The organism is Angustibacter speluncae, from assembly GCF_054777815.1.
Map to the genome: position 1 here is coordinate 1 of NZ_BAAHAF010000173.1, position 56,420 is coordinate 56,420.

General features: G+C 74.2%; 57 protein-coding genes (1 of these 57 running past the window's edge). 20 read left to right on the forward strand and 37 right to left on the reverse strand.

From position 1 onward, the window contains the following. From ACYVKY_RS19570 to ACYVKY_RS19585, 4 genes are all read right to left on the reverse strand, one after another. On the reverse strand, positions 1-405 hold a 405-nt coding region (locus ACYVKY_RS19570), incomplete at its 3' end, for an NAD(P)/FAD-dependent oxidoreductase (RefSeq protein ID WP_460436661.1). Next, positions 402-1,469, reverse strand: coding sequence for an NAD(P)/FAD-dependent oxidoreductase (locus ACYVKY_RS19575; protein WP_460436662.1), 1,068 nt, complete (start codon positions 1,467-1,469; stop codon positions 402-404). The genes ACYVKY_RS19575 and ACYVKY_RS19570, both read right to left, overlap by 4 nt. Beyond that, the gene (locus tag ACYVKY_RS19580; RefSeq protein ID WP_460436663.1) at positions 1,466-2,002 is read right to left on the reverse strand and encodes an isoprenylcysteine carboxyl methyltransferase family protein; all 537 of its coding nucleotides are present in this window, start codon (positions 2,000-2,002) and stop codon (positions 1,466-1,468) included. The genes ACYVKY_RS19575 and ACYVKY_RS19580 overlap by 4 nt, the downstream gene beginning before the upstream one ends. After that, positions 1,999-3,078, reverse strand: a complete 1,080-nt coding sequence (locus ACYVKY_RS19585; protein ID WP_460436664.1) for a type III polyketide synthase — start codon at positions 3,076-3,078, stop codon at positions 1,999-2,001. The genes ACYVKY_RS19580 and ACYVKY_RS19585 overlap by 4 nt, the downstream gene beginning before the upstream one ends. A gap of 54 nt (positions 3,079-3,132) precedes the next feature. Between ACYVKY_RS19585 and ACYVKY_RS19590 the strand changes: the two genes are divergently transcribed. Continuing rightward, positions 3,133-3,978 (forward strand): UbiA prenyltransferase family protein, encoded by an 846-nt coding sequence (locus ACYVKY_RS19590; RefSeq protein WP_460436665.1) that lies wholly within the window; start codon positions 3,133-3,135, stop codon positions 3,976-3,978. A gap of 13 nt (positions 3,979-3,991) precedes the next feature. Here ACYVKY_RS19590 and ACYVKY_RS19595 read toward each other — a convergent pair whose 3' ends face one another. From ACYVKY_RS19595 to ACYVKY_RS19610, 4 genes are read right to left on the reverse strand one after another with little or no spacing between them, the layout of a single operon-like run. Beyond that, positions 3,992-4,780: an alpha/beta fold hydrolase gene (locus ACYVKY_RS19595; protein WP_460436666.1), complete on the reverse strand. Its 789-nt coding sequence runs from the start codon at positions 4,778-4,780 to the stop codon at positions 3,992-3,994. Further along, positions 4,777-5,592, reverse strand: coding sequence for a carbohydrate ABC transporter permease (locus tag ACYVKY_RS19600; RefSeq protein ID WP_460436667.1), 816 nt, complete (start codon positions 5,590-5,592; stop codon positions 4,777-4,779). The genes ACYVKY_RS19595 and ACYVKY_RS19600 overlap by 4 nt, the downstream gene beginning before the upstream one ends. Further along, positions 5,589-6,476 carry a carbohydrate ABC transporter permease gene (locus tag ACYVKY_RS19605; protein WP_460436668.1) on the reverse strand — a complete coding sequence of 296 codons (888 nt, stop codon included), beginning with the start codon at positions 6,474-6,476 and terminating at the stop codon, positions 5,589-5,591. The genes ACYVKY_RS19600 and ACYVKY_RS19605 overlap by 4 nt, the downstream gene beginning before the upstream one ends. A 1-nt stretch (position 6,477) precedes the next feature. After that, positions 6,478-7,785, reverse strand: a complete 1,308-nt coding sequence (locus tag ACYVKY_RS19610; protein ID WP_460436669.1) for an ABC transporter substrate-binding protein — start codon at positions 7,783-7,785, stop codon at positions 6,478-6,480. Between the two features lie 184 nt (positions 7,786-7,969). On the opposite strand from ACYVKY_RS19610, the gene ACYVKY_RS19615 reads away from it, so the two are divergent. Continuing rightward, positions 7,970-8,782 carry a thioesterase family protein gene (locus tag ACYVKY_RS19615; RefSeq protein WP_460436670.1) on the forward strand — a complete coding sequence of 271 codons (813 nt, stop codon included), beginning with the start codon at positions 7,970-7,972 and terminating at the stop codon, positions 8,780-8,782. 5 nt (positions 8,783-8,787) lie between these two features. On the opposite strand, the gene ACYVKY_RS19620 is transcribed toward ACYVKY_RS19615, so the two are convergent. The 8 genes from ACYVKY_RS19620 to ACYVKY_RS19655 all read right to left on the reverse strand — a co-directional run bounded on the left by ACYVKY_RS19620 (position 8,788) and on the right by ACYVKY_RS19655 (position 15,706). Beyond that, positions 8,788-9,066: a DUF7218 family protein gene (locus ACYVKY_RS19620; RefSeq protein ID WP_460436671.1), complete on the reverse strand. Its 279-nt coding sequence runs from the start codon at positions 9,064-9,066 to the stop codon at positions 8,788-8,790. A 61-nt stretch (positions 9,067-9,127) separates the two neighbouring features. Further along, positions 9,128-10,591, reverse strand: a complete 1,464-nt coding sequence (locus ACYVKY_RS19625; protein WP_460436672.1) for a protein adenylyltransferase SelO — start codon at positions 10,589-10,591, stop codon at positions 9,128-9,130. A 91-nt stretch (positions 10,592-10,682) separates the two neighbouring features. Beyond that, positions 10,683-12,926, reverse strand: a complete 2,244-nt coding sequence (katG, locus tag ACYVKY_RS19630) for a catalase/peroxidase (protein ID WP_460436673.1) — start codon at positions 12,924-12,926, stop codon at positions 10,683-10,685. A gap of 51 nt (positions 12,927-12,977) precedes the next feature. Next, entirely contained in the window at positions 12,978-13,373 is a 396-nt protein-coding gene (locus ACYVKY_RS19635) for a Fur family transcriptional regulator (RefSeq protein ID WP_460436722.1), read from the reverse strand. Between the two features lie 94 nt (positions 13,374-13,467). Then, positions 13,468-13,719 carry a hypothetical protein gene (locus ACYVKY_RS19640; RefSeq protein WP_460436674.1) on the reverse strand — a complete coding sequence of 84 codons (252 nt, stop codon included), beginning with the start codon at positions 13,717-13,719 and terminating at the stop codon, positions 13,468-13,470. A 54-nt stretch (positions 13,720-13,773) separates the two neighbouring features. Beyond that, on the reverse strand, positions 13,774-14,088 hold the full coding sequence (locus ACYVKY_RS19645; RefSeq protein WP_460436675.1) for a hypothetical protein: 315 nt from the start codon (positions 14,086-14,088) through the stop codon (positions 13,774-13,776). Between the two features lie 6 nt (positions 14,089-14,094). After that, positions 14,095-14,724, reverse strand: a complete 630-nt coding sequence (locus tag ACYVKY_RS19650) for a flavodoxin family protein (protein ID WP_460436676.1) — start codon at positions 14,722-14,724, stop codon at positions 14,095-14,097. Positions 14,725-14,770: 46 nt separating this feature from the next. Continuing rightward, positions 14,771-15,706, reverse strand: coding sequence for a quinone oxidoreductase family protein (locus ACYVKY_RS19655; protein ID WP_460436677.1), 936 nt, complete (start codon positions 15,704-15,706; stop codon positions 14,771-14,773). Positions 15,707-15,790: 84 nt separating this feature from the next. Here ACYVKY_RS19655 and ACYVKY_RS19660 point away from each other — a divergent pair, with 84 nt between their 5' ends. Genes ACYVKY_RS19660 through ACYVKY_RS19680 form a run of 5 tightly spaced genes read left to right on the forward strand, consistent with a single transcriptional unit; the run spans position 15,791 to position 20,216 of the window. Continuing rightward, a complete protein-coding gene (locus ACYVKY_RS19660) occupies positions 15,791-16,165 on the forward strand; it encodes an ArsR/SmtB family transcription factor (RefSeq protein ID WP_460436678.1) in 375 nt (124 codons plus the stop codon). Further along, positions 16,162-17,079 (forward strand): cation diffusion facilitator family transporter, encoded by a 918-nt coding sequence (locus tag ACYVKY_RS19665; RefSeq protein WP_460436679.1) that lies wholly within the window; start codon positions 16,162-16,164, stop codon positions 17,077-17,079. The genes ACYVKY_RS19660 and ACYVKY_RS19665 overlap by 4 nt, the downstream gene beginning before the upstream one ends. A 38-nt stretch (positions 17,080-17,117) precedes the next feature. Next, complete coding sequence (locus ACYVKY_RS19670; RefSeq protein ID WP_460436680.1) at positions 17,118-17,924, forward strand: SDR family NAD(P)-dependent oxidoreductase; 807 nt, start codon at positions 17,118-17,120, stop codon at positions 17,922-17,924. A gap of 9 nt (positions 17,925-17,933) precedes the next feature. Next, the gene (locus ACYVKY_RS19675) at positions 17,934-19,583 is read left to right on the forward strand and encodes an amidohydrolase (protein ID WP_460436681.1); all 1,650 of its coding nucleotides are present in this window, start codon (positions 17,934-17,936) and stop codon (positions 19,581-19,583) included. Positions 19,584-19,604: 21 nt separating this feature from the next. Further along, positions 19,605-20,216: a methyltransferase gene (locus tag ACYVKY_RS19680; RefSeq protein ID WP_460436682.1), complete on the forward strand. Its 612-nt coding sequence runs from the start codon at positions 19,605-19,607 to the stop codon at positions 20,214-20,216. Between the two features lie 8 nt (positions 20,217-20,224). On the opposite strand, the gene ACYVKY_RS19685 is transcribed toward ACYVKY_RS19680, so the two are convergent. From ACYVKY_RS19685 to ACYVKY_RS19695, 3 genes are all read right to left on the reverse strand, one after another. Further along, on the reverse strand, positions 20,225-21,616 hold the full coding sequence (locus tag ACYVKY_RS19685; RefSeq protein ID WP_460436683.1) for an HNH endonuclease signature motif containing protein: 1,392 nt from the start codon (positions 21,614-21,616) through the stop codon (positions 20,225-20,227). A gap of 122 nt (positions 21,617-21,738) precedes the next feature. Further along, positions 21,739-21,957 (reverse strand): CDGSH iron-sulfur domain-containing protein, encoded by a 219-nt coding sequence (locus ACYVKY_RS19690; RefSeq protein ID WP_460436684.1) that lies wholly within the window; start codon positions 21,955-21,957, stop codon positions 21,739-21,741. Continuing rightward, positions 21,954-22,943: an iron-containing redox enzyme family protein gene (locus tag ACYVKY_RS19695; protein WP_460436685.1), complete on the reverse strand. Its 990-nt coding sequence runs from the start codon at positions 22,941-22,943 to the stop codon at positions 21,954-21,956. Before ACYVKY_RS19695 ends, ACYVKY_RS19690 begins: the two co-directional genes overlap by 4 nt. 183 nt (positions 22,944-23,126) lie before the next feature. Here ACYVKY_RS19695 and ACYVKY_RS19700 point away from each other — a divergent pair, with 183 nt between their 5' ends. Then, positions 23,127-23,591 carry an SRPBCC family protein gene (locus ACYVKY_RS19700; RefSeq protein WP_460436686.1) on the forward strand — a complete coding sequence of 155 codons (465 nt, stop codon included), beginning with the start codon at positions 23,127-23,129 and terminating at the stop codon, positions 23,589-23,591. A gap of 2 nt (positions 23,592-23,593) precedes the next feature. Here ACYVKY_RS19700 and ACYVKY_RS19705 read toward each other — a convergent pair whose 3' ends face one another. Together ACYVKY_RS19705 and ACYVKY_RS19710 are read right to left on the reverse strand one after the other, a co-directional pair. Beyond that, positions 23,594-24,523, reverse strand: coding sequence for an SDR family NAD(P)-dependent oxidoreductase (locus ACYVKY_RS19705; protein WP_460436687.1), 930 nt, complete (start codon positions 24,521-24,523; stop codon positions 23,594-23,596). Further along, the gene (locus ACYVKY_RS19710; RefSeq protein WP_460436688.1) at positions 24,520-25,704 is read right to left on the reverse strand and encodes a zinc-dependent alcohol dehydrogenase; all 1,185 of its coding nucleotides are present in this window, start codon (positions 25,702-25,704) and stop codon (positions 24,520-24,522) included. Before ACYVKY_RS19710 ends, ACYVKY_RS19705 begins: the two co-directional genes overlap by 4 nt. 135 nt (positions 25,705-25,839) lie before the next feature. On the opposite strand from ACYVKY_RS19710, the gene bla reads away from it, so the two are divergent. From bla to ACYVKY_RS19730, 4 genes are read left to right on the forward strand one after another with little or no spacing between them, the layout of a single operon-like run. Further along, on the forward strand, positions 25,840-26,772 hold the full coding sequence (gene bla / locus ACYVKY_RS19715; RefSeq protein ID WP_460436689.1) for a class A beta-lactamase: 933 nt from the start codon (positions 25,840-25,842) through the stop codon (positions 26,770-26,772). Positions 26,773-26,818: 46 nt separating this feature from the next. Next, the gene (locus ACYVKY_RS19720) at positions 26,819-27,580 is read left to right on the forward strand and encodes a DinB family protein (protein ID WP_460436690.1); all 762 of its coding nucleotides are present in this window, start codon (positions 26,819-26,821) and stop codon (positions 27,578-27,580) included. Continuing rightward, entirely contained in the window at positions 27,577-28,257 is a 681-nt protein-coding gene (locus ACYVKY_RS19725) for a VOC family protein (RefSeq protein ID WP_460436691.1), read from the forward strand. The genes ACYVKY_RS19720 and ACYVKY_RS19725 overlap by 4 nt, the downstream gene beginning before the upstream one ends. Before the next feature lie 45 nt (positions 28,258-28,302). Continuing rightward, positions 28,303-29,628 (forward strand): APC family permease, encoded by a 1,326-nt coding sequence (locus tag ACYVKY_RS19730; RefSeq protein ID WP_460436692.1) that lies wholly within the window; start codon positions 28,303-28,305, stop codon positions 29,626-29,628. Positions 29,629-29,634: 6 nt separating this feature from the next. On the opposite strand, the gene ACYVKY_RS19735 is transcribed toward ACYVKY_RS19730, so the two are convergent. The 3 genes from ACYVKY_RS19735 to ACYVKY_RS19745 are packed head-to-tail and all read right to left on the reverse strand — an operon-like array spanning position 29,635 to position 33,175. Then, on the reverse strand, positions 29,635-30,591 hold the full coding sequence (locus ACYVKY_RS19735) for an LLM class oxidoreductase (RefSeq protein WP_460436693.1): 957 nt from the start codon (positions 30,589-30,591) through the stop codon (positions 29,635-29,637). A 3-nt stretch (positions 30,592-30,594) separates the two neighbouring features. Beyond that, a complete protein-coding gene (locus ACYVKY_RS19740) occupies positions 30,595-31,587 on the reverse strand; it encodes an LLM class flavin-dependent oxidoreductase (RefSeq protein ID WP_460436694.1) in 993 nt (330 codons plus the stop codon). A gap of 46 nt (positions 31,588-31,633) precedes the next feature. Further along, positions 31,634-33,175 carry a class I adenylate-forming enzyme family protein gene (locus tag ACYVKY_RS19745; RefSeq protein ID WP_460436695.1) on the reverse strand — a complete coding sequence of 514 codons (1,542 nt, stop codon included), beginning with the start codon at positions 33,173-33,175 and terminating at the stop codon, positions 31,634-31,636. Positions 33,176-33,271: 96 nt separating this feature from the next. Between ACYVKY_RS19745 and ACYVKY_RS19750 the strand changes: the two genes are divergently transcribed. From ACYVKY_RS19750 to ACYVKY_RS19760, 3 genes are read left to right on the forward strand one after another with little or no spacing between them, the layout of a single operon-like run. Next, on the forward strand, positions 33,272-34,033 hold the full coding sequence (locus ACYVKY_RS19750) for a response regulator transcription factor (RefSeq protein WP_460436696.1): 762 nt from the start codon (positions 33,272-33,274) through the stop codon (positions 34,031-34,033). Further along, positions 34,030-35,325: a sensor histidine kinase gene (locus ACYVKY_RS19755; RefSeq protein ID WP_460436697.1), complete on the forward strand. Its 1,296-nt coding sequence runs from the start codon at positions 34,030-34,032 to the stop codon at positions 35,323-35,325. Before ACYVKY_RS19750 ends, ACYVKY_RS19755 begins: the two co-directional genes overlap by 4 nt. Then, positions 35,322-35,747, forward strand: a complete 426-nt coding sequence (locus ACYVKY_RS19760) for a PNPOx family protein (RefSeq protein WP_460436698.1) — start codon at positions 35,322-35,324, stop codon at positions 35,745-35,747. Before ACYVKY_RS19755 ends, ACYVKY_RS19760 begins: the two co-directional genes overlap by 4 nt. A 25-nt stretch (positions 35,748-35,772) precedes the next feature. On the opposite strand, the gene ACYVKY_RS19765 is transcribed toward ACYVKY_RS19760, so the two are convergent. Continuing rightward, positions 35,773-36,357 carry a dihydrofolate reductase family protein gene (locus ACYVKY_RS19765; protein WP_460436699.1) on the reverse strand — a complete coding sequence of 195 codons (585 nt, stop codon included), beginning with the start codon at positions 36,355-36,357 and terminating at the stop codon, positions 35,773-35,775. A gap of 130 nt (positions 36,358-36,487) precedes the next feature. On the opposite strand from ACYVKY_RS19765, the gene ACYVKY_RS19770 reads away from it, so the two are divergent. Further along, the gene (locus ACYVKY_RS19770) at positions 36,488-37,468 is read left to right on the forward strand and encodes a LacI family DNA-binding transcriptional regulator (protein ID WP_460436723.1); all 981 of its coding nucleotides are present in this window, start codon (positions 36,488-36,490) and stop codon (positions 37,466-37,468) included. On the opposite strand, the gene ACYVKY_RS19775 is transcribed toward ACYVKY_RS19770, so the two are convergent. The 4 genes from ACYVKY_RS19775 to ACYVKY_RS19790 are packed head-to-tail and all read right to left on the reverse strand — an operon-like array spanning position 37,469 to position 42,954. Continuing rightward, entirely contained in the window at positions 37,469-39,757 is a 2,289-nt protein-coding gene (locus tag ACYVKY_RS19775) for a glycoside hydrolase family 3 protein (RefSeq protein WP_460436700.1), read from the reverse strand. A 28-nt stretch (positions 39,758-39,785) separates the two neighbouring features. Then, positions 39,786-40,637, reverse strand: coding sequence for a carbohydrate ABC transporter permease (locus ACYVKY_RS19780; protein ID WP_460436701.1), 852 nt, complete (start codon positions 40,635-40,637; stop codon positions 39,786-39,788). Beyond that, positions 40,634-41,656 carry a carbohydrate ABC transporter permease gene (locus ACYVKY_RS19785; RefSeq protein WP_460436702.1) on the reverse strand — a complete coding sequence of 341 codons (1,023 nt, stop codon included), beginning with the start codon at positions 41,654-41,656 and terminating at the stop codon, positions 40,634-40,636. Before ACYVKY_RS19785 ends, ACYVKY_RS19780 begins: the two co-directional genes overlap by 4 nt. Beyond that, positions 41,653-42,954: a type 2 periplasmic-binding domain-containing protein gene (locus tag ACYVKY_RS19790; protein ID WP_460436703.1), complete on the reverse strand. Its 1,302-nt coding sequence runs from the start codon at positions 42,952-42,954 to the stop codon at positions 41,653-41,655. Before ACYVKY_RS19790 ends, ACYVKY_RS19785 begins: the two co-directional genes overlap by 4 nt. A gap of 120 nt (positions 42,955-43,074) precedes the next feature. Between ACYVKY_RS19790 and ACYVKY_RS19795 the strand changes: the two genes are divergently transcribed. Next, a complete protein-coding gene (locus ACYVKY_RS19795) occupies positions 43,075-43,680 on the forward strand; it encodes a polysaccharide deacetylase family protein (RefSeq protein WP_460436704.1) in 606 nt (201 codons plus the stop codon). Between the two features lie 30 nt (positions 43,681-43,710). On the opposite strand, the gene ACYVKY_RS19800 is transcribed toward ACYVKY_RS19795, so the two are convergent. Together ACYVKY_RS19800 and ACYVKY_RS19805 are read right to left on the reverse strand one after the other, a co-directional pair. Continuing rightward, positions 43,711-44,898, reverse strand: coding sequence for an endo-1,4-beta-xylanase (locus ACYVKY_RS19800; protein ID WP_460436705.1), 1,188 nt, complete (start codon positions 44,896-44,898; stop codon positions 43,711-43,713). Between the two features lie 126 nt (positions 44,899-45,024). Beyond that, positions 45,025-46,239 (reverse strand): ROK family protein, encoded by a 1,215-nt coding sequence (locus ACYVKY_RS19805; RefSeq protein WP_460436706.1) that lies wholly within the window; start codon positions 46,237-46,239, stop codon positions 45,025-45,027. Between the two features lie 66 nt (positions 46,240-46,305). On the opposite strand from ACYVKY_RS19805, the gene xylA reads away from it, so the two are divergent. Then, positions 46,306-47,484 (forward strand): apurinic/apyrimidinic endonuclease family protein, encoded by a 1,179-nt coding sequence (gene xylA, locus ACYVKY_RS19810; RefSeq protein ID WP_460436707.1) that lies wholly within the window; start codon positions 46,306-46,308, stop codon positions 47,482-47,484. 24 nt (positions 47,485-47,508) lie between these two features. On the opposite strand, the gene ACYVKY_RS19815 is transcribed toward xylA, so the two are convergent. The 6 genes from ACYVKY_RS19815 to ACYVKY_RS19840 form a co-directional block, all read right to left on the reverse strand. Further along, on the reverse strand, positions 47,509-48,480 hold the full coding sequence (locus ACYVKY_RS19815) for an NAD-dependent epimerase/dehydratase family protein (RefSeq protein ID WP_460436708.1): 972 nt from the start codon (positions 48,478-48,480) through the stop codon (positions 47,509-47,511). A gap of 21 nt (positions 48,481-48,501) precedes the next feature. Then, positions 48,502-48,852 (reverse strand): hypothetical protein, encoded by a 351-nt coding sequence (locus tag ACYVKY_RS19820; RefSeq protein WP_460436709.1) that lies wholly within the window; start codon positions 48,850-48,852, stop codon positions 48,502-48,504. A 92-nt stretch (positions 48,853-48,944) separates the two neighbouring features. Beyond that, positions 48,945-49,598, reverse strand: coding sequence for a hypothetical protein (locus tag ACYVKY_RS19825; protein WP_460436710.1), 654 nt, complete (start codon positions 49,596-49,598; stop codon positions 48,945-48,947). 53 nt (positions 49,599-49,651) lie between these two features. Then, complete coding sequence (locus ACYVKY_RS19830) at positions 49,652-51,250, reverse strand: xylulokinase (protein WP_460436711.1); 1,599 nt, start codon at positions 51,248-51,250, stop codon at positions 49,652-49,654. Then, complete coding sequence (gene araA, locus ACYVKY_RS19835) at positions 51,247-52,764, reverse strand: L-arabinose isomerase (protein WP_460436712.1); 1,518 nt, start codon at positions 52,762-52,764, stop codon at positions 51,247-51,249. Before araA ends, ACYVKY_RS19830 begins: the two co-directional genes overlap by 4 nt. A gap of 35 nt (positions 52,765-52,799) precedes the next feature. Continuing rightward, positions 52,800-53,477: an L-ribulose-5-phosphate 4-epimerase gene (locus ACYVKY_RS19840; protein WP_460436713.1), complete on the reverse strand. Its 678-nt coding sequence runs from the start codon at positions 53,475-53,477 to the stop codon at positions 52,800-52,802. A gap of 259 nt (positions 53,478-53,736) precedes the next feature. Here ACYVKY_RS19840 and chvE point away from each other — a divergent pair, with 259 nt between their 5' ends. Both chvE and mmsA read left to right on the forward strand, forming a co-directional pair. Further along, positions 53,737-54,882: a multiple monosaccharide ABC transporter substrate-binding protein gene (chvE, locus tag ACYVKY_RS19845; protein ID WP_460436714.1), complete on the forward strand. Its 1,146-nt coding sequence runs from the start codon at positions 53,737-53,739 to the stop codon at positions 54,880-54,882. Positions 54,883-55,021: 139 nt separating this feature from the next. After that, positions 55,022-56,420 carry the 5' portion of a multiple monosaccharide ABC transporter ATP-binding protein gene (mmsA, locus tag ACYVKY_RS19850; RefSeq protein WP_460436715.1) on the forward strand. 173 nt of this gene lie beyond the right edge of the window, so 1,399 of the gene's 1,572 nt are visible here — the first part of the coding sequence; its start codon is at positions 55,022-55,024; its stop codon lies off the right edge, out of view.

Below are 56,420 nucleotides of genomic sequence, written 5' to 3' on the forward strand. Positions count from 1 at the left end.
CACCTCGCCGGCACGCACCTCGACCGCGCGCACCCGGTGGCGGCGCAGCTGCGCCCCGCGCGCGACGGCGGCCCGGGCGATCCGCTCGTCGAGCACCGCGCGGGGCACCACGTGCGCGGCCCGCTGCATGTCACCGGCGACCTGCGGGCCGTCGGGGCGGCCGAGATCGAGCCGCGCGACCGGGGCGAAACCCTCGGTGAGCGAGGCGGTCTCGACGCCGAGCGCGGCGAGCACGTCGAGCGCGTGGGGCGCGACGCCGTCCCCGCAGGCCTTGTCGCGGGGCAGGTCGTCGCGGTCGAGCAGCAGCACGCGCGCGCGAGGGCGGGCGGCCAGGGCGCCGAGGGCAGCCGCGGCCCCCGCCGGGCCGGCACCCACGACGACCAGGTCCCAGACCGGCTCGCTCACGTGCCCACGGCGGCGGGCGCCGCGGGCCGGGCCAGCTCGCGGACGGCAGCACCGAACACGGCGGGCAGGGCGACGGCGGCGGGCACGAGCGCGCGGCGCACGGGTCGCAGCCGGGTGGCGGTGACCAGGCCCCCGGTCAGCAGCGCGTAGCGGCGGTTCGCCGTGCGCCAGCGGCCCTCGTAGGCGCGCACGTCGTGGTCGCGGACGGCCTCGACGGCGTGGCGGGCCTGCACGAGCCCGAGCGCGATGCCCTCGCCGGTGAGGGCGTCGACGTACCCGGCGGCGTCGCCGACCAGCAGCACGCGGCCGGCCGTGCGCCGGGACGAGCGCTGGCGGAGCGGGCCGGCACCGCGGGTGCTGCCCTCGGTCGGCGCCCCCGCCAGACGCGCTGCCAGCGTGGGGAACTGGGGGAGCAGCTCGTCGAACCCCCGTCGCTCGCGGGTGAGCAGGGCCACCCCCACGAGGTCGTCGGCGACGGGGGTCACGTAGGCCTCGGCGGTGGGTCCCCAGTGCACCTGCACGTGGTCGTCCCACGGCGCGAGCCGCACGTGCCGCCGCAACCCGTGCCGGCCGCCGGCCGAGCGCACCGGGCGGTCGAGCCCGAGCGATCGCCGCAGCGGCGAGTGCAGGCCGTCGGCGGCCAGCACGTACCGCGCGCGCAGCACGTCGCCGTCCGCCAGCCGCAGCCGCACCTCGTCGTCCTGGTCGAGGCCGGCGACCGTCGCGCGCAGCACGGGCACGCCCGCGCGGTCGACGGCCTCGCGCAGCGCCGTCGAGAGCGTGGTGCGGCGGACACCGCGCCCGGGCCCGTGGCCGAACGGGACGGCGACGTCGCGACGTCCGTCGGTGTAGCGGATGCCGGTGAGCGGGCGTCCCGGCGGGTCGACGTCGAGGGCGGCCAGCTCGGCCAGCCCACCGGGCATCAGCCCCTCGCCGCAGGCCTTGTCGACCGGCCCGTCGCGCCGCTCGACGAGCGCGACATCGAGCCCGGCGCGCGCCGCGTGCACCGCGCAGGCGAGCCCGACCGGCCCGCCGCCGACGACGACGACGTCGTGCACGGTCACGTCGTCCTCGCCGCCGGTGCGGCCGAGGTGAGGGCCTCGTCCTCGACCCGGATGCGGGTGCGCAGCAGCACGGTGTCGAGGACGGTGAACACCAGCGCGGTCAGCCACGCGCCGTGCACCAGCGGCAGCGCGATCCCCTCGACCACCACGGCGACGTAGTTCGGGTGCCGCACGAACCGGTACGGGCCGTGCGCCACCAGCGGCTCGCCGGGCAGCACGACCACCCGCGTCGACCAGCGGCGGCCGAGCGACCCGATGCACCACCAGCGCAGGCCCTGCGCCGCGACCACGAGCACGAGCGCGGTCCACCCCAGCCAGGGCGTGAACACGCGGTGCAGCAGCCACACCTCGGCGACAGCGCCGACGAGGAAGCCGGTGTGCAGCACGACCATCGCGGGGTAGTGGCCGCGGCCGTGCTCCACGCCGCCCTGCGACAGCGCCCACGCGACGTTGCGCCGGGTGAGCACCAGCTCGGCGAGCCGCTCGAGCCCGACCGCCACCACCAGCAGCGTGAACAGCACCTGCGACGTCACGCCGCCGCACCCCCTTCGTCGTCGTCGGCCCGCAGCAGCACGGTCTCGAGGCAGAAGCCGGGCCCCATCGCCATCAGCACGCCGTGGCTGCCCGGCGCGGGCGGCCGGTCGCGCAGGGTGTCGGCGAGCACGTGCAGCACCGACGCCGACGACAGGTTGCCGATGCGGTCGAGCGAGGCCCAGGTGACGCCGAGCGCCTCCGGGGCGACGTCGAGCGCGGCCGCGAGGGCGTCGAGCACCTTGGGGCCACCGGGGTGGGCGACCCACCACCCGACGTCGGCGCGGGTGAGGCCCTCGCCGTGCAGGAAGCGGTCGACGTCGTCGCCGACGTGGTCGCGGACGAGCTCGGGCACCTCGGCGCCGAGCACGACCTTGAGACCGCCGGCGCCGACGTCCCAGCCCATCGCGCGGTCGGTGCCCGGGTAGAGGCGGCTGCGGCTGCCCAGCACCTGCGGACCGCGGCCACCGCGGTCGCGCCCGGTCAGGACCACGGCGGCGGCGCCGTCGCCGAACAGGCCGGTGGCCACCAGGTTGGCGGGCGAGGTGTCGTCGCGCTGCAGCGTGAGGCTGCAGAGCTCGACGGCGACCAGCACCGCCACGTGGTCCGGGTGCCCGACGAGGTGGTCGTGCACGCGCGCGATGCCGGCCGCCCCGGCCACGCAGCCCAGGCCGAACAGGGGGATGCGGCGCACGTCGTCGCGCAGCCCGATCCGGGCCGCGATCCTGGCGTCGAGCGAGGGGGCGGCGAGCCCGGTGACCGTCGTGGTCATCACCAGGTCGACGTCGGACGGCTGCAGGCCGGCGTCGGCGAGGGCCGACGCCAGCGCGCGGGCGCCGAGATCGACGGCGACCCGCAGGAACTCGTCGTTCGACTCGCCGAAGTCGCGCAGCGCCGGGTAGCGCTCGAGCGGCAGGGCGAGGTGGCGGGTGGTGACGCCGGCGTGCGCGTGCAGCCGCTCGAGCGCCGCCACCTGCGTGCCGCTGACGCCGATCGTCTCGGCGAGCGTGCGCGTGATCTCGCCCTGCTCGTAGCGGTGGTCGGGGAGCACGCCCCGGACGGCCGCGATGCGGGTCACTCGTCCATGCCTCCGTCGGTCGTCCAGGAACCTCTCCGACCCTAACCTCGGACCGTGCACCCCACGACCCGCAGCCCCGCCGGCCCGCTCGCGGCCGCCCGTGCGCTCGTGCTCTCGTGCCACCCCGGGCCGACGGTGGCCGTGGTGGTGCTCACAGCGCTGCTCGCCGCGGCCGCGGGGCTCGCGCCCGGGCGGGCCGCGCTGGTGGTCGCGGCGGTGCTGGCCGGCCAGCTGTCCATCGGGTGGCTGAACGACCTGCTCGACGCCGACCGCGACCGCGCGGTGGGCCGCCGCGACAAGCCGCTGGCCGCCGGGGCGGCGTCGTCGCGCACGGTGCGGGTCGCCATCGCCGTGGCCGCGGCGCTGTGCGTGCTGCTGTCGCTGCTCGCAGGGGTCGTCGCGGGGCTGGTGCACCTGCTCGGCGTGGCGATGGGCTGGGCGCACGACCTCGGGGTGAAGCGCACCGTGCTGTCGCCGCTGCCGTACGCGGTGGCGTTCGCGTGCCTGCCCGCCTTCGTGTGGCTCGCCCGGGGGCCGAGTGCGGGCCCGCCGCCGGCGTGGGTGCTGGGCTGCGGCGCGGTCCTCGGCGTCGGCGCGCACCTGCTGAACGCGCTGCCCGACCTGGCCGACGACGTCGCGACCGGTGTCGTCGGCCTGCCGCAGCGGCTGGGGGAGCGGGCCGTGCGCCTGGTCGCACCGGCGCTGCTGCTGGCCGGCCTGGTGCTCGCCGTGCTGCTGCCGGGCACCGGCGGTGGGGCGCCGCCGCTCTGGGCGTGGGCGGTGCTGGTCGCAGGGGCCGCGCTCGCGGTGGTCGCCGCGTCGCGGCGCGGGCGGATCCCGTTCGTCGCCGCCGTCGGCGTCGCGCTGCTGTGCGTGGTCGCCCTGGTCGTCCGGGCCTGACCCGCCGTCACGGTCAGCGCGCGTCCCGCACACGCCGCAGCACCGCGTCGGCGACGTCGTCCGGTCGCGTCTCGGGCAGCCAGTGACCTGCCTCGAGCTCCACGAACCGGTACGCCCCGCGCACCTGGCGGGCCGTGAGGTCGGCGGCCCGCCGTCGCAGCGCTGGGTCCCGCGCCCCCCAGACGTACGTGGTGGGCACGTCCACGGGCCCGATCGGCCTGCGGGAGAACGGGATCGCCCGGTACCAGTCGAGCGCGGCGCGGCGTGCGCCGAACGAACCGAGCCGGCGCGCGTAGCGCTCGGCCGTGGCGGGCGGCAGGCCGGACGAGCGGAGCAGCCGCGGCAGCACGAGCGGCAGGGCGAGCTCGGGCAGCACCGGCAGCTGGAACGCCGCCATGTACCAGGACGCGAGCGCCTGCTCCCCGGGCAGCGCCGCCACCATGGCGGCCGGGTGCGGCGTCGACAGCACGGTCAGGGATCTCGTGCGCTCCGGCAGCCACGCGCCGAGGGCCCACGCCACCGCGCCGCCCCAGTCGTGCCCGACGACGTGGGCGGCCGCGACGCCGCGGTCGTCGAGCAGGGCCTCGACGTCGGCCACCAGCTCGGCCGTGCGGTACGCCCACCGTCCCCACGGCCGGGCGTGCGGGGCGTAGCCGCGCTGGTCGGGCACGAGGGTGCGCAGGCCGGCGGCGTGCAGGTGCGGCACGACGTCGTCGAAGGCGCTGCCGTCCTGCGGGAACCCGTGCAGCAGCACGACCGGCTCGCCGTCGGGCGGCCCGCCGTCGCGGACGGGAAGCCTCACCGGATGCCGCTGCGCTGGAACCCCTGCACGAACCACCGCTGGAACACCAGGAACAGCACCACCATCGGGACGACGGACAGCAGCGCGAAGGCCATCGTCGCACCGTAGTCGGCGCCGAACTGGCCCTGCAGGTAGAGCAAGCCGATCGGCAGGGTGAACAGCTCGTTCTGCTTGAGCGCGATGAGCGGCCAGGCGAAGTCGTTCCAGGTCGAGAGCACCGTCAGCACGGTCAGCACCGCGACCAGCGGCCGGCACAGCGGCAGCACCACCTGCACGAACACCCGCACCGGTCCCGCGCCGTCGACCCGGGCCGCCTCGATGAGCTCGCGCGGGATGCCGAGGACGAACTGCCGGGCGAGGAACACGCCGAACGCCGACGCCGCGGTCGGCAGGATGACGGCCCAGTAGGTGCCGTAGAGCCCGAGGTCGGTGACGAGCCGGAACTGGGTGACCATGACGACCTGCACCGGCACCATGAGCGTCGCGACCAGCAGCAGGAACACGACCGAGCCGCCCGGCACGCGCAGGTGCGCGAAGGCGTAGCCCGCGAGCAGGTCGACCGCGACGGTGATCGCGGTGGTGACCATGACGATCGCGACGGAGTTGCCGAACCAGGTGGTGACCGGGAACGCGGTGAGCACCCGCTCGAGGTTCTCGAGCGTGAGCTCGCCCGGCCACAGCCGCAGCTCGGGTCCGAGCAGCTCGCGGCGAGGTGACAGCGCCACGACGACCATCCAGTAGAGCGGGAACAGCAGCACCAGCGCGCTCACCACGGCGAGGGCGACCCGCAGCGGGTAGGTCCGGTCCCTCATGCGACCAGGTCCCGCGTCCGGCTCGTCCGCCACTGCACGGCGGTGAAGGCGAGGGTGACGAGCAGCAGCACGACACCGATCGCCGCGGCGTACCCCTGGTCGCGGGTGCGGAAGCCGGTCTCGTAGGCGTAGGTGACCAGCACCGAGGTGGACCTCCCCGGCCCGCCCTCGGTGAGGACGAACACGATGTCGAAGACGTGGAACGAGTAGATGACGTTCATGACCAGCAGGAAGAAGGTGGACGGCCCGAGCAGCGGCACCGTGACGTACCGGAACCGCTGCCACGTGCTCGCACCGTCGAGCCGCGCCGCCTCGTGCAGCTCGGGCGGCACCCCCTGCAGACCGGCCAGGTAGATGAGCATGTTGAAACCGACCCTCCACCAGAGCGTCACGAGCACCACCGAGGTGAACGCCGCGGGTCCGCTCGACTGCCAGGGGACGCCGTCGAGGCCCACCGCCACGAGCAGCTTGTTGGCGATGCCGACGTTCTGGTCGAACACCAGCACGCCGGTGAGCGCGGTCGCCACGCCCGAGATCACCATCGGCAGCACGACGACCGTGCGGAAGAGCCCGCGCGCCGGCAGCACCGAGTTCATCAGCGTCGCCAGCGCCAGCCCGCCCGCCATGCTGATCGGCACCACGACCACGGTGAACAGCACGGTGTTCGCCAGCGACTGCCAGAACGCGTCGTCGCCGAGCAGCCGGGCGTAGTTGTCGAGCCCCACGAACCGGCCGCTGCCGAACCCGTCCGTCCGCTGCAGGCTGGTGACGACCGCCCAGCCCAGCGGCACGAACAGGAACAGGCCCAGCAGGGCCACGGCAGGGGAGAGGAAGCCGTACCCCGTCAGGGACTCGGTGAGGCGCCTGCCCCGGGCGGACGCCACCTCAGCCCTGCAGCGCCTGCTCGATGCCGGCTGTGATCTCCTCGACCGTCTCGTCGGTGGTGCGGCCCCCGACGAACGCGCCCTCCATGGCGTCGCTGAGCACGGTGTTGATGGCCGCCATGCTGGGCGAGGCGACCTGCTCCGCGTCCTGCGGCTCGACGGTGCCCGCCTGGCCGAGGAACACCGTCGACAGCTCCGGCCGCACCGCGAACTCGACGCCCTGGTCGACCAGGTCGGTGCGGGTGGGGAGCAGGCTCGCGGTGGCGCAGAAGGCGTCCATCTGCTCGCGCTCGGTGACGAAGGTCAGGAACCGCGCCGCGAGCTCGCCCTTGGTGGTGCCGGCGGTGGCGACCAGCGCGTTGCCGCCGAGGTCGCTGCCGCCGCGGACGTCGCGCGGTGCGTAGGTGGCGGCCCACTCGAACGGGGCGAGCTCGTCGGCCTGCGGCAGCAGGAAGGCACCGCCGAACACCATCGCCACGGTCTGCGAGAAGAACAGGTCGCTGGCGTAGGTCGACGACTTCACCGAGCTGTTGGCCGGCACCAGGCCGTCGGTGAAGAAGGAGCGGGTGAACTCGATCGCGCGGCGCCCGGCGTCGGAGTCGATGGCGGGGGCCGACAGGTCCTCGGACAGGAACCGGCCGTCGGCCTGGAACAGCCAGCTGAGCCAGCGCGTGATGCCCTGGCCCTGCCAGTTCACCGCGAACGCCGAGCGGCCGCTCGGGGCGACGGCCTGCAGCTTGCGGCCCACCTCGGCGAACTCCTCCCAGGTCCAGGCCTCCTCGGGCGACTGGGGGACGCCGGTGACGCCGGCGGCCTCCAGCGCCGCGACGTCGTAGAGGATCGCCGAGGTGTCGGTGTGGTGCGGCACCCCGAACGGCGTGCCGTCGGACTGCACCGCCTTCCACATCTGCGGCGTGAACGCCTCGCCCACCCCGCCGTCGAGCAGGTCGGACAGGTCGAGCAGCTGGCCCCGGCCCGCGTAGGTGCCGAGGTTGTCGTAGTCGACGCGGAAGACGTCCGGGGCGGTGTCGGACTGCAGCTGGACGTCGATGTTGGGGAAGAACTGCTCGTAGGGCACGGCGTTCAGCTGCACGGTGACGCCGCTGTTGGCCTGCTCGAAGGCGGCGATGACGTCGCGGAAACCCTGCAGCTCGGGGTCGCTGCCCCAGGTGGTGAAGGTGAGGGTGCCGTCGTCGGACGCGGCGGCGTCGTCGGACGAGGCGCCGGTGAACCCGGCGCACCCGGGCAGGACGGCGGTGGCGGACAGGGCGCCGAGAGCGGCGAGGTACTGACGGCGGGACAGGGTCATGCTGGGGCCCTTCTCGTGGCGGGACGCGCCTTCGCGCGCGACGTCGGTGCCGACGCAGCGTGGATCGTGCACTGACACCTCTCCGTGCGCTGGGGCGCCGACCGATGGAAGCGGTCGTGGCAGGTGCAGCGGGGCCAGGAGGAACGTACAGCGCGGCGCCGAGGTCCGCCGGACGAGCCGTACGGTGGAGTGGTCGTCCCACCCCGAGGAGGTCGCCATCACGGCGTACTTCGAGCGCCTCGACGCCTCGACCTTCCGCGCCTCACCGCTGGTCGCGGGCGCGTGGTCGGTGCACGAGCAGCACGTCGCACCGCCGATGGGGCTGCTCGCGCACGAGCTGGTGCGCGACCGCGACGCCCGCGGCCGGTCCGACCTGGTGGTCGGGCGGGTCTCCTACGACATCCTCGGGACGCTGCCCCTGGAGCCGGTCACGACCCGGGTCGAGGTGCTGCGGCCGGGGCGCACCGTCGAGCTGGTCGAAGCGGTGCTGTCGCACGCCGGCCGGCCGGCGCTGCGGCTGCGGGCGTGGCTGCAGCGCCCCGGCGACACCACGGCCGTGGCGGGCTCGCCCCTGCCGTCCGTGCCCGGACCCGACGCGCTGGAGCCGTGGGACCCCTCGTCGGTCTGGCCGGGGGCGTTCATCGGCACCGTCGAGGTGCGGCGCGCGCAGGTCGCGCCCGGACGGGCCGTGTTCTGGCTGCGCACCCCGGTGCCGCTCGTCGAGGGGGAGGAGGTCGGTGCGCTCGCGACCACCGCGGGGCTGCTCGACGTCGCCAACGGCATGACGGTGCGCGCCGCACCGGCCGACGTGGCGTTCCCGAACCTCGACCTCACCGCGCACCTGCTGCGCGAACCGGCCGGCGGATGGCTCGGTTTCGACACCTCGGTCACGTTCGGCGACGCGGGCGTAGGGGTGACCAGCAGCGTCCTGCACGACGGGCGCGGGCTGCTCGGCGCCCTGGCGCAGGGGCTGACGGTCCGGCCGCGCCGGACCTGAGGGGATCAGGAGTCGCGCAGCGCCTCGACCAGCTCGGCCTTCTTCATCGACGAGCGACCCTCGATGCCGATCTCGGCCGCGCGCTTGCGCAGGTCGGCGACCGTCCAGTCGTCGTAGGCCGGCGACTTCCCGCCCTTCGTGCCGACCGAGCTGCGCGACGTGCGCGCCGCCTGGTTGGCGATGCGGGCCGACTTCTGCTTGCTGTTCCCCTCGTCGCGCAGCTTCTCGTACAGCTCGGGGTCCTTGACGCTCGGGCCGGGCCCGGCCTTCTTCCTCGGGGGCATCGTCACCACCTCCTGCCGTCGAGCCTGGGACGCAGGCGGACGGCTCGCAACCGCTGCGTGCTCACGTCCCGCAGAACGTGACGTGGCGGCCGGATCCCGGGGGCGCCGGCGCCGCGTAGCGCTCCTGGCCCGCGCGCTCGACGAACGGGTCGGTGACGACCGCGACCAGCCGCTCCAGCGGGGCGAGGTCGCCCCCGGTGGCGGCGTCGAGCGCCTCCTCGACGAGGTGGTTGCGCGGGACGTACACGGGGTTGGAGCGGTCGGCCAGGTCGGCGTCCGGGCTGGTCGCCGACCAGCGACGCAGCCAGGACGCGGTGAGCTCGCCGCCCGGGAGCAGCGACTGCACGGCCTGGAGGTCCCCGCGCGCGGCCGCACCGAGCGAGCGGAACCCGTTGGTGTGGTCGACCGCACCCGTCTGCAGCAGCACCAGGAAGCCGTCGGCGAGGTCGCGCACGGTGGTGTCGTCCACGGCGTCGATCAGCCCGAGCTTGTCCCGTACGCCCTGCAGCCAGGCACGCTGGAAGGCCGGCAGGAAGCGGTCGAGGGCCTCGGTCGCGAGCTCGACGGCGCGGTCCTGGTCGTCGTCGACCAGCGGCAGCAGCGTCTCGCCCAGCCGGGCCAGGTCCCACACCGCGATCCCCGGCTGGTTGCCGTAGGCGTAGCGCCCGTCGTGGTCGATCGAGCTGAACACCGTGGCGGGGTCGTGGGCGTCGAGGAACGCGCACGGCCCGTAGTCGATCGTCTCGCCGGAGATCGTCATGTTGTCGGTGTTCATGACGCCGTGCACGAACCCGACGAGCATCCAGCGGGCGACCAGCGACGCCTGGGCCGCCACGACGGCGTCGAGCAGCGCGAGGGCCGGACGGTCGGCCTCCGCGGCGTGCGGGTGGTGCCGCGCGATCGCGTGCTCGGTCAACCGGCGGAGCAGGGCGAGATCACCTGTCGCGCGGGCGTACTGGAAGCTGCCCACCCGCAGGTGGCTGCTCGCCACGCGCGCCAGGACGGCACCGGGCAGCACCCGCTCGCGGACCACCGGGCGTCCGGTGGCGACCACGGCCAGGGCGCGGGTGGTGGGGATGCCGAGCGCGTGCATCGCCGCGCTGACGACGTGCTCGCGCAGCATCGGCCCGACCGCTGCCAGACCGTCGCCGCCGCGGGCGAAGGGCGTGCGGCCCGACCCCTTCAGGTGCAGGTCGCGGAGTCGGCCGTCGGCACCGACGAGCTCGCCGAGGAGCAGGGCACGACCATCACCCAGACGGGGTGACCAGCCGCCGAACTGGTGTCCTGCGTACGCCTGTGCGACGGGTGTCGCGCCGTCCGGCACGTGCGCCCCCACGAGGAGCCGGATGCCGTCGGGGGAGCGGAGCCGGTCGGGGTCCAGGCCCACCTCGGCCGCGACGGCGTCGTCGAGCACCAGCAGCCGCGGGTCGGGAGCGGGCTCGGCCGTCCACGGCACGGCCAGCTCCGGCAGCTCGCGGGCGAACCGGGACCCGAGCACGACGGGGTCGGACGAGGTGATGCTCACCCCGTCGAGCCTACGTCGCGCGGACGCCGACGGCCCGCCGGCACCTCGCGGTGCCGACGGGCCGTCGGGACGGAACCGGTTGTCGCGACGACTACTTCACGTCGTAGCGGTCCAGCATCATGACCTTGTCCCACGCCTGCACGAAGTCGTGCACGAACCGCTCCTTGGCGTCGTCGGCCGAGTAGGCCTCGACGATGCCGCGCAGGATCGAGTTCGAGTTGAACACGAGGTCGGCGGCGGTGGCGGTGCGCACGACCGTGCCGCTCGCGTCACGTCCCTCGTAGACGCCCTCGCCCTCCTGCGCGGTGCTCCAGGAGATGCCGAGGTCGAGCAGGTTGCGGAAGAAGTCCTGCGTCAGGACGCCCGGGGTCTCGGTGAACACGCCGTGCTGCGTGCCGCCCGCGTTGGCGCCGAGCACCCGCAGGCCGCCGACCAGGACGGTCATCTCCTTCGCGTCGAGCTCCAGCATGTACGCCCGGTCGACCAGCAGCGTCTCGGCCGGCAGCTTCACGCCCTCGGCGATCCAGCTGCGGAAGCCGTCGGCGCGGGGCTCGAGCCACCGGAAGGTGTCGGGGTCGGTCTGCTCCTGGGTGGCGTCGGTGCGGCCCGGGGTGAACGGGACGGTGATCTGGACGCCCGCGTCGGCCGCGGCCTTCTCGACGCCGGCGGCGCCGGCGAGCACGATCAGGTCGGCGAGCGAGATCTGCTGCGACAGCGACGAGCGCAGCTCCTCGAGCCGGTCGAGGACCTCACCGGTGCCGGCGTTGACGGCCCAGTCCTTCTGCGGCGCCAGCCGCAGCCGGGCGCCGTTGGCGCCGCCGCGCTTGTCGGTGCCGCGGTACGAGGCGGCCGAGGCCCAGGCCGTGCTCACCAGCTGCGAGACGCTGAGGCCGGAGTCGAGCACCTTCTGCTTGATCTCGGCGACGTCGGACTCGGAGACCAGCTCGTGGTCGACGGCGGGCACGGGGTCCTGCCAGAGCTGGACCTCCGACGGCACCCACGGCCCGAGGTAGCGGGACAGCGGGCCCATGTCGCGGTGCAGCAGCTTGAACCACGCCTTGGCGTACGCCTTCGAGAAGGCGTCCGGGTCGTCGCGGAACTTCTCCGAGATCGCCCGCATCTCCGGGTCGGTGATGAGAGCGAGGTCGGTCGTCGCCATCATCGGCCGGTGGAAGACGCCCTCGCGGTGGGCGTCCGGCACGGTGGCCGACGCCGGGTCGGTGGGCTGCCACTGCTTGGCGCCCGCGGGGCTCTCGGTGAGCTCCCACTCCCACGCGAACAGCGTGTCCCAGTAGCTGTTGTCCCACGTGGTGGGCGTCGGCGTCCAGGCGCCCTCCAGGCCGGAGGTGATGGTGTCCTCGGCCTTGCCCTTGCCGAACTCGTTCTTCCAGCCGAGGCCGTTGCCGTGCACCGGGCAGCCCTCGGGCTCGGGACCGACGAGGTCGGGGTTGCCGCCGCCGTGGGTCTTGCCGAAGGTGTGGCCGCCGGCGATGAGGGCGACGGTCTCCTCGACGTCCATCGCCATCCGGGCGAAGGTGATCTTGATGTCGTGCGCGGACGCCATCGGGTCCGGGACGCCCTTCGGGCCCTCGGGGTTGACGTAGATCAGGCCCATGGTGACGGCGGCGAGGGGGCCCTCGTCGAGGTCGAGCGGGTCCTCGCCGGCGTAGCGCTCGTCACCGAGCCAGGTGTCCTCGGGACCCCAGAAGGTCTCCTCGGGCTGCCAGACGTCCTCGCGGCCGAAGGCGAAGCCGAAGGTCTCGAAGCCCATGTCCTCGTGGGCGACGTTGCCGGCGAGCACGAGCAGGTCGGCCCAGGACAGGGCGCGCCCGTACTTCTGCTTGATCGGCAGCAGCAGGCGGCGGGCCTTGTCGAGGTTGGCGTTGTCGGGCCAGCTGTTGAGCGGGGCGAACCGCTGCTCGCCCGCGCCGGCGCCGCCGCGGCCGTCGGCCTGGCGGTAGGTGCCGGCCGCGTGCCACGACATCCGGATGAACAGCGGGCCGTAGTGGCCGTAGTCGGCCGGCCACCAGTCCTGCGAGGTCGTCATGACCTCGACCAGGTCGCGCTTGACGGCGTCGAAGTCGAGCGTCTGCACGGCGGCGCGGTAGTCGAAGTCCTCGCCGAGCGGGTCCGACCGGCGGGAGGTGCGGTTCAGCACGCCGAGGTCGACCTGGTTGGGCCACCAGTCGCGGTTGCTGCGGGGGCGGTGGTCGGTGTCCGCCTTCGGCGACTCGATGACCGGGTTCTCGCTCTCGCTGGTGCTCGCGGTCGTGTCGGTGCCCTGCGGGCTGGCGCTCTCGTCGCGGGGCTTGGGGTCGGAGGTCTGGTCGGTCACGGTGTGCCTTCCTGCTCGGTGCGGATCGGGTGGATCGGGTGGATCGGGTGGTCAGCGGGTGGCGCAGTCGGGGCAGCGGCCCCAGTAGACGACCTCGGCCTCGTCGACGGTGAAGCCGTTCTGGTCAGCCGGGTGCAGGCACGGCGCCTCGCCGACGGCGCAGTCGACGTCACCGATCGCGCCGCAGGACCGGCAGACGACGTGGTGGTGGTTGTCGCCGACGCGTGCCTCGTAGCGGGCGGTCGACCCCGCGGGCTGGATGCGGCGCAGCAGGCCGGCGTCGGTCAGCGTGCGGAGCACGTCGTACACGGCCTGGTGCGACACGGCGCCCAGGTCGGCGCGGGCGGCGCCGATCAGGGCGTCGGTGTCGGCGTGGGGACGCTCGTGCACGGCCCGCAGCACCGACACCCGGGGGCGGGTCACGCGCAACGACGCCGCGCGCAGCATGCGCTCGGCGTCGTCGACGGTGGTCACACCACCGACCCTGCCCTACTTCCTTGAACAGTTCAAGTTTCTGCGGGACCCGGTCGGTGCGACCCGCTCAGTCGGGCCGGACCTCGTCGGCGTGCTCGGCCACGAGCCGCTCCACCTCGAGCCGGTCCGGCTCGTCGTGGATGCGCCGCGCCAGCTCGTCGAGCAGGGCGTCGCTCGCCTGCACGTCGGCCTCGCGCGCGCCCTTGGCGAGCTCCTCGCGGACGGTCTCCTGCGTCGCGCCGTCCTGCCACGACACCACCCGGTCCACCACCGCCTGGAGCGCCTCGACGGTGGCCTGCTGCGTGCTCTCGGTCGCCATGCGACCACCCTCGCCCGGACGCGGGTCGTCCGCATCCCGAGGTGGGGGCCGGCGTCAGACGTCGATGCCGCGCACCCAGCGCTCACCGGCGTCGCCGCCCCACGCGTCCCAGGCGACGCGGCCGGGGGACGGGTAACCCGGTGTGCGGTAGGCGAAGCCGTCCGCCTGCTTGTCGACCGAGTGGCGGGCGAAGTACGCCTGCATCTTCTTCACGTCGGCGTCGCTGAGGGCGACGCCGTCGGCCAGCTGGTGCGCGCGACGGCGTCCGACGTCGGTGAAGCCCTTGCCCGCCTTCCCGTCCTCGATCCAGCGGACGGCGCGCTTCCCGACCTGCTGCACGCCCTTCGGCGGCACGTGCCCGTCAGCCACGGCCGCTCACCCCTGCGCCGGGTAGGGGGAGGCCTTCAGCAGCCGCGCGAGGTGCGCGGTGTTCGCCGCCAGGGAGGAGTTCTGCGAGGCAACCTTCTCGGGCGTCTCGTCGAGGTCCTGGTAGTCGACCGAGCCCATCGCCTCGCCGACCCAGTAGGTGCCGGCGCCGGCGGCGAGGGTGAACCCGACGTCGTTCAGGCCCTGCGCCACCTCCGCGACGACGTGGTGCGCGCCGTCCTCGTTGCCCACCACCGCGATCGCGGCGACGCGACCGGACATGATCGGCCGCCCCTGGTCGTCGGTCTCGGCGATGTCGGCGTCGAGGCGCTCGAGCACCTGCTGGGTCACCGACGACGGGTGCCCCATCCAGATCGGCGCCGCGACCACCAGGATGTCGGCGTCGAGGACGCGCTGGCGCAGCGCGGGCCACTCGTCGCCGTCGCCCATGTCGGCCTCGACGCCGCGCTTGACGTCGTGGTCGACGACGCGCACGACGTCGCCGGTCACGCCGTGCTCGCCGAGCGCCTGCAGCACCTGGCGGCCGAGCAGCTCGCTGGAGGAGTCGGCCGGGGACGGGGTCAGGGTGCAGACGAGCACCAGGGCGGTCAGGGGCGTCGTGTCGGTGGAGACGGTCACCCGTCGAGCGTGCGGTCTGGTCGGCCCCCCCGCATCCCGGGGAGGCTCAGGGGAGCAGGACGACCTTGCCGCGCGCGTGACCCGTGGCCAGGTGCTCGTGGGCCGATCGCACGTCGGTCAGCGCGAAGGTGCGGTCGACCTCGACGCGGTACCTGCCCGCCCCTGCGGCCTCGAGCAGCTCGGCGCGGGCCGCGTCGCGGACCGCCGTGCCCGGGTCGGCGCCCGGCCCGCCCCCCAGCAGCCGGATGCCGAGGCCCGGCCCGCGGGCGAACGCCGCGACCGAGGCGATGCGCCCGCGGTCGGCCACCAGCTCGACGCTGACGTCGACCGCCTCGTCGGTGCCGACCGTGTCGAGGGCGACGTCGACGCCGTCCGGAGCCAGCTCGCGGATGCGGTCGGCGAGACCCGTTCCGTACGAGAGGGGTTCGGCGCCGAGCGAGCGCAGCGCGTCGTGCCGGGGCGGGCTCGCCGTGCCGATGACGCGAGCTCCCCCTGCGACGAGGAGCTGCACGGCGGCGCTGCCGACGGCGCCGGCGGCGCCGTGCACGACGACGGTCTCGCCCGGCGCCGCGCCGGTCGCGTGCATCAGGTGCGCCGCGGTGGTGCCGACGAGCAGCAGGCCGGACGCCTCGGCGAAGGTGAGCGTGGACGGCTTGGCGAAGACGTCGGCGGCACGGGCGACGACCCGGTCGGCGTAACCGCCGGCGACGCGGAAGGCGACCACCTCGTCGCCGGCGCGGACGTGGTCGACGCCGGGTCCCACCTCGGCGACCACGCCCGCGACCTCGTACCCGAGGCGCAGCGGCAGGTTCGCGGGGTCGGTGCCGAACGCGCCGGAGTACGACTTCAGGTCGGCGGGGTTGGCTGCCGCGGCGCGCACCTCGACCGCCACCTCACCCGGACCGGGCGGGTCGTCCGGCACGTCGACCACCTCGAGCACCTCGGTGCTCCCGTACGCCGTCGCCACCACCGCGCGTCCCATGCCGGCCCCAACCCGCCGGGTGGGCCGAGGCATTCCGTGTTGCGCTAACGTCTGATCATCTGATCAGACGTCTGGAGGTGCGCGGTGCCGCACGTGATCCGCGAGCACGCCCACGAGGTGCACCCCGAGGTGGTGCGGGAGGTCCGCGACGCCGCCCTCGACGAGCGCTCCCTGCACGACGTGTCGCGCGTGTTCAAGCTGCTCGGCGACCCCACCCGGTCGCGGCTGCTCTACGCGCTCCTCGACGCGCGCGAGGTGTGCGTCTGCGACCTCGCCGCCGCCACGGGCCTCGCGGAGGCCACGGTGTCGCAGGCCCTGCGCCTGCTGCGTGCCACCGACGTCGTCGTCGCCCGCCGTGACGGGCGCCTCGCGTACTACCGGCTCGCCGACGAGCACGTCCGGCTCCTGCTCGACGTCGCCCGCCGGCACGTCGCGCACCCGGTGGGGGCGGGGTCGTGAGCGCGGGCCACGGGCACGGGCACGGCCACGCCTCGCTCAGCGCCTCCGGGCGGCACCGGGGCCGCCTGCTGGCCGCGGCGCTGCTCGTCGGGTCGTTCTTCGCCGTCGAGCTCGTCGCCGGGCTCCTGACCCGGTCGCTGGCGCTGCTGTCGGACGCCGGGCACATGGCGGCCGACGTCGTGACCCTCGTGGCGGCGCTGGTGGCGACCCGGGTCGCCGCGCGTCCCGACGACTCGGGCCGCCGCACCTACGGCTCGTACCGCGCCGAGGTCCTCGCGTCCGGCTTCGCCGTGCTCGTCATGCTCGGGGTCGCGGTCTACGTGGCGTACGAGGCGTTCTCGCGGCTGGGTGACCCGGTCGCGCCGGCCGCGCTCGGCATGGTGGTCGTCGGCGCGCTGGGCCTCGCGGTGAACCTGGTGGCGCTCGCGCTCCTGCGCCAGGGCTCGCGGGAGAGCCTCAACGTGCGCGGCGCCTACCTCGAGGTGGTGGCCGACACCGTCGGCTCCGTCGGGGTGCTCGTCGCCGGGGCGCTGGTCGCGCTCACCGGCTCGGGGGCGTGGGACACGGTGGTCGCGCTCGCGATCGCGGTCTTCGTCGTGGTGCGGGCCCTGCGGCTCGGTCGCGAGGTGCTCGCCGTGCTCGGCCAGCACGCACCGGCCGGTGTCGAGCCCACCGAGGTGGCCGAGGAGCTGGCGGCCCTCGACGGCGTCGCCGACGTGCACGACCTGCACGTCTGGCAGCTCACGTCCGGCATGGACGTCGCGACCGCCCACCTGGTCACGACCCCGACCGCCACCACCCACGACGTGCTCGACCGCGCCCGGCACACCCTCCAGACGCGGTTCGGGATCGCGCACGCGACCCTGCAGGTCGAGCCCGCCGACCACACCGGCTGCGACGAGATCGCCTGGTAGACCCGCATGGCGGTCTGCGACGCGGGCAGGGGAGCGCCATGACCGACACCACGTCAGCCCCCCGTCCGCTCGCGCTCGTCACGGGGGCGTCCAGCGGCATCGGCTTCGAGATCGCCCGCCAGCTCGTCGAGCGGGGGTTCGACCTCGTCGTCGCCGCGGAGGACGCCCGGCTGGCGGAGGCCGGCTACCAGCTGTTCGAGACCGGTGCCGACGTCGTGACGGTGCGCGGCGACCTGCGCGAGACGGCTGCTGTCGAGCGCCTGCACGAGGCGGCCAGGGGCACCGGGCGCCCGGTCGACGTGGCGGTGCTGAACGCCGGCGTCGGACGGGGCGGCGCCTTCGTCGACACCGACCTCGCGGACGAGCTCGAGGTGATCGACCTGAACGTCACCTCGACCGTGATCCTGACGAAGCTCGTGCTGCGCGACATGGTGGCGCGCGGCGAGGGCCGGATCCTGGTGACGTCGTCGATCGCGTCGACCATGCCCGGTGCGTTCCAGGCCGTCTACAACGCGTCGAAGTCGTTCCTCCAGTCGTTCGTCGAGGCGTTGCAGGAGGAGGTGAAGGACACCGGGGTCACCCTGACCTCCCTCATGCCCGGCCCGACCGACACCGACTTCTTCCGCCGCGCCGACATGCTCGACACGACGGTGGGCCAAGGCAAGAAGGACGACCCGGCGCAGGTCGCGAAGCAGGGTGTCGACGCGTTGCTCGACGGCGACGACAAGCTCGTGGCGGGTTCGCTGAGGACCAAGGTGCAGGGCGCCGCCAACAGCGTCCTGCCCGACTCGCTCAAGGCGAAGGCGCACCGCGCGATGGCCGAGCCGCAGGGCGACGACGCGTAGCCTCTCGCCGTGGGCGAGGGGAGCGGTGCCGACCTGGTGCTGCGCGGCGCCCCCGTCCTCGCGGACGACCGGTGGGACGGCGACTGCCTCGCCGTCCGGCACGGTGTGGTGGTCGGACGCGGCACGTGGGCCGACGTGCGGCACCTGGTGGGGCGCGGCACCCGGGTGGACGACCTCACCGGGTCGTGGCTCCTGCCCGGGTTCCACGACGCCCACGTGCACCCGGTCGCGGGAGGGCTCGAGCGGCTGGCCTGCGACCTGCTCGGGCTGCGCACGGTCGAGGAGTACCTCGACGCCGTCCGCGCCCACGCCGCCCGGCTGCCCGAGGGCGCGTGGGTCACCGGGGGCGGGTGGTCGATGGACGCGTTCCCGCGGGGTGTGCCCGCCGCGGCGCTCCTCGACGAGGCCGTGCCGGGACGTCCGGTGCACCTGCCGAACCGCGACCACCACTCGACGTGGGTGAGCTCGGCGGCGCTGCGGCTGGCGGGGATCGACGCCTCGACGCCCGACCCGCCGGACGGGCGGATCGAGCGCGACGCCACCGGCGCGCCGACGGGCGCGCTGCACGAGGGTGCGATGCGGCTGGTGGCCGACCGCGTGCCGCCCCCGACCGCGGACGAGCAGCTGGCCGGCCTGCTGGAGGGGCAGGCGCACCTGCACTCGCTCGGGATCGTCGGCTGGCAGGACGCGCTCGTCGGGAACGGTCTGGGGATGCACGACACGCTCGGCACGTACGTGCGGGCGCGGTCCGAGGACGTGCTGACGGCCAAGGTGGTGCTGGCGCTGTGGTGGGACCGCGACCGCGGCCTCGACCAGGTCGACGACCTGCGCCGGCGGCGGAAGGTGGCCGCCGACGCGGGACTCCGTGCCACCAGCGTGAAGATCATGCTCGACGGCGTCTGCGAGACCCACACCGCCGCCGTGCTCGAGCCGTACCTCGACCCGACGGGCCGGCCCACGGAGAACCGCGGCCTGTCGTTCGTGGACCGCGACGTGCTGCAGCAGGCGGTCTCGCTGCTCGACGCCGACGGGTTCCAGGTGCACCTGCACGCGCTCGGCGACCGCGCGGTGCGCGACGGGCTGGACGCGATCGCCAGGGCGCGGACGGAGAACGGGGACCGGGGCAACCGGCACCACCTGGCGCACCTGCAGATCGTCGACGACGCCGACGTGCGCCGGTTCGCCGAGCTCGACGCCGTCGCGAACGTGCAGCCGCTGTGGGCGTGCCGCGACGAGCAGATGGAGCGCCTGACGCTGCCGTTCCTCGGTGAGCCGGCGCGTCAGCGGCAGTACGTGTTCGGGTCGCTGCACCGGACGGGCGCGCGGCTGGCGTGCGGCTCGGACTGGCCGGTGTCGGACGCGTCGCCGCTGCGCGGCATGGAGGTGGCCGTGACGCGGCGGGAGACGGGGTCGTCGGCGGAGGCGCCGCCGCTCCAGCCCGAGGAGGCGCTCACGCCGGTCGAGGTGCTGCGGGCGTACACCCGGGGCAGCTGCTGGGTGAACGGGCTGGAGGACAGCAGCGGGGTGCTGGAGGTGGGGCGCGCGGCCGACCTGGTGGCCGTCGACACCGATCTGCTCGGGACGCCGGCGTCGGGCTGGGTCGGCGCGACCGTGGTCGGGACCTGGGTCGACGGGCGCGAGGTGCACCGCGCGAGGTAGGTTGTGGCAGTGGCGAAGTCGATGACATTCGGGCACCTGCAGATCGCCTACGACGACCGGGTGCTGGAGCCGCGGGCGTGGACGACGCTGCAGTCGGAGTGGGCCGCCGCGCTGCTCGACCGGGCACCCGCGGGCCGGGTGCTCGAGCTGTGCGCCGGGGCGGGCCAGATCGGGCTGCTTGCCGTCGCCTCGTCGGACCGCGAGCTCGTGTGCGTCGACCTCAACCCGGTCGCCTGCGAGTTCACCCGCGAGAACGCCCGGACCGCAGGCCTCGCCGACCGCGTCGAGGTGCGCGAGGGCCGCATCCGCGACGTCCTCGGTCCGGACGAGCGGTTCGCGCTGGTGGTCGCCGACCCGCCGTGGGTGCCGAGCGCCGGGGTCGCACGGTTCCCCGAGGACCCCCTGATCGCCATCGACGGCGGCGACACCGGCCTCGACGTGGCGCGCGAGTGCGTCGACGCCGTCGTCGCGCACCTGCTGCCGGGCGGCTCGGCGCTCCTGCAGCTCGGCACGACCGAGCAGGCGACCGAGGTCGGACGCTGGCTCGACCACGTGCCCGATCTCTCGCTCGGCGAGGTGCGGTCGCACCAGGACCGCGGCGTCGTCGCACGTCTCGACCGCGCCCCGGCCTGACGGTCGGATCAGCACCCGGGCAGGCGTTCGACCTCGACGACCTGGTGGGTGCCGAGGGGGCTGGTCCAGTGGTGGGCGACGACGTGGCCGGCGGTGTCGAGGCGCGCGGACACGCGCCAGAGACCGGCGGTCTTCCAGCGGTGGCAGCGGCGCGACCTCGGGCTGAGGTTCTGAACGCTGGTGGGGCCGCGGGGATGGGGAACTTGGTGGTCGAGGTCGCACCTGCTGCTCGGGACGCCGCAGCCGGGGAAGGTGCAGACCGGGTCGCGCGCCCGGACGGTCTCGTCGGTCTCCACCGTCGCCACGTAGGCGCTGGTCGAGTGCTGCGGGTCAGACCGCATCGCGGTCCGCGTCCTGGCGACGAGGGTGGCTCTCGTCCAGCCGGTCTCGGGTGCGGCGCCGAGGCGGACGAGGCGGGTGAGGTGGCCGGTGTCGTCGGTCAGCAGCACGCACGTCGACGCGCCACGGTCGAGCAGCTCCTTCGCCGCGACCCGTGCGGTGGCGGCGGAGGCGTGCACCGGCGCGCCGACGCCGCGGACCTCACCGGGTGCGTCGGCTGCGTCGCCCTCGCCGAGGAGGGTGTCGGCGTGCAGCACCACCCCGAGCTCGCGACGCACACCTGCTCGTGTCGGCTGGTCGCCCAGGACCGCTGCCTCCAACGCGTCGACCTCCGCCATCCCGACCGTGCGGTCACCGAGCTCGTCGCCGCCCAGGGCACGGGCCGCGCCCTGGACCGCGTTCGCGATGGCGACGACCTGCTCGATCGGACCCGTCACCGTCAGCGTCGCGACCGCCGGGTTGCCGGGGTCGACCTCCACCCAGGTGCCGGTGCGTTCGCGCAGGTCGCGACGCACCTGCTCCTCGTGGTCGGTCCGCACCCTGGCCACGGCCTTGCGGACCCGGCTGGTGAACGCCTTCGGCTGCGGGCCGTCCCAGGGCCCGAGCGGCCCGTTGCCCTGCTGCGGCGTGGTCGGCAACGCGTCGAGGACCTCGGCCTCCACGGCCTGCGCGAGGTCGTGCGGCAGGGCCTCGGTCTCCCGGGCCAGCACCCGGGCGCGGACGCCGTCGATCCGGCCGGCTTCGAGCGCCGCCAGCGTCAGCACCAGCGGACCGCACAGCTGGGCCGCGGCGTCGACCTCGCGGGACGCGTGCCAGCGCGCCAGCCCGGTCGCGGCGGCGACCTCGTCGGTCGAGATGGCGTGCAGGTCGTGCGCCCCGACCACCCCGTCACGCGCCGCACCCACCAGCACCGGCAACCCGATCTGCCACGCCTCGGTGGCGTGGACGTCGCGGGTGATCGCGTGGATCAGCCGCAACCTGTCGGCGTCGCGGGCGAAGTCGGTCAGGCAGTGCGCGCGCAGGTCGCCGACCAGGGTGCCCGCGCCGTCGTCCGACCTCATGCATCGACACTAGACCCCAGCACTGACAACAGGTTTCGCGTCCGAGCGGCCTGTGGACGACGACCCCGTACCGGACCGCCTGTGGACGACGAATGCGCCCCGTCCGTCCTGTGCGGATGCAGCTAGCGACGGGGGAGCAGCTGGTGCGTGCCGTCGCACCACGGGGCGCGCTGGGTCTTGCCGCAGCGGCACACGGCGCTGACGGGTCGCGTGGTGCGGTGCCGTGTGCCGTCCGGGGCCTCGACGACGTGGTCGCCACGGATCAGGACGGGGCCGTCGGGGCACACCACGACGTCGGGGTGCTCGAACGAGAGGTCGTCGCGGGCGGGTCCGATGCTCATGCCGCCACCTCCACCCACGAGGCGAGTCGTTCGCCGGCGAACCGGCTCTCGAGGTCGAGGCAGGTGAACGCGCCGAAGAACACGTCGTCGAGCAGCTGCGGCTCGTCGGCGACGAGCGACCCGCAGATCTCCCGGACGGCGACCTGGTCGTGCACGGCGTCGGCCTCCACGTGCTCGTCGTAGTAGGCGATCATCTCGGCCGGCATCCCGAGCCGGGCCAGGCCCTGGGCGATGCGCCGCGAGGGCACCGAGCTGGTGGCCTCGAACGCCGCGAAGTGTCCGAGCGCCGCGCCGCGCAGCCGGCGGTGCAGGCCGAAGAGGGTCATCGTGTTGTTCTGCTCCAGCACGGCGGCCGACGCCTCGTCGACGTACGCGCCGTACGTGGTGTCGAGCCCGCAGGCGCGCATGCCGCGGGCGAACAGGTTCGAGTGCAGGGCGTTCGGGTCGCCGCAGCCGTACTCGTCGTACTGCACCGCCATCAGGCCCGCCTTGGCGCGCGGCGCCAGCCGGGGCACCGCCCACGCCGTCGGGTCGGCCTCCTTGAGGTGGTAGACCGACCGCACCCGCAGCAGCGTGAGCACCTGCTCGCGGGTGGCCGTCCGCTGGATCGCCCCGGACAGCGAGTCGCCTTCGTACCCGGCGACGTACGCGAAGAACGCGTCCGCGAACGCCCCCACGGCGGCGTCGCCACCCCGCACGTCCGGCAGGTCGGTCGGCGGGCGGTACCGCTCCCGCAGGCGCGCCTCGAGGTCGCGTTCCAGCACGCGCCGCGCCGCCAGCAGGGGCGGGTGCCACTCGAGCTCGTCGGCCACGCCGTCGAACCCGCGGTACGCCAGCTCGTACATCGCCCACAGCGCTATCTGGGCGTCGTCGGGGCCGGACGGTGTCGTGGTCGCGAGGCCGTCCCAGCCGGCGTCGTCGAGCGGTCCACGCAGCAGCGTGAACAACCTGTCGCTGAACGGTCCTCGTGGGGTGGGGATCTGCACCGTGGCTCCTCGTGGCAGTGAGCGTGCGCAGGCGCATCCACCTGCGGGGTGGCGCTGGGCTGGGCCACGGTCGGACGGGGGGGCGGGCACCCGTCCCCTCGACTCTTCCACCGTCGTGCCCGGTCCACCACCGGAAACGCCGCCCACCTGCATGCCCGGTGCGCTGCGGGGTAGCGTCCCCACGTGCCCCAGCTCTCCGATGCCGTGCGGACCGTGCGCCGCACCACGACCGCGACCCCCGACGAGGTCTTCGCCGTGCTCGCCGACGGCTGGAGCTACGCGACCTGGGTGGTCGGCGCCTCCCGGGTGCGCGACGTCGAGCCCGCCTGGCCGGCGAAGGGCACCCGCATCCACCACTCCTTCGGGATGTGGCCGCTGGTGATCGACGACGTCTCGACCGTGCTCGAGGTCGAGCAGGGCCGGCACCTGCGGCTGCAGGCGAAGGGGTGGCCGATGGGGGAGGCCACCGTCGACCTGACGCTGCACCCGGAGGGCTCCGGCTGCCGCGTCGAGATCCGCGAGGACGCCACGGCCGGCCCCGGCCGGCTCGTCCCCCTCCCCGCGCGCCAGCTGGGCATCGTCCCGCGCAACGTCGAGGCGCTGCGCCGGCTGTGCCTCGTCGCGGAGGGTCGCGCGAACAAGGGCTGAGGTCAGTCGCCGTCGCGGGTGTCGAGGCCGAGCAGGCCGCCGCGGCTCCACGGACCCTGCGTCGCCTCGCCCGCCGGAGAAGGCGTCTCGACGTTGCCGCTGTGCGGCTCCATCGGTCGCCGGGTGAGCGCCAGCAGCCCCATCAGCGGCCCGACGAGCAGGTCGAACACCGGCGGCAGCAGCTCGTGGCCGAGCACCATCACCGGGTTCGCCAGGCCCACCGACGTCTCGCCGCGCCGACGGCTGTCGGCGGCGCGCAGCACCGCGCGCGCCACCTTCTCGGGCGGGTCGACCGGCACCGGCGGCCGCGCGGCCCGGCCGGTGACGTTGGCCGCCTGCGCGTACACCGGGGTGTTGGTCGCCCCCGGCGAGACGCCGACGACCCGCACGCCGGAGCGGTCGCGCACCGACTGCGACAGCATCCGGGTCAGGCCGCGCACCGCCCACTTGCTGGTGCAGTACGTGATCAGCTGCGGCACCGAGATGCGGCCCAGGACCGACCCGATGACGACGAGCACCCCGGAGTTCCGCTCCCGCATGCCGGGCAGCACGGCGCGGGCGACGTTCGCCGTCCCGAGCACGTTCGAGGTGACGACGCGGTCGAACACCTCGGCGGGCACGTCGAGGAACTCCCCGAACGCGATGAGCGCGGCCGACTGCACGCAGACGTCGATCCGGCCGTGCTCGGCCAGCACCCGCTCGACGACTGCCGTGACCGCGGGGCCGTCGGCGACGTCGACGACCTCGACGGTCGCCGACGCCGCGCCGCGGTCGAGGCACTCCTGCGCGGCGTCGGCGAGCGCCTCCCGGCCGCGCGAGGCCAGCACCAGGTGGGCGCCGCGCGCGGCGTAGCCGTGCGCGGTCGCCCGCCCGATGCCGCTCGACGCCCCGACGACCAGGACGACCTGGGCGCCGCCGTCGGCGTCCGTCACGGCTTGAGGACGACCTTGATGCAGCCGTCCTCCTTCTTCTGGAACGTCTCGTAGAGGTCCGGCGCCTGCTCGAGCGGCACCTGGTGGGTGGTGAGGTCGAGCGTGCCGAGCGGGTCGGCGTCGTCGAGCACGAGCGGCATGATGTCGTCGATCCAGCGCTTGACGTGCGCCTGACCCATCCGCAGCTGCACGCCGCGGTCGAACATCTCCATCATCGGCATCGGGTCCATCTCGCCGCCGTACACGCCGCTGACCGACACGGTGCCGCCGCGACGCACCGCCTTGAGCGCGGTGTGCAGGGCCGCGAGCCGGTCGATCGCCATCTTGTCGGTCATCGGCCGCGCCACGGCGTCCGGGAGCATCCCGACGACGGCGTGCGCCACCTTGCCGAAGGGGGAGCCGCCGGCCTCCATGCCGACCGCGTCGATGATCGCGTCCGGCCCGCGTCCGCCCGTCGCCTCGATCAGGTCGGCGGCGACGTCGTCGTGGGCGGACAGGTCGAAGGTCTCGATACCGTGCGCCGCCGCCAGCGCGAGGCGCTCCGGCACGTCGTCGACGCCGATCACCCGCTCCGCGCCGAGGTGGCGTCCGATCCGCGCGGCCATCTGGCCGATCGGGCCGAGCCCGAGCACGGCGAGCGTGCCGCCCTTCGGCACGTCGGCGTACACGACCGCCTGCCACGCCGTCGGCAGCACGTCCGACATGAACAGGAAGCGCTCGTCCGGGTGGTCCGACGGCACCTTGATCGGGCCGAAGTGCGCCTGGGGCACGCGCAGGTACTCCGCCTGCCCGCCCGGCACCTGGCCGTAGAGCTTGGTGTAGCCGAGCAACGAGGCACCCTTGCCCTGCTCGCGCACCTGGGTGGTCTCGCACTGCGCGAAGAGCTTCCGCTCGCACATGAAGCACCGGCCGCAGGAGATGTTGAAGGGGACGACCACCCGGTCGCCCGGCTTGATGTGCGTGACCTCCGCGCCGACCTCCTCGACGATCCCCATCGGCTCGTGCCCCAGCACGTCGCCCGGGTCGAGGAACGGGCCGAGCACCTCGTACAGGTGCAGGTCCGACCCGCAGATGGCCGTCGACGTGATGCGCACGATCGCGTCGGTCGGCTCCTGCAGCACCGGGTCAGGCACCTCCTCGACCCGCACGTCCCGCTTGCCCTGCCACGTGACTGCTCGCACGTCCGGCCACCTCTCGTCGTCGACGTCCGCGGGCGTCCACCCGCACCTGGTTCCCTACCCACAGTGCGGTCCGCGATGCGTCGGCGCGCGCCGAGATGTCCGGCTTGCGAACCGCTCCGGGGCATGCTGGGGGACGTGCGCGCGCAGCTGCTGACCGCCGGCCTGGCCACCGTCCTGCTCGTGGGGTGCGGGGGTGGCGACGGCCCCGACCCCTCGACGTCGACCGCCGCGTCGGCGACGACGTCGAGCCCACCCCCGAGCACGTCCCCGAGCTCGGCCCCGGCGGAGCAGGCGCTCGACCTGGCGGCGCTCGAGGCCGAGCTGGACGTGCGGATCGGGGTGTACGCGCTCGACACCGGCACCGGGCAGGTGCTCACCCACCGCGCCGACGAGCGGTTCGCCTACGCCTCGACGTTCAAGGCGCTCGCCGCCGCCGCCGTCCTGGCCGAGGCGGACGACGCGGAGCTGGACACCCTGCTGCAGTACGGACCCGAGGACCTCCGGGCGTACGCCCCGGTGGCGGAGGCCAACCTCGGGCGGGGCCTCACGCTGCGCGAGGCGGCCGCCGCCGCGACCACCCACAGCGACAACACCGCCGGCAACCTGCTGCTGGAGCACCTGGGTGGACCGGCCGGCTTCGCCGAGCGGCTGCGTGCCGTCGGCGACGAGGTGACGCTGCCGGTCCGCACCGAGCCCGAGCTCAACACCGCGGTACCGGGCGACGACCGCGACACCTCCACCCCGCGCCAGCTCGCCACGACGCTGCGCACGTACCTGCTGGGCGACGTGCTCGACCCCGCCGACCGCGACGAGCTGGAGGGCTGGATGCGCGCGAGCAGCACGGGCACGGACCTCGTCCGGGCCGGGGTGCCGGCGGGCTGGGTCGTCGCCGACAAGACCGGGGCCGGCTCCTACGGCACCCGCAACGACATCGCGGTCGTGCGCCCGCCCGGGCGCGACCCGGTCGTGCTGGCGGTGCTCACCTCGCGCGACGGGCAGCGGGACGAGCGGCTCGACGTCGCCGTCGCGCGCGCCACCGAGCAGGTCGTCGCGGCGCTCGGGGGCTGAGCGTCGGACCCACCGCGCTGTCGGTCCCCGTCGCTAGGTTCTGCCCATGACCGAGTTCACCCAGGCCGAGCTGCAGCACGCCAGGTTCCACCGTTCCGACCTCACCGGCGCGCACTTCACCGCGTGCGACCTGTCCGGTGTCGTCGTCCGCGGTAGCGACGTCGGCGGGGCCGAGATCGACTCGCCCTGGCTGGTCGAGTCCGGAGGCCCCCTGTGGGTCAACGGGGTCGACGTCGTGCCCTTCGTCGACGCCGAGCTCGACAAGCGGTTCCCCGGACGCTCGCGGCGGCGAGCCGTCGACCCGCCCGGCCTGCAGGAGGCGTGGGAGGCGCTGCAGCGCACCTGGGCCGCCACCGTCGAGCGCGCGCAGGCGATGCCGGCGGGCACGGTCGACGAGTCCGTCGACGGCGAGTGGTCGTTCTCGCAGACCCTGCGGCACCTGGTGATGGCCACCGACACCTGGCTCGGCAAGGCGGTGCTGCGGCTCGAGCAGCCCTACCACCCGCTGGGCCACGCGAATGCGGGCGCCGAGCGCGACGGCCTCGACCTGTCGCTGTTCACCCCCGGCACCCCGGCGTTCGACGACGTCCTCGAGGCACGCGCCGACCGGGTGGCCCGGGTGCGCACCTTCCTCGCCGACGTGACGCCGGAGGAGCTGGCCGACGAGCGCGCCAACCCCTGGGCGCCGCAGTACCCCGAGAGCGTGCTGTCGTGCGTCCACACGATCCTCGAGGAGGAGTGGGAGCACCACCGGTACGCGGTGCGCGACCTCGACGCCCTCGAGGCGCGCTCGACGGGCGGCTCGTGACCCTCGCTCGCTACCAGGACCTGTGCGTCGACGTCGTCGACACCGACCGGATGGCAGCGTTCTGGACCGGGGCGCTCGGCCTCGTCGAGGGTGCGCGCTGGCCGGAGGTCGTCCGGCTCGACGGTCCGACGCCGCAGCACACCGTCTGGCTGAACCGGGTGCAGGAGGCTCCGCAGGTCAAGGCCCGGGTGCACCTCGACGTCTGGGCGTCCTCGCAGGCCGTGGCGGGAACCCGCGTGCTCGCCGACCGCGACGACGAGTCCTGGACGGTGCTCGCCGACCCCGAGGGGAACGAGCTGTGCGTCTTCGTGCGCGACCCGGTCCCTGCCTACCGGCTGTACGAGGTCGTGGTCGACGCCGCCGACGCACGGGCGAGCTGCGCCTGGTGGGCCGAGGTCCTCGGCGCCACCCCGGCCGGGGACGACGGCTGCTCGCTCGAGGACGTGCCCGGCCTGCCGTTCCTGCTGGTGTTCCAGGACGTGCCGGAGCCCAAGCGGGTGAAGAACCGCGTGCACTGGGACGTGCAGCTGCTCCACGACGACGGCGTCGACGCCCTGGTCGCGGCCGGTGCGCGCGTGCTGCGCCGTCCCGACGGCGACGTGCACTGGACCGTGATGGCCGATCCCGAGGGCAACGAGTTCTGCGCCTTCGCCCCCGAGGGCGCCAGCGCCTCCTGACGGCCGCAGGCGTGGACCCGTCACAGCGGGGTAGCGGGTCAGGTCGTGAGCACCTCCACGACCGACCGGCAGCAGACCCCGTCCCTCGCCCGTGAGGTGACGACCGGCCTGCTGTTCCTGTTCATCCTCGGCGACGTGCTCGGCGCCGGCGTCTACGTGCTCGTCGGCGAGGTCGCCGGCTCCAGCGGTGGAGCGGTGTGGCTGCCGCTGGCGGTCGCGCTCGGCCTGGCGCTGCTCACCGCGGGCTCGTACGCGGAGCTGGCGACCCGGTTCCGCAGCGCCGGCGGTGCCTCGCACTACAGCACCCTCGCATTCGGCCCGTTCGTCGGCTTCCTCGTCGGCTTCTGCATGCTCGCGGCCGGCGTGGTGTCGGTGGCGGCACTGTCGCTCGGGTTCGCGGGCGACTACCTCGGCGCGCTGGTCGAGCTGCCGGTGCCGCTCGTGGCGGCGGTGTTCCTGCTCGTGCTGGCGGCGATCAACGCCCGGGGGATCAAGGAGTCGTTGCGCGCCAACGTCGTCGCGACGCTGATCGAGGTCGGCGGCCTCGTGCTCGTCGTCGTGCTCGGCGTGGTGGTGCTCGCCCGCGGGGACGGCGACGTCGGCCGGCTGACGACGGTGGGCACGCCCGAGGCAGGGCCGGCCGCGGCCGTGCTCGCCGGCTCGGTGCTCGCGTTCTACTCCTTCGTCGGCTTCGAGACGTCGGTGAACCTGGCCGAGGAGGTGCGTGACGCCCGCCGCTCGTACCCGCGGGCGCTGTTCGGGGCGCTGCTGGTGGCCGGGGCCGTCTACGTCGCGGTCGGCGTCGTGGCGTCCGCGGTGGTGCCCACCGAGCAGCTGGCCGGCTCGTCCGGGCCGCTGCTCGAGGTGGTCGAGGCGGCCGGCGGCGTGCCCGGCTGGGTGTTCGCGCTGATCGCGCTCGTCGCGGTCGCCAACGGCGCCCTGCTCACCGGGATCATGTCGTCGCGGCTGGCGTACGGCATGGCCCGCGACGGCCTGCTCCCCTCGGTGCTCGGGCGGGTGCTGCCCGGACGTCGTACGCCCTGGGTCGCCATCGTCGCGACGACGCTGCTGTCGCTGCTGCTCGCGCTGACCGGGACGGTGGCGTCGCTGGCCGCCACCCTCGTGCTGCTCCTGCTCGTCGTCTTCGTCGCCGTCAACGCGGCCGTGCTCGTGCTGCGCCGCCGGCCCGGCCACGAGGACGCCTTCCGGGTGCCGGCGGTCGTCCCGGTGCTCGGGCTGGCCTCGTGCGTGCTGCTGATGACCCAGGTCGAGGGCGAGGTCTGGGCCCGCGGCTCGCTGTTCGTCGGGGTCGGCGCGGTGCTGGCGCTGGCGGCTGCCCTGCGGGCCCGACGCCGCGCCGGCCGCGACTGAGCGCCGTCAGCCGGGCCCCGGGGCGAACGCCTCGAGCACCTCGTCGGCGCGAGCCAGCGCGGCAGCGGGGTCGGCGTCCGGGTCGCCGACGTCCGGGTGCAGGTTGAGGTCGAGCAGCACCTCGGTGGCGCCCGCGGTCCGCAGCGCAGCGAGGTCGTCGCGCACCTGCTCCCGCGTCCCGCGGAACGGCGGCCTCGCACCGGGCGGCGGCCGGTCGAGCAGGTCGACGACCCGGCGGACGAGCACCTGCACGGCGTCGGGGTCGCGGCCGGCCGCTTCCGCCGACGACCGCACCACCTGCGCACCGGCCCGGACGGCCTCGAGGTCGTGCGTGCTCGCCGCGACCCAGCCCTGGGCGAGCCGCCCGGCGCGCCGCTGGGCGGCGGCGGACGTCCCGCCGACCAGCACCGGCGGGTGCGGTCGCTGCACCGGGTGCGGCAGCGACGACGACGACGGCACCCGCCAGTGCCGCCCGTCGAACGCCACGGGGTCCGTCGTCCAGAGCGCGACCAGGCAGCGCAGGAACTCGTCCATCCGCTCGCCGCGCCCCGAGAGCGGCAGACCCGTCGCGGCGAACTCCTCGGGCAGCCAGCCGGTCCCGAGCCCGACGGTGAGACGTCCGCGGCTCAGCACGTCGAGCGTCGCGAGCTGCTTGGCGAGCAGCACCGGCGAGGTGAGCAGGGCGCAGACGGTCGCCGTCCCGAGCCGGACCCGCTCGGTGACCGCGGCGGCGAACGCGAGCGGCACCAGCGGGTCCTGCACCGAGCGGTGCGTGGGCGGCAGGTCGGCGGCGACCGGGTGCAGCACCCGCTGGAACGTCCAGACCGACGCCCAGCCGAGCGCGTCGGCGCGCGACGCCACGTGCCGCAGCGTGTCGGGCGTCGCCCAGCCCCCCGACACCGGCAGGCCGAACCCCAGCAGGGGCAGGCCGGCCGGTGCCGAGGAGGGGGCCGGGGAGCTCACGGGTCAGGCGGCGGCGTCGACCTTCGGCATGATGTCGTTCTTCAACCGCTTGAGGTCGTCGAGCGTCTTCGACACCGGCACGTCGGCGAACGGCGGCCACAGCAGCGGCATCGACATCCCCGCCTCCTGGTAGCGCTTCAGCATCTCGGTGATCTGGTCGGCGGTGCCGGCGAGCAGGTTCGTGCCCTTGCCGAGGTCGGTCTGGTCGGTCTTCTCGTCGGTGATGACGAACCAGATCATCGAGCACATCTCGAGGTCGTCGATCGAGCGCGGCGTGTCGAGCTTGTCGAGCTCCTCCGCGATCGCCGACCGCCACCTCGCGATCGCCTCCGGGCTGTCCTGGATGCCGATCCACCCCTTGCAGCCGTACTTCGCCACCCGCAGCGCGGACCGTCGGGGGTCCTTGAGCCCGCTGAAGTAGATGGGCAGCGGGTCCTGCACCGGCTTGGCGCCGAAGCCGCAGGGGTCGAAGTCGGCGAACTCGCCGTGGTACTCGAACACCTCGTTGGTCCAGATGCCCTGCATGATCTCGAGCGTCTCCCGCACGTGCGCGTGCCGCCGCGGGAACAGGTGGGTGGCGCTCGACGCGGCGAACTCCTCGGGCATCCAGCCCGAGCCGACCCCGACGTTGAGCCGGCCGTTCGAGAGGTGGTCGATGGTCGCGCACTCCGCGGCGAGCACGCCCGGCGCGCGGTACGGGGTGTCGGTGATGCTCATGCCGATGCGCACCTTCGAGGTGCGGGCCGCCATCCACGGCAGCAGCGGCCACCCCTGCAGCCACTCGCCGCGCGAGGAGACCGGCAGCTGCTTCGGGAACTCGTCCATCATCCCGAACGAGTACTGCAGCTCGCCGCGGTCGGACGCCTCGGGCACCACGATGCGGTCGAGCGTCCAGACCGAGTCGAAGTCGAGCTCCTCGGCCAGGTCCGTCAGGTCGGCGAGCTCCTGCACGGTCACCTTGTCGCGGAAGTTGGGCAGGTACAGGGCGAGCTTCATGCGGGGGACGACCTTCCTGGTTGGGTGCGGGATCGGTTGCGGTGGTTCAGGTCTCGGTCCCGTCCTGCAGGCGTGCACGCAGCTCGCGCCTGAGGACCTTGCCGTAGCCGTTGACCGGGAGGGCGTCGACGAACCGGTAGTCCTTCGGGCGCTTGAACCGCGCGATCCGGTCGAGGCAGGCGCGGTCGAGCTCGTCGGTGGTCGGTGGTGCCGACGGGTCGTCGGCCACGACGAACGCGACCACGGCCTCGCCCCACTCGGGGTCGGGACGCCCGACGACCGCCGCCGCCCGCACGCCCGGGTGCTGCAGCAGCGCCTCCTCGACCTCGCGCGGGTACACGTTGAGCCCGCCGGTGATGACGAGGTCCTTGGACCGGTCGCGCAGCGTGAGGTACCCGTCGGCGTCGAGGCTGCCGACGTCGCCGGTGTGCAGCCACCCGCCGCGCAGCGTCTCGGCGGTGGCGTCCGGGCGCCCCCAGTAGCCGGCCATGACGACGTCGCCCCGTACGACGACCTCGCCCGGCTCGTCCGGGCCGACCGGTCTGTCGTCGGGGTCGACCACCCGCACCTCGACGTCGGTGCGGGGGAAGCCGACCCCCTGCACCCGCTCCCGCCACCGCGGGTGGTCGCGGTCGGCGTGGTCGGCCTTGGACAGCGCGGTGATCGTCATCGGCGTCTCGCCCTGGCCGTAGATCTGCGCCAGCCGCGGACCGAGCACCTCGAGCGCGTCCTCGAGGTCGGCGAGGTACATCGGGGCGCCGCCGTACACGACCGTTCTCAGCCCCGACAGGTCCGCCGCCCGGACCGCCGGGTCGGCGACCAGCCGGCGCACCAGGGTCGGTGGGGCGAACAGCGCCGCTCCCGACCAGCGTCCGAGCAGGTGCACGAGCTCGCCGGGGTCGGCGCCGCCCGACTCGGGGACGACGCTCAGGGCGCCGCGCGCCACGTGCGGCAGCCCGTACAGGCCGGACCCGTGCGACAGCGGCGTCACGTGCACCATGCAGTCGCGGTGCGACACCGGGTCGATGTCGGCGAAGTAGCTGAGCGAGGCCAGCAGCAGGTTGCGGTGGGTGAGGGTGGCGCCCTTCGGGCGGCCGGTCGTGCCGCTGGTGTAGAAGAGCCACGCCGGGTCGGTGCCGGCGCGGTCGACGAGAACGACCGGGGCGGCGTCCAGCAGCCGGTCCCACCCCGGACCCGGCGCCACGACCACCGACCGCAGCGTCCCGACCTGCCCGAGCAGGGCCTCGACGTCGGCGGCGTGCTCGTCGTCGGTCACCACGACCGAGGCGCCGCTGTCCTCGAGCACGAAGGCGATCTCGTCGCGGTGCAGCCGGGCGTTGACGGGGACGGTGACCAGGCCCGCGTGCCAGGCCGCCCAGAGCGCCTCGAGGTACTGCGGCCGGTTGCGCATGACCAGCGCGACCCGGTCGCCGGGCACGAGGCCCAGCTGGTCGCGGAACCCGCCGGCGGCCCCGGCCACCCGTCCGGCGAGGTCGCGCCAGGTCGCGTGCACGCGCTCGCCCTCGGCCACGGCGGGCGCGTCACCGAGGCGGCGTCCGTGCCGCTCGACCCAGGTCGCGACGTTCACCCGCCCAGGGTGCCGACGGCGCGGCACCGGGGGGCCAACGTCGCCTCAACGGCCGCACAACGACCCCGGCACGCACCGGGACGACCCGGCCGGGGGATGACGCGGGCGGGTCGGGCGCAGCACGATGGCCCCGGAGGTGGTGACGTCGTGGTCGCAGCCGCGCAGCCGAAGGTGCTCGTCGTCGACGACGACGAGGCCGTCCGCACGGTCGTGTCGTGGCAGCTGGAGGCCGCGGGCTACGCGGTGGTGCAGGCGGGCGACGGCGAGCAGGCGCTCGCGGGGCTGGAGCAGCACGCGCCGGACCTCGTGGTCCTCGACCTGTCGCTCCCGGTGGTCGCCGGGCTCGACGTCCTGCGCACCGTCCGCGAGGGACGCACCCCGGCCTCGGCCGACCTGCCCGTCATCGTGCTGTCCGGGCGCAGCGGCGAGACCGACCGGATCGTCGGCCTCGACCAGGGCGCCGACGACTACCTGGTCAAGCCGTTCTCGCCCGGCGAGCTCGCGGCGCGGGTGCGCTCGGTGCTGCGGCGCTCGGGCACCGACGTCGCCGGGAGCGGCCTGACGGCGGGACGCCTGCGCATCGACCCGGCCAGCCGCGAGGTGCTGGCCGACGGCGAGCCGGTGACGCTGACGGCACGCGAGTTCGACCTGCTCGCCTTCCTGGCCGCCCACCCGCGTCGCGTCTTCACCCGTGCCCAGCTGCTGCAGCGGGTCTGGCAGTCGGGCTCGGGGTGGCAGGGCGAGGCGACGGTGACCGAGCACGTGCACCGGCTCCGCCACAAGCTCGAGGTCGACCCGGCCCGACCGACGGTGCTGCGCACCGTGCGGGGCGTCGGCTACCAGCTGGACCCGTCGTGACCGGGCCGGTCGCCCTGTCGTCGCAGCGCGACACCGACGAGCTGCTCGCCTGCCACACCCGCGTGCTCGAGCTGATGGCCGGCGGCGCGGGGCTGGACGAGCTGCTCGGGCGCATCACCGCCGACCTCGAGGGGCTCATCCCCGACAGCCGCTGCTCGGTGCTGCTGCTCGACGACGACGCCCGCACCCTGCGGCACGGCTCGGCGCCGAGCCTGCCGGCGTCGTACCTGGCGGCGATCGACGGGCTGCAGGCCGGCCCGTCCGCGGGGTCGTGCGGGACGGCGGCCTGGTCGGGCGAGGTCGTGGTGGCCGAGGACATCGAGTCGGACGCGCGCTGGGAGCCGTTCCGCCACCTCGCGCGCGCCAGCGGCCTGCGCTCGTGCTGGTCGACGCCGATCCGCGGCCGGACCGCGCAGACCGTCGGCACGTTCGCCGTCTACCACCCGTACCCGCACCGACCGGACGAGCGGGAGGCCCGCCTGGTCGACCGGCTGACCTACCTCGCCTCGGTGGCCGTCGAGCACTCCCGCCTGCAGCAGGAGCGGCGCGCCCGGCTCGAGGCCGAGGTCGCCCGCACCACGGCCGAGCGGCACGCCCGCGCGACGTCCGACTTCTTCACCGGGGTCAGCCACGAGATGCGCACGCCGCTGCAGGCGATCACCGGGTTCACCGAGCTGATGGGCACGCTCGAGCTGAGCGGCGAGCGTCGCGACGAGGCGCTCCAGCACATCACCGCCGCCGCCGACCACCTGCTCGCGCTGGTCGACGACGTGCTCGACCTGGCGCGCCTCGACGCCCGGATGCTGCCGCTCGTGGCCGAGACCGTCGACGTCGGCGAGGCCGTCGACGAGGTGACGCACCTGCTGGCACCGCTGGCCGGCCGTGCCGGGGTGCACCTGACCGCGGTGCCGAGCGACGACCAGGTGGTGGCCGACCGGCGGCGGCTGCTGCAGGTGCTCATCAACCTGGTGGCCAACGGCATCCGGCACGGCCGGACCGGCGGCACCGTGCGACTCACCTCGGTGCCGGACGGCGACCGGGTGCGGATCGAGGTGCACGACGACGGACCGGGCATCGCCGCCGACCGGCTCGACCGGCTGTTCCGGCCGTTCGACCGCCTCGGCCTGGACGAGGTGCACGAGCCGCCCACGGCAGGCAGCGGTCTCGGCCTCGTCGTGGCGCGGGCGCTCACCGAGGCGATGCAGGGCGTGCTGCACCTCACCAGCGAGGCCGGGCGCGGCACGACCGCCCGGCTGACGCTCCCGGCCGCGACCCCGGGCGCGCGGCGGTGAGGCTCGACCCGGCCGAGGCCACGCGGCGGCTGACCGCGAACGTGCACGGTGTCTTCTGCACGCTGCACGACGGAGCGGGCGTCGACGCCGTCCCGTGCATCTTCGCCGCCGACGACGACGGGTGGGTCGGCGTCCCCGTCGACACGGTGAAGCCGAAGGCGTCCGGCCCGCTGCAGCGCGAGCGCAACCTCGAGGCCGACCCCCGCGCGACCCTGCTGGTCGAGCACTGGGACCCCGACGACTGGTCGCGGCTGTGGTGGGTGCGGGCCCGGCTGCGGCTGGTGGCCGACGCCCCGGACGAGGTGCTGGAGCGGCTCGCGGCCCGGCTGTCGACCACGGTGCCCCAGTACGCCGACCGGCCGTTCGCGCGGGTCATGGCGCTGCGGGTGGAGTCGGTCACCGGGTGGGCCGCGTCCGGCTGACCCGCCCGCGACCGGCCGGCGGGGGTCAGCGGTGCAGGCTCGGCCGGTAGAGCAGCTCCTGCACCCGACCGTCGAACGTGGTGCTGCCGAGCAGCTCGAGGTCGAAGTCGTCGGCACCGGCGAAGACCGGGGCGGTCCCGGTGCGCCCGCTCAGGACGGGGAAGACGGTGAGCTGCACGACGTCGACGAGCCCCGCCGCCAGGAGCGCCCGGTTCAGGCTCAGGCTGCCGTGCGAGCGCAGCGGCACCTCCGACTCCTCCTTGAGCCGGGCGACGACCTCGACCGCGTCCCCGGCCACGACGGTCGCGTCGGGCCAGTCGAACGGTCCCTCGAGCGTGCTCGACACGATCGTGGTCGGCATGCCGCGCATCAGGCCGGGCAGCGGGTCGTCGGTCATCCGCTCGACGGTGCCCGCCGGCAGCATCTGCACGAACTCACGGAAGGTGGTGCCGCCGAGCACCATCCGCTGCGGTTCGCGCAGCCGGGCGGCGCGGTGCTCGAGCAGCTCCGGGCCCTGCGTGCCCCAGTAGCCACCCCAGTCCCCGTCCGGGCCGTAGGACCCGAAGCCGTCGACGGTGGCGTAGACGTCGAACGTGTAGGTGGCGGTCACGGGGGCTCCTCTGTTCATGGTGATCGTGCAGGACGGCCTTGCTGCGAGGTGGACCCGCCGGTCGCGCTGGACTCATCGGTCGGGCCGCGCGGCTAGGATCGCGCCCGTGGAACCGGCCGGACGCGTGAAGATGGCTGACGTCGCGCGGGAGGCCGGCGTCTCGGTCGCGACGGTCTCCAAGGTCGTGAACGGACGCTACGGCGTGGCGCAGGCGACGCTCGACAAGGTGCACGCCGTCATCGACGAGCTCGGCTACGAGGCGAGCCTCGGCGCGCGTAGCCTGCGCAGCCTGCGCACCAACGTGATCGGCGTCCTCGTCGCCGAGTTCGAGCCGTTCAGCACCGAGCTGCTCAAGGGCGTCTCGGACGCCATCGCCGACACGCAGTACGAGCTGATCGCCTACGCGGGTCGCCACCACGGGGGGCACGTCGGCTGGGAGCGGCGCTCGCTCGTGCGCCTCGGCGGCTCGGTGATCGACGGCGCGATCGTGGTGACGCCCACGGTCGTCGACACCCGCAGCGGCGACGTGCCGGTCGTGGCGGTCGACCCGCACACCGGCCCGGCCGGCTTCCCGACCGTCGAGTCCGACAACCACGCGGGTGCGACGACGGCGACGGAGTACCTGCTGCAGCTCGGCCACCGGCGCATCGGGTTCCTCGGCGGTCGTCCCGACCTCGAGTCGGCACGCCTGCGCGAGAACGGTTTCCGTGACGCCATGGCGGCGGCCGGCGTCGAGGTCGACGAGTCGCTGGTCGTGGTGGGCGGGTACCGCGCCGAGTCGGCCGAGGCGCCTGCCCGGGCGCTGCTCGACCGCGACGACCGGCCCACCGCGGTGTTCGCCGCGAACGACCTCACCGCCATCCGCACGATGGAGGTCGCGCGCTCCCTCGGGCTCGACGTGCCGGGCGACGTGTCGGTCATCGGGTTCGACAACGTGCCGGAGTCGGTGCTGGCGACGCCTCCGCTCACGACGATCTCGCAGCCGCTGCGCGAGATCGGCGCGACGGCGCTGCGGATGCTGGTGGCCGCGCTGGAGGGCACCGACACCGGCCCCACCCACGTGCGGCTGCCGACGACGATGGTCGAGCGGGGCTCCTGCCGCCCGCTCTGATCACCCCACGCGGGTCCACCGCTCGTCGGCGACGGTCACCTCGCGCACGGACCCGACCAGCTCGGTGGCCGTCGCGCGGCCGGCGTCGGCCGGCGTGCCGGTCCACAGCCGCAGCTCACCGGGCTCCACCACGCGACGCCGGTTGCGGCCGGTGAACGCCAGGCGGGCGGGCGGCACGGTGAGCCGGACGGTCGCGGTGGCACCGGGCTCGAGCTCGAGCCGGTGGTACCCGAGCAGCTGGGCCACCGGACGCGTCACGCTGGCGTGCACATCGCGCCCGTAGAGCTGCACCACCTCGGCACCGGCGCGCTCGCCGGTGTTCGTGACGGCGACCTCGACGACGAGACCCGTCGCGGTGCGGGCGTCGAGGACCTCGACCGGGCCGTGCTCGAACGTGGTGTACGACAGGCCGTGCCCGAAGGGCAGGGCCGCCGCGCTGCTGAGGTTGGTCACCTCGCCGTCGCCACCGAGCGGCGGGTGCAGGTACGAGTACGGCTGCGCGCCGGCCGGTCTCGGGATGCTGACCGGGAGCCGCCCGGACGGGTTCACCCGCCCCGACAGGACGCCGGCGACGGCCGGGCCGCCCTCCTCGCCGGGGAAGAACGCCTGCACCACGGCCGCGCAGCGCTCGAGCGCCCACCCCACGGCGTAGGGCCGCCCGGCGAGGAGCACCAGCACGACCGGGGTGCCCGTGCCGAGCACCTCCTCGACCAGGCGGCGCTGCACGCCGGGCAGCTCGAGGTCGTCGCGGTCGCACCCCTCACCGACCGTCCCGCGCCCGAAGAGCCCGGCGTGGTCGCCCACGACGACCACGGCGACGTCGGCGCCGGCGGCCGCCTCGACCGCGGCGGCGATCCGCGAGGTGTCGTCGGTGTCGACGTCGCAGCCCTCGGCGTGCACCAGCTCGGCACCGGGCAGCTCGGCACCCAGCGCGGCCAGGAGCGTCGGCACCTCGATGCCCGGCTCGGTGCCGGGGTGGTTCGGGATGACGTGGTTGACGAACGAGTAGCAGCCGAACATCGCCTCGAGCCGGTCGGCGTTCGGGCCGACGACGGCGACCCGGCCGGGGCGCTGCAGGGGGAGCGTGCCGTCGTTGGTGAGCAGCACGACCGACTCCTCCGCGAGGCGGAGCGCCAGCGCCCGGTGCTCGGGGGAGTCCAGGTCGGGCGCGGGCGGCGGCTCGCCCTCGAAGGTCTCGTCGAGCAGACCGAGCTCCTCCTTCTGCCGCAGCGCCCGTCGCACCGCGCGGTCGACGAGCGCCTCGTCGACCGCACCCGAGCGCACGGCCTCCGCGAGCGGGGCGAGATAGGCCTCGCCCGTGGGCAGCTCGACGTCGATCCCCGCCGCCAGTGCCAGGCCCGCCGCCTCGCCGAGGTCGGTGGCGACCCCGTGCAGCAGGTGCAGGAAGGCGACGCCGAAGTAGTCGGCGACCACGGTGCCGTCGAAGCCCCACTCGCCCCGCAGCACGTCGGTGAGCAGGCCGGCGTCCGCTGCGACGGGGACGCCGTCGATCTCGGTGTAGGCGTGCATCACCGAGCGCGCGCCGCCGTCGAGCAGCGCCATCTCGAACGGGGGCATGAAGACGTCGCGCAGCTCGCGCGGCCCGGCGTGCACCGGGCCGAAGTTGCGTCCCGACTGCGAGGCCGAGTAGCCGACGAAGTGCTTGAGCGTCGCGTGCACGCCGGCGCGCTGCAGGCCGCGGACGTACGACGTGCCGATCGTCCCGACGAGGTACGGGTCCTCGCCGACGCACTCCTCGACCCGTCCCCAGCGCGGGTCGCGGACGACGTCGAGCACCGGGGCCAGGCCCTGGTGGATGCCGAGGGCCCGCATGGAGGTGCCGATCGCCTCGCCCACGGCGTCGACCAGCTCGGGGTCGAACGACGCGCCCCAGGCGAGCGGGGTCGGGAACGTCGCCGCGCGCCAGGCGGCGAGCCCGGTCAGGCACTCCTCGTGCACCAGCGCGGGGATGCCCAGGCGGGTCTCGGTGACGAACCGCCGCTGCCGCTCCCACAGCCACCGCGACCGCTCCTGCGGCTCGTACGGTCGCGTCCCGTAGACGCGGGTCAGGTGCCCGAGCCCGTCGACGGACGCCTCGTCGAGCCCGGACGTCGCCGCGAACGAGCCCTGCATCGGGGCGACGGTCTCGCCGTCGTCCTTGTCCCAGTAGCCGACGACCTGGGCGAGCTTCTCGGTCAGCGTCATCCGGGCCACGAGCTCGTCGACGCGGTCGGTGCCGGGCGGCTCGACCGTGGCTGCGGCGTCGGGAGCGTGGTGGAGCTGGGTCAACGGAGGGTCCTTCCGGGACGTCGGTGGGTCAGCCCTTGACCGCGCCCTGCAGGCCGTTCACGATGCGGCGCTGCAGGGCGAGGAAGAAGACGAGGGCGGGGACCATGGCCAGGGTGGTGAAGGCGAACACGCCCGCGGTGTCGGACGAGTACTGCGAGGAGAAGTCGGCGACGCCGAGGGGCAGCGTGCGGCGGTCGCCCTGCAGCAGCAGCAGCGGCAGCAGGTAGGCGTTCCACGACGCGACGAAGGCGAGCACGCCGACCGTCACCGCGCCGGGCCCGGACAGCGGCACGACGACCCGCCAGAAGAACTGGATCCGGCTGGCGCCGTCGACGACGGCGGCCTCCTCGATCTCGGTCGGGATCGCCATCAGGAACGGCCGCAGGATGATCACCGTGACCGGAAGCGAGAACGCCGCCTGCGGCAGGGCGACGCCCCACCAGGTGTCACCGAGGTGCATCTGCCGCGTGATGATGACGAAGAGCGGGATGATCGCCACCGTCAGCGGGAACAGCAGGCCGACGACGAACACCATGTACAGCGGCTCGCGCCACCGGAACTGGTACCGGGCCAACGGGTACGCGGCCATCAGGCCCAGCCCGACCGTCAGGACGGTCGTGATCGCCGCGATCGCCGTGGAGTTCAGCGCGTACGTCCAGAAGCTGCTGCTGCCCAGCACCTTCGCGTAGTTCGCCGTGGTCCACGGGTCGGGCAGGCCGGCCGGCGACTCGGCGAGCTGGGCGTTCGTGCGGAACCCGCCGAGGACGGCGTACAGCACCGGCCCCAGCGTCAGCGCGACCACGACGAGCGCGGCGAGCAGCACCAGCGGCGTGGTCGCGGGGGAGCGGCGCGGGCGGCGGCGCACGTCGATCGCGGTCACACCGCACCTCGCCGGGCGGACGCGTCGGCGGCGCCGACGTCGCGACGCAGCACGAGCGCCTGGTAGGCCACCGCTGCGACGAGGGCGACCACGAACAGGATCACCGAGGCCGCCGTGGCGATGCCGTAGTTGTAGCGCTTGGTGCCCTCGGTCACGAGGAAGGTCGCCATCGTGGTCGTGGCGTTGGCGGGTCCGCCCCCCGTGAGGATCCAGACCATGTCGAACTGCTGGATCGACCCGATCATCGACAGGAACGCCCAGGTGCGGATGGTGGGGCCCAGCAGGGGCACGGTGATGCGGCGCTGCACCTGCCACCACGAGGCGCCGTCGAGCTGCGCGGCCTCGACCAGCTCGTCCGGCACGCCCTGCAGGCCGGCCAGGAAGAGCAGGACGGCCAGGCCGAGGTACTTCCAGGTGAGCACGCCGAGCAGGGCGTACATCGCCAGACCCGGTGTGCCGAGCCACCCCTGCTCCGGCCCGGACAGCCCGACAGCACCGAGCAGGGCGTCGACCACGCCGTAGTTCGGCTGCAGCAGCTGCAGCCACACCACGCCCGCGATCACCTCGGACAGCACGTACGGGACGAAGATGATGGTGCGCAGCGCCCCCTGCCCGCGCATCTTCCGGTTCAGCAGCAGCGCGATCGCGAGGCCCAGCGGCAGCTGCACGACGATGGACAGCACGACGATGACGACGTTGTGCGCGAACGCGTCCTGGAAGACGTCGTTGCGCAGCACGGTGACGTAGTTGCCGAGGCCGACGAAGTCGACGAGCGGGCCGAAGCCCTTCCAGCGGTAGAACGAGAACTGGACGGCGCGCACGACGGGCCACACGACGAAGACCGCGAACAGCGCCAGCGCGGGGCCGACGAACATCGCGACCTCGAGCGCGGTGCGGACGCGACCGCGCCGGCGGGACCCGCCGGGGGCCGGCCGCGCGCTCGCGCGGCCGGCCCCGGCGACGGGGGTGGAGGAGGCGGTGGGGACGGGAGCCGTCCTGCCGCGGGTGGCCGAGGTCACCCTTCCGCGTCCGCCGCCTGCTGGGTCTTCTCGACGATGGCCTCCGGCGTCGTGGAACCGGCGAACAGCAACGCGATCTCGTCGTTCATCGCGCCACCGACCGACTGGCCGAACGCGGTGTCGAAGTACAGCTGGACGTACGGCGCCTCGTCGCGCACCTCGAGCAGGCCGGCCAGCGCCGGGTCCTTGACCGAGTCGCCGGCGGCCGGGTTGGTCGGCAGGCCCATGTCGCGCTCGGCGAAGCCCTGCTGGACCTCGTCGGAGAGCAGGTACTGCACGAACTCCACGGCCACGTCGGGTGCGTCCTGCGAGACGGCCCAGGCGTCACCGCCGCCGAGCGCGGCCGTCTGGTCGCCCTCGCCGCCGTCGACCGACGGGAAGGGGAACCAGCCGAGGTCCTCGCCCAGCCCCTGCTTGTCCTCGGTCAGGCCCTGCATGACCCCCGGCTCCCAGTGGCCCTGCATCTCCATCGCCACCTTGCCGGTCGCGAGCAGGCCCGAGGCGCTGGTCGGTCCGGTCTGCGCCGAGGTGGCGAGGAAACCCTGGTTGAAGGGCTGCGCGTCGACGATCGACTGCAGGTCCTCGCCGGCGCGCAGGAAGCACTCGTCGGAGAAGTCGAGGGTCTGGACGGCGTCCTCGAGCACCTCCTGCGGGCACTCGCGCAGCGCCAGGTAGTACCAGTAGTGCGCGGCCGGCCACTTGTCGCCGGCGCCGACCGAGATCGGCTCGATGCCGGCCTGCTTGATCGTGTCGGCGGTCGCGAGCAGGTCTTCGAGGGTGGTCGGGGTCTCGGTGACGCCGGCCTGCTCGAAGAGCGCCTTGTTGTACCAGAACCCCACCACGCCGACCGAGAACGGCAGGGCGTAGGTCTTGCCGTCGACCTGCCACCCGGCGACCGAGCCGCCGAGCTTGTCGATCTCGTCGGCCGCGACGTCGGTCAGGTCCTTGGTGAGCCCCGCCTCGACGTGGTCGGCCAGCTCGCCGCCGCCGCGCTCCATGTAGACGTCCGGGGCGTCGCCGCCCTGGAAGGCCGCGTCGAGCTTGGTCAGCATGTCCTCGTGCTGCATGGCGCTGACCTCGACGGTGACGCCCGGGTGGTCGGCCTCGAACTGGGCGGCGACCTCGTCGTAGTAGGCCTTGCCGGGGTCGGTGTTGGAGTTGTGCCACCAGGTGATGGTGGAACCGTCCTGCGAGTCCGTCTCGCCGCTGCTCGTGCCCTCGCTGCCGGTGCCGCACGCGGCCAGCAGCACCGCGGCGGTGCCGAGGGTCAGCGCCTGCGTGACCCGGGTCCTTGTCATCCTGGTGGGCTCCTCGTCGTTGAGAGAGTGGGGGTGCCGGGCCCAACCTGACACCGCGGACCCCAGGTCGTCAATCGTTGTCGATAACGTTATCGAAACGCGGACGGACGGAGGTGGCGGGTGCTGGTCGAGAACCCGGTGGTGCAGGCGCGCGGCGACGGGCGCGTGGTCGCGCTCACCGTCGACGACGGGCCTGCCGCCGACACGCCGGCGCTGCTCGACGTCCTCACCGACCTGTGTGTCGTCGCCACGTTCTGCGTCGTGGGGGAGGGGGTGCGCGCGGCGCCGGACGTGCTGCGGCGCACCGTGGCCGAGGGACACCTGCTCGCCAACCACGGCTGGGACTTCGCCGATCTCGGCGCTGCGCCCGAGGAGGAGGTGGAGCGCTCGCTGGTCCGCACGTCGCGCGAGATCGAGCGGGCGGTCGGGTCGGCGCCGGTGCGGTGGTACCGCGCGGCGAACGGGAGCTGGGGCCGCACCGCCGCGGTGGCCGTGCGGCTCGGCCTCCAGCCGCTCGGTGTGACGGGGACGATCGACGACTGGCGCACCCAGCACGTCGGGGTGCTCGAGCGGAACCTGCGCGCGGCGCTGCGCCCCGGCGGGCTGCTGCTCGTGCACGACGGCGGCGGCGACCGCCGGGGGACGGTCGCCGCGGTGCGACGCGTGGTCGGCGAGGCGCTCGCCGACGGGTGGACGTTCACCGTCCCCCGGCACCCCGACGACTGAGCTCGCCGGGGTGCCGGGGACCGGTGGTCGTCAGCGGCTGGGACGCTGGCGGATCCGCGGCTGGGTGGTGGTCGAGGCCAGGTCGGACTGCAGCGAGCGGTACGCCGGCTTCGGCTGGTACTGCGCGTCGTAGATCGCGGCCATCGCCTCGCGGCCGGGGCCGTCGCCGAAGTCCCAGGTGTTGGTCCAGCTGTGGCCGTCGTCGAAGCCCCAGACGGTGTAAGAGATGCAGTGCCTGCTCGCCAGGCACCCGCGCAGCAGCGCGCTGTAGTCGTAGGCCTGGGCCTGCAGCAGCGGGTTGAGCGCGTCGCTCGTGGGCTCCTCGGGCAGCAGGTTGCGCACGTCGACCTCGGTGAGCGCCGTCGCCACGCCGAGGCCGGCGAACCGGTCGAGCATGTCCTGCACCTGGAACGCGGTGTAGTTGCCGTACCGCGTCGACAGGTGCGCCTGGCTGCCCACGCCGTCGATCGGTACGCCCTTGCGCCTGAGGTCCTTCACCATGTCGTAGACGAACTGGGTCTTGTCGAGCGGCCCGCCGTCGCCGAAGGCGTCGATGTTGTAGTCGTTGTAGAACAGCAGCGCCTTCGGGTCGGCTTCGCGCGCCCACCGGAACGAGTCGGCCACGTAGTCCGGGCCGAGGTGCTCGGCCCAGAAACCCTTGTACGTGATCTCGCCGTCCGGGCTGTCCCACGGGTCGGTGGCGGCCTCGTTGACGACGTCCCACTGCCAGATCCGGCCCTTGAAGTGCGAGACGACGGTCTTCACGTGGTTGCGCAGGATGCCCCGCAGCTCGGTGTCGGAGATGGTGCCGTCCTCGACCCCCTGCGTCAGCCACGCCGGCAGCTGGTTGTTCCACACCAGCACGTGACCGCGCACCCGCTGCTCGTTGGTCGCGGCGAACGCCATGAACTCCTCGGCGGCGGCCCAGTCGTACTGCCCGCGAACGGGTTCCAGCGTCTCCCACTTCATGACGTTCTCTGCGGTCACCGTCGAGAACTCGGTGGAGGCGATCTCGCGGTACGTGGGGTCGTCGAGGGCGTCGTTGCTGATCGCCGTGCCCATCGCCAGCTTGTGCCGGTCGGCCAGCGCCTGGAGCGTCTGCTCCTGCGGTGGGGCCGGTCGGCGGCCGGCGACCGCCGACGGGGTGGCCAGCGTGGTCGCGACGACCGCGGCGGCCGCCGCCAGCCCGAGGGCGGCGACGAGTCTGCCTGTTCTCATGGAGTGCTCCTTTGCACTGCAACGGGTTCGAACGTGTAGAACGTTATCGATATCGTTACCGAACGCAAGGGGCTCGCGGGGACGAATCGGTCGGGGTCGGCCGGGGCCGCAGGTGGTGGGCTGGGTTCAGCCTGCGAACCGTCCGGGGTGCGCGACCACCTCGGCCAGGCCGTGCAGGGCCGCACCGGTGGCGCCGGGGGCGTCGTCGGGGTCGGCCGTGCGCACGACGGGCGCTGTCCAGCGGGCCGAGAGCGCACGGCGTCGCAGCCCGGCGTCCAGGTCGGGACGCAGCAGGTCGCCCAGCACCCCGAGGTGCCCGCCGAGCACGATCGCCGGGATGTCGACGACGTTCACCACCCCGGCCAGGGCCACGGCGAGGGCGCGCGCCGCGACGGCGACGGCCTCGCGAGCGGAGGCGTCGCCCGCCCCGGCCCGCTCGACCAGGTCGGCGGTCGCCGCTCCTGGCTCGAGCCCGGCGGCGGCCAGCAGCGCCCCGCGGCCGGCGTAGCGCTCGAGGCAGCCGGTGGAGCCGCAGGGGCAGGCGGGCCCGGCGGGGTCGACGCAGACGTGGCCGATCTCGCCCGCCCACCCGTGACGTCCACGCATCACCCGGCCGTCGACGACGACGGCACCGCCGACGCCGGTCTCGCCCGAGACGTAGACGAAGTCGCTCACCGGACCCGGTCGCCCCGGGACGCGCTCGGCGACCGCGTGCGCGGCGAGGTCCGCCTCGTTGCCGACGTGCAGGGTCGACCGGAGCGCCGCGGGCAGGTCGACGCGTGCCGCGACGTCGACGTCGGACCAGCCGAGGTTCGGCGCGAGCAGGAGCCGCCCGGTCGTCGGCTCGACCAGACCCGGCAGCGCGAGGCCCGCGGCGACGACGCGGGTGCCGGTCGGTGCCCGCTCGAGCACCTCCTCGGCGACCCGCGACAGCCGGCGCAGCACCGGGGCGGGCCTGCTGCCGACGTGCTGGCCCGCGACCACGGCCCCGGCCACGACGCGGCCGCGCAGGTCGAGCAGCCGGGCTGCCACGAACGTCGCGTTCACCTGCAGGCCGAGCGCAGCGACCCCGCTGCCGCCGACGAGCGGGGTGGCGGGACGCCCGCGGCCCGACGTCGCCGGCTCGAGCTCGTCGAGCAGGCCGGCGGCCACGAGGTCGTCGACGAGCCGCGACACCGTGGAGCGGGTCAGCCCGGTCGCGTCGGCCACGGCTGCGCGCGAGGGCGGGACCCCGGCCGCGAGGACGGACCGCAGCACGAGCCCGAGGTTCGCCTCGCGCAGCGCTCCCTGGCGGGACCCGCTGCGCCCGTGGGCCTTCGGGGCTCGTGCGGAACCGGTCACCGCTTGACCCTAGCCGAACGACGGCTTAAGTTGCAGCGCACAACTAATACTCGACGAGGAGTCCCGATGGTTCGCCAGCCCACGCCCGACGACAAGTTCTCCTTCGGTCTCTGGACGGTGGGCTGGACGGGTACCGACCCGTTCGGCGGTCCGAGCCGTCCGGCGCTCGACCCGTGGGAGTACGCCGAGAAGCTCGCCGAGCTCGGCGCGTGGGGCGTCACGTTCCACGACAACGACGTCTTCCCGTTCGACGCCGACGCCGCGACCGCCGCCTCGATCGTCGACCGGTTCCGCTCGGCCACCGACGCCGCGGGCCTGGTGATCGAGATGGTCACCACCAACACCTTCAGCCACCCCGTCTTCAAGGACGGCGGCCTCACCTCGAACGACCGCGGCGTGCGCCGGTTCGGGCTCCGCAAGATCCTGCGGGCCGTCGACCTGGCCGCCGACCTCGGCGCCACGACGTTCGTGATGTGGGGCGGCCGCGAGGGCAGCGAGTACGACGGGTCCAAGGACGTCTTCGCGGCGATGGAGCGGTACAAGGAAGGGCTCGACACCGTCGCAGGTCACATCAAGGCGCAGGGGTACGACCTGCGGATCGCGCTGGAGCCCAAGCCGAACGAGCCGCGCGGCGACATCTTCCTGCCGACGGCCGGCCACGCCCTGGCGCTCATCGCCGAGCTCGAGCACGGCGACATCGTGGGATTGAACCCCGAGACCGGCCACGAGCAGATGGCCAACCTCAACTACACGCACGGGCTGGGCCAGGCGCTGTGGAGCGACAAGCTCTTCCACATCGACCTCAACGGCCAGCGCGGTCTGAAGTACGACCAGGACCTCGCCTTCGGCCACGGCGACCTCATCTCGGCGTTCTTCACGGTCGACCTGCTGGAGAACGGCTTCCCGGCCTACCCCGACGGGCCGCGCTACACCGGGCCCCGCCACTTCGACTACAAGCCCTCGCGCACCGAGCACATGGACGGCGTGTGGGAGTCGGCGAAGGCGTGCATGCAGACCTACCTGCTGCTCGCCGAGAAGGCGGCCGCGTTCCGGGCCGACGCGCGGGTGCAGGAGGCGATGGCGTACGCCGGCGTGCTCGACCTCGCGGAGCCGACGCTGGCCGAGGGCGAGACCGTGCAGGACCTGCTCGCCGGCGACGACGGCTTCGACCCCGAGGCCGCCGCGCAGCGCGACTTCGGCTTCGTGCGCCTGCAGCAGCTGGCGATCGAGCACCTCGTCGGCTGAGGGCGGCCCCTCGCGCGCGGGTACTCAGACGACGAGCGGGGCGGCGGGCTCGAGCCGTCCGTCGGCCACCAGCCGGCGGACGGCGTCGAGCACGGCGTCCTGCGCGTGCCACACCGGGGCGTAGCCGAGCACCTCGCGGGTGCGCTCGATCGAGACGTGGTGGCTGCGGACGAGGTGGTCGTGGCTCTGCTCGGCGAGCTCGTCCGTGGTCGAGGCGCGGAACTCGTCCCAGCCGACGTGGCGCAGGTCGGCCTCGCGGCCGAACCACGACGCGCCGGCCTCGGCGAGGCCCCGCACCGTCGTGGCCGTCGGCGCGACGACGTCGAGGGCCAGACCCGCTGCGGCCGAACGGCGCTCGATCGCGAGCTCGAAGGCCTGCGCGACGTCGTCGGCGTGCACGTGGTGCAGCAGCTCGGCCCCGAACCCGGGCACGGCGAGCGGCTCGCCCGCGGACAGCGTGCGCCACACGCCGAGGTCGAGGTTGCCGAGGGGGCCGATCGGCTCCCAGCCGGGGCCGCTGATGTGCCCCGGGTGCAGCGACGTCGTGACCAGCCCGCCGGAGGCGGTCTCGTCGCGCAGCAGCCGAACGATCGCGGCCTTGGCGGTGCCGTAGTCGCCGAGCGGCGGGGACGCGTTCTCCTCGGTCACGGGGACGACGCGGCTGGGGCCGTAGCGCCAGATCGAGCCGCAGTGCACGAGGTGCTCGACGCGGCCCCGCAGGCCCTCGACGAGCGCGGCGGCCGAGTCGACCGTGAAGCACACCAGGTCGACGACGGCCTCGGGATCGTGCTCGAGCAGTCGTGCGGCGAAGGTGCCGGCGCGGTCCTCGGCCTCGCGGTCGAGGTGCACCTGCTGCACCTGCGACCAGGCCTCGTCGGGGGTGTACGCGGAGCGCTGCCCCCGCGAGACGACGACCACCTCGTGCCCGCCGCGGACCAGCCGGGGGACCAGGTAGGTACCGACGTGCCCGCTGCCACCGACCACCACGACGCGCATGCGCCGACAGTAGGCGACGGGTCAGCCCAGGTGGCGACGCACCAGGTCGAGGACGGCCCGACCGAACGGGGTGAGCGCGGTGCCGCTGCCGTCGCAGCTGCCGCACGGCCCGACCCGCGGCTCGTCCGGGATGCCCGCGGTGAGGTCGGCGAGCTGCTCGCGGACGATGTCCTGCAGGATCGGCTCGCGCCAGGCGTCCACGGCCTGCACGCTCAGCCGCGCGTGCTCCTCGTCCCAGCGGGCCCAGGCGGCGCTGTGCGCCTTGCCGGTGCCGGCGCACACCTCGCACCACTGCTCCAGCGCCGGCTGCCCCAGGTCGAGCGCGACCCGTCGTTCCTGCACCTGCACCCCGACCTCCACGTCGTCCCGCACGCCGGGCCACCCCGCCCGGCGGCGCCATCGTCGCGGACGGTGACGGGCGCGTCAAAGACCGCCGCGAACGGGTGACCGGATCCGCTGCGCGGCTACGCCGTCGGCGGTACCGGCGTCCCCGTGCGGCGGTCGCGGACGATCGCGTCGAGGGCGGGGAGGTCGCCCGGGGTGCCCCCGCGACCGAGCGCCACGCGGTCACGGGTGAGGTAGGCGTCGACGGCCGCCGCGACGCCGTCCAGGTCGCGCGGGGGCAGGTACGCGGCCGCTCCTGCGTCCAGCAGCCGGCTGACCGGGCCGACGTACGAGACGCCCAGCTCGTCGTCGTCGATCTCGGTGACGACGACGCGGGCCCGCGGGAAGCGGTGCTGGAGGCGCGAGAGCAGCTGCGGGCTCACGGGGTTGATCAGCAGGACGTCGGTCGTGTCCGGGGCGTCGTGCAGGTCGAGCACCAGGTAGCCGGGGCCGAACCGCTCGGCGAGGGTCCGGCGGGCGGAGGAGGACAGGCGCATCGCCGTCGCGACGACGAGCACTCCGTCGGGCACCTCGGGCGGCGGGGGCGGTGGTGCCGCGGGCGTCTGCACCACGCCCTCGAGCACGGCGGCGCGGAAGGACAGCGAGCCGACGTCGCGGCCGCGGCGCCGCACCCGCACCTCTGCGCCGGTCATGGCGGCCTCGACGGCGCGGCGCACCTCAGGTGGCAGCGCGTCGAGCTCCACGGCCGGCGGCGGCCTGCGGCCCAGCCTCATCCCGACACCGTACGACGCGCGCGCCGCCGGGCGGCGGCACGACGCACACCCGGTCAGGTGTGGTCGACCGCCGCGCGCTCGACGGCCAGGCCGCGCTCGTACCGATCGAGGAAGTCGGCGAAGCCCGTCACGTCGTCCGCGTCCGGCTCGACGACCTGCGCCGTGCCGCCGGCGAAGACGTGCTCGGCGAGCCAGGTCGGCAGGTCGGCCTCGCCGTCGCTCACGAGGTAGCAGGCGAGCACCGCGATGCCCCACGCGCCGCCCTCGCCCGCGCGGTCGTCGACCGCGACCGGGGTGTCGAGCGCGGCGGCGAGCATCCGCTGCGCGACCTGCGCGGTGCGGAAGACGCCGCCGTGGCCGACCAGCACGTCGAGCCGGACGCCCTCGTCGTCGAGGACCCGCATGCCGAGCGCCAGCGCGGCGAACGCCGCGTAGACCTGGGCGCGCACGAACGACCCGAGGGTGAGGCGGCTGCCGGGCGTGCGCAGCACGAGCGGACGGCCCTCCTCGAGCCCGGTGACGGGCTCGCCGGAGAGGTTGTTGTACGCCAGCAGGCCGCCGGCGTCCGGGTCGGCCTCGAGCGCCTCGCGCAGCAGCACCCCGAAGACCTCGTCCGGACCGAGCTCGTGGCCGGCAGCGGCGGCGAACCGGGCGAAGACGCCCGCCCAGGCGTCGAGCTCGCTCGCGCCGTTGTTGCAGTGGACCATCGCGACCGGGTGCCCGTCGGGCGTCGTCACCAGGTCGACCTCGGCGTGGACGCGGGTGAGCGGCTCCTCGAGCACGACCATCGCGAACACGCTGGTCCCGACGCTGACGTTGCCGGTGCGCGGCGCGATCGCGTTCGTCGCCACCATGCCGGTGCCGGCGTCGCCCTCCGGCGGGCACAGCGGAGCCCCCGCCTCGAGCGTCCCCGCGGGGTCGAGCAGACGCGCACCCTCGGCGGTCAGGTGCCCCGCGGTCGCGCCGGCCGACGCGACGCGGGGGAGCAGGTCGAGCACGCCCGCGCCGGGGCGCGCGGCGGTCAGCAGGGCGTCGAACCGCCGGACGAGGTCGAGGTCGTACCCCGAGCCGTCCGCGGCGACCGGGAACACGCCCGACGCGTCGCCGACGCCGAGGACGTGCTCGCCGGTGAGCCGGTGGTGCACGAGTCCGGCCAGCGTCGTGATCCGGGCGAGCCGCGGCAGGTGCGGCTCGGCGTCGAGGACCGCCTGGTACAGGTGCGCCACCGACCAGCGCAGCGGGATGTTCACGCCGAGCTCGTCGGTGAGCAGGCCCGCGGCGCGCTCGGTGCTCGTGTTGCGCCAGGTGCGGAACGGCACCAGCAGGCGGTCGTCGGCGTCGAGGGCCAGGTAGCCGTGCATCATCGCCGACACCCCGAGCGCGGCGAGGGCGGTCGGGCGCGCGCCGTGCCGGGCCTCGGCGTCGTCGCACACGGCGCGGAACGAGGCCTGCAGGCCGGCGACGACGTCGTCCTCGTCGTAGGTCCAGACGCCGTCGACGAGCCGGTTCTCCCAGGCGTGGCCGCCGGTGGCGAGCACCGTGCCGGTGCGGTCGACGAGCACGCTCTTGATCCGGGTCGACCCCAGCTCGATCCCGAGGACGGCGTCTCCCGCCTCGAGGACGGCGCGGGCGTCCGGCACCGTCGTGGTCACACCAGCCGGCCGGCGAGCCGGTGGTACGCCGCCGACGCCCGCAGCGACTCGCGGAGCCCGTGCGTCGTGGTGCCGTCGCCGACCACCACCAGCTCGGTGCGCAGCATCTCGGCGAGCTCGCGGAACTCGGCGGTGCCGACCGCGGTCGACAGCACGGTGTGGTGGGGTGCGCCCGCGAGGATCCAGCCCTCGGTCGAGGTCGCGAAGTCGGGCCGCGGCTCCCACACCGCGCAGGCGACGGGCAGGTTCGGCAGCGGCTCGTCGGGCTCGACGACGTCGATCTCGTTGAGCGTCAGGCGGAACCGGTCGCCGAGGTCGCTCAGGCCGACGACGACCGCCTCGCCGGGCGCGGCGGTGAACCGCAGGCGGACGGGGTCCTCCTTGCCGCCGATGCCCAGCGGGTGCACCTCCAGGCTCGGCCGGCCGGCGGCGATCGTCGGGCAGACCTCGAGCATGTGGGCGCCGAGGATCTTCTCCTCGCCGGGCGTCGCGAGGTCGTAGGTGTAGTCCTCCATGAACGACGTGCCGCCCGGGCGTCCGGCGGCCATCGCCTTCGTCGTGCGCAGCAGCACCGAGGTCTTCCAGTCGCCCTCGCCGCCGAACCCGTACCCGTCGGCCATCAGGCGCTGCACCGCCAGGCCGGGCAGCTGCCGCAGCCGCCCGAGGTCCTCGAAGTTCGAGGTGAACGCGGTGAAGCCACCGGCCTCCAGGAACGAGCGCAGGCCCCACTCGATCGCGGCGCCGACGCGCAGCGACTCGTGCCGCTCGCCGCCCGGCAGCAGCTCGGCGGCCACGTCGTAGGCGTCGGCGTACTCGGTCACCAGGTCGTCGACGGCGTCCGAGGGCGCCTGGTCGACCAGGTCGGCGAGCTCGGTCACGGCGTAGGTGTTCACCGACACGCCGAACCGCAGCTGGGCCTCGACCTTGTCGCCCTCGGTGACCGCGACGTCGCGCATGTTGTCGCCGAAGCGGGCGAGCCGCATCGAGCGCAGCTCGTGCACGGCGCGGGCGGCACGGGTCCACACCGCGACGCGCTCGCGGACGACAGGGTTCGACACGTGGCCCGCGACGACCGACCGGGCGACGCCGAGACGCGCTGTGACGTGGCCGAACTCGCGGTCACCGTGCGCCGCCTGGTTGAGGTTCATGAAGTCCATGTCGATGGACGACCACGGCAGCGCCGCCCCGGCCTGGGTGTGCAGGTGCAGCAGCGGCTTGCGCAGCGCGTCGACGCCCGTGATCCACATCTTCGCCGGCGAGAACGTGTGCATCCAGGTGACCACCCCGGCGCAGTCCGGGTCGGCGTTCGCCTCGAGCACCGCGCGGTGCACCGCCGCCGCGTCCTTGAGCACCGGCTTCCACACGACCTCGACCGACAGGTCGCCCTCGGCGCCGAGCTGCTCGGCCACGGCGCGCGACTGGTCGGCGACCTGGCGGAGGGTCTCCTCGCCGTACAGGTCCTGGCTGCCGGTGAGGAACCAGACCTGGAGCGGGCGGACGGGGATGGCGGGCACGGGACCTCCTGGTGGTGGCTGGTGGCGACTGCGGCTCAGCGCTGGCCGTAGACGTGCTGGTAGCGGTCGAAGAGGGAGTCGACGTCGGCCGGGGGGATGCGCGGCGGCTCACCCAGCTGGCGCGCGACGTGCACCGACCGCGCGACGTCCTCGAGCATCACCGCGGCCTTGACGGCGTCGCGGGCGTCGGAGCCGATCGTGAACGGGCCGTGCCCGGCCATCAGCACCGCGCGGCTGCGCGACCCGCGCAGGGTGTCGACGATGCCCTTCCCGATCGAGTCGTCGCCGATGAGCGCGAACGGTCCGACGGGGACGTCGCCGCCGAACTCGTCGGCCATCATCGTCAGGACGCAGGGGATGGGCTCGGCCCGCGCGGCCCAGGCCGTCGCGTACGTCGAGTGCGTGTGCACGACGCCGCCGACGTGCGGCATCTCGCGGTAGACGTACGCCGCCGCCGCGGTGTCGGACGACGGCGCGTGCTCGCCGTCGACCACGCGGCCGTGCAGGTCGCACACCACCATCGACGCCGGCGTCAGGTCGTCGTAGGAGACCCCGGACGGCTTGATGACCATCAGGTCGTGGCCGGGGACGCGGGCCGAGACGTTGCCGGCCGTCCAGACGACGAGGCCGTAGCGCACCAGCTCGCGGTGCAGGTCGCTCACCTGGCGGCGCAGCTCGGCGATCGCCTGCTGCGCGTCCGTCACGGCGGTCATGCGCGGGCCTCCGGTGCCTGTCGGGGACGGGGACGCGGGGCCGTGCGGTCGACGCCCACGGCTCCCTGGCACGACTGTGAACGTTCACACCGCGATCGTCAAGACCAGGCCCCTCCGACGAGCCGTTACCAAACCGTGAGCCAGATGGACCGTTCGGAGGACTTGACGCGGCCGGAGTGTGAGCGTTCACAATCGGGGCAGGCCGCGATGGCGCGACCAGCCGCCCAGCGAGCGGCAGGCGAGAGGACGAGGAGAACCTGTGAGCAGCAAGAAGCTCAGCTTCCTGGCGGTGGGCGCGGCGCTCGCGCTCGGACTGGCCGCCTGCGGCGGCGAGGGTGCGGGTGGCAACGGCGGCGGCGGTGGCGGTGCGACCGACGCGGCCCCCGAGGACCTGACGATCGGCGTCTCGATGCCGACGCAGACGTCCGAGCGGTGGATCGCCGACGGCAACAACGTCAAGGAGCAGCTCGAGGAGAAGGGCTACACCGTCGACCTGCAGTACGCGAACGACGACATCCCCACGCAGTCGCAGCAGGTCGACCAGATGATCACCCAGGGCGCGGACGCCCTGATCATCGCCGCGATCGACGGCACCGCGCTCGCGGCCCAGCTGCAGAACGCCGCCGACCAGGACATCCCGGTGATCAGCTACGACCGGCTGATCCGCGACACCGAGAACGTCGACTTCTACACGACGTTCGACAACTTCGCGGTCGGCGTCGCCCAGGCGGAGGCACTGCTCGAGGGCCTCGGCGGCGAGAGCGCCACCGGGCCGTTCAACATCGAGCTGTTCGCCGGCTCGCTCGACGACAACAACGCCTTCTTCTTCTTCGACGGCGCGATGAGCGTGCTCCAGCCGAAGATCGACGACGGCACGCTCGTCGTGAAGTCGGGCCAGGTAGAGATCGAGCAGGTCGCGACCCTGCGCTGGCAGCAGGAGACCGCGCAGAAGCGCATGGAGGACCTGCTGACGTCGACGTACAACGACGGCAGCCGCGTCGACGGCGTGCTCTCGCCGTACGACGGCCTCTCGCGGGGCATCATCACCGCGCTGTCGAACGCCGGCTACGGCCCGACGCTCGAGGGCGGCGCCCAGCCGATGCCGGTCGTCACCGGCCAGGACGCCGAGATCGCCTCGGTCAAGCTGATCGCCGACGGCGTGCAGTCCTCGACGATCTTCAAGGACACGCGCCTGCTCGCCGAGCAGGCCGTGATCGCGGCCGAGGCCTACCTCGAGGGCGGCGAGCCGGAGGCGAACGACACCGAGACGTACGAGAACGGCGTGAAGGTCGTGCCGTCGTACCTGCTCCCGGTGGTCACGGTGTTCGCCGACGACATCCAGGCCGAGCTCGTCGACACCGGCTACTGGACGGCCGAGGAGGTCGCGGCGGGCCAGGCCGGCTGACCCGCACGACGCTCCACCAGCACGACCGCTCCACCAGCACGACACCCCGGACCCCCGGGTCGGCAGCACCGGCTGCCGGCCCGGGGCCCCGGTCCCACAGCAGGAACCGGCACGACCGGACGACGGAGAGAGGGCGACGGTGCCTGAGCACGACCTCGCGCTGCGGATGCGCGGAATCACCAAGACGTTCCCCGGCGTCGCGGCGCTGTCCGACGTCGAGCTGTCCGTGCGGCGCGGCGAGATCCACGCGATCTGCGGCGAGAACGGCGCCGGCAAGTCGACGCTGATGAAGGTGCTCTCCGGCGTGTACCCGGCGGGCAGCTACGACGGCCAGATCGAGCTGTTCGGGACTCCGGTGCACTTCTCGTCGATCCGCGACAGCGAGCACCACGGGGTCGTCATCATCCACCAGGAGCTCGCACTCGTACCGCACCTGTCGATCGCCGAGAACATCTTCCTCGGCAACGAGCGTCGCGGCCGCGGCGGGCTGATCGACTGGAACCGCGCCAACGCCGACGCCGACCGGCTGCTGGCGCAGGTGGGCCTGCGCGAGGGCGCGGTGACGCCCGTCGGCCAGCTCGGCGTGGGCAAGCAGCAGCTCGTCGAGATCGCCAAGGCGCTGAGCAAGGACGTGCGCCTGCTCATCCTCGACGAGCCCACGGCGGCGTTGAACGACACCGACTCGGCGCACCTGCTCGGGCTGCTGCGCTCGCTGCAGCAGCGCGGCATCACCTCGATCATGATCTCGCACAAGCTGAACGAGATCGAGGAGATCGCCGACACCACCACGATCATCCGCGACGGCCGCACCATCGAGACGCTGCCGATGCGCGGCCCGGACGGCGAGCTGCTGGTGTCGCAGGACCGCATCATCCGCGGCATGGTCGGCCGCGACCTCGAGCACCGCTACCCGCCCCGCGAGCACGTCGCGCCCGGCCCGGAGGTGCTCCGGGTCGAGGGGTGGACGGTGCGCCACCCCACCCAGGACCGCACGGTGGTCAAGGACGTCTCGATCGACGTCCGCGCCGGCGAGGTGGTCGGCATCGCCGGCCTGATGGGTGCCGGGCGCACCGAGCTCGCGATGAGCGTGTTCGGCCGGTCGTGGGGCCGCCACGTCGCCGGGCGCGTCCTGGTGCACGGAAAGCCGGTCAAGGTCGACACCGTGCCGCGGGCCATCGCGAACGGCATCGCGTACGTCACCGAGGACCGCAAGAAGTACGGGCTGAACCTCATCGACGACATCCGGCGCAACGTCTCGGCGGCTGGGCTCGGCAAGCTCAGCCGCGGCGGCTGGGTGAACGACAACGAGGAGACGAAGGTCGCCGAGGCCAGCCGGAAGAGCATGAACATCAAGGCGCCCAGCGTCGCCTCGCTCACCGGCAAGCTCTCGGGCGGCAACCAGCAGAAGGTCGTGCTGTCGAAGTGGATCTTCACCGATCCCGACGTGCTGATCCTCGACGAGCCGACCCGCGGCATCGACGTCGGCGCGAAGTTCGAGATCTACACGATCATCAACCGCCTCGTCGCCGAGGGGAAGG

Bases quoted from the DNA above. Each gene is read 5' to 3' on its own strand.
- ACYVKY_RS19600 (WP_460436667.1), bottom strand. From the start codon at position 5,592: ATGAGGGACCGGACCTACCCGCTGCGGGTCGCCCTCGCCGTGGTGAGC.
- ACYVKY_RS19610 (WP_460436669.1), bottom strand. From the start codon at position 7,785: ATGACCCTGTCCCGCCGTCAGTACCTCGCCGCTCTCGGCGCCCTGTCC.
- ACYVKY_RS19620 (WP_460436671.1), bottom strand. From the start codon at position 9,066: ATGCCCCCGAGGAAGAAGGCCGGGCCCGGCCCGAGCGTCAAGGACCCC.
- ACYVKY_RS19635 (WP_460436722.1), bottom strand. From the start codon at position 13,373: ATGCTGCGCGCGGCGTCGTTGCGCGTGACCCGCCCCCGGGTGTCGGTG.
- ACYVKY_RS19640 (WP_460436674.1), bottom strand. From the start codon at position 13,719: ATGGCGACCGAGAGCACGCAGCAGGCCACCGTCGAGGCGCTCCAGGCG.
- ACYVKY_RS19655 (WP_460436677.1), bottom strand. From the start codon at position 15,706: ATGGGACGCGCGGTGGTGGCGACGGCGTACGGGAGCACCGAGGTGCTC.
- ACYVKY_RS19670 (WP_460436680.1), top strand. From the start codon at position 17,118: ATGACCGACACCACGTCAGCCCCCCGTCCGCTCGCGCTCGTCACGGGG.
- ACYVKY_RS19680 (WP_460436682.1), top strand. From the start codon at position 19,605: ATGACATTCGGGCACCTGCAGATCGCCTACGACGACCGGGTGCTGGAG.
- ACYVKY_RS19685 (WP_460436683.1), bottom strand. From the start codon at position 21,616: ATGAGGTCGGACGACGGCGCGGGCACCCTGGTCGGCGACCTGCGCGCG.
- ACYVKY_RS19690 (WP_460436684.1), bottom strand. From the start codon at position 21,957: ATGAGCATCGGACCCGCCCGCGACGACCTCTCGTTCGAGCACCCCGAC.
- ACYVKY_RS19720 (WP_460436690.1), top strand. From the start codon at position 26,819: ATGACCGAGTTCACCCAGGCCGAGCTGCAGCACGCCAGGTTCCACCGT.
- ACYVKY_RS19740 (WP_460436694.1), bottom strand. From the start codon at position 31,587: ATGAAGCTCGCCCTGTACCTGCCCAACTTCCGCGACAAGGTGACCGTG.
- ACYVKY_RS19750 (WP_460436696.1), top strand. From the start codon at position 33,272: ATGACGCGGGCGGGTCGGGCGCAGCACGATGGCCCCGGAGGTGGTGAC.
- ACYVKY_RS19770 (WP_460436723.1), top strand. From the start codon at position 36,488: ATGGCTGACGTCGCGCGGGAGGCCGGCGTCTCGGTCGCGACGGTCTCC.
- ACYVKY_RS19790 (WP_460436703.1), bottom strand. From the start codon at position 42,954: ATGACAAGGACCCGGGTCACGCAGGCGCTGACCCTCGGCACCGCCGCG.
- ACYVKY_RS19800 (WP_460436705.1), bottom strand. From the start codon at position 44,898: ATGAGAACAGGCAGACTCGTCGCCGCCCTCGGGCTGGCGGCGGCCGCC.
- xylA (WP_460436707.1), top strand. From the start codon at position 46,306: ATGGTTCGCCAGCCCACGCCCGACGACAAGTTCTCCTTCGGTCTCTGG.
- ACYVKY_RS19815 (WP_460436708.1), bottom strand. From the start codon at position 48,480: ATGCGCGTCGTGGTGGTCGGTGGCAGCGGGCACGTCGGTACCTACCTG.
- ACYVKY_RS19825 (WP_460436710.1), bottom strand. From the start codon at position 49,598: ATGAGGCTGGGCCGCAGGCCGCCGCCGGCCGTGGAGCTCGACGCGCTG.
- ACYVKY_RS19840 (WP_460436713.1), bottom strand. From the start codon at position 53,477: ATGACCGCCGTGACGGACGCGCAGCAGGCGATCGCCGAGCTGCGCCGC.